This is a genomic window from Janthinobacterium sp. CG_23.3 (assembly GCF_046115965.1).
In the GTDB taxonomy this organism is placed as follows: domain Bacteria; phylum Pseudomonadota; class Gammaproteobacteria; order Burkholderiales; family Burkholderiaceae_D; genus Janthinobacterium.
In genome coordinates this window covers 1-42,258 of the sequence record NZ_JBJXIB010000038.1, presented here as the reverse complement: position 1 = coordinate 42,258, position 42,258 = coordinate 1, and the positions used below count along the sequence as shown (strand labels likewise).

Sequence of the window (42,258 nt, the reverse complement as noted above, 5' to 3'; positions counted from 1 at the left end):
TTTGCAGGAACACATCGAGCATCCCCCCCCCCCCGCCCACCCCCCCCCCCCCCCCCCCCCCCCCCCCCTCCCCCCCCCCCCCCCGCCGCGTGCTGCCGCAAGAAGCTGGCCAGATGCCGGGTAATGGCGGCGTCGCTGGCGTAGGGCAGGCCGAATTCGACGATGCCGCCGCGGCCGCGCTTGGCCGTTTCGTCGGCGCCGACCAGCGGGAAGAAGCCGTCGACGACCAGCCGTTCGACTTCGTCGCGTGTCAGTTCGACCGAGCGGCTGCCGCCGATCAGGCGCGCGCCGGCACCGAGCAGGGTCACGCTGGCGCGTTCGGGCGCGTCGGCGGCGAGCAGTTGTTCCTTGGCGGCGCGGCAACGTTCCATCAGCTGCGACAGGCGCGCCGCCGACAGCCGCGCGGCCGGTTCGGACCCCGATCCAGCCGTGGCCAGGCGAGCCTCGACCAAGTGCGCCAGTGCCAGGTCCATATTGTCGCCGCCCAGTATCAGGTGGTTGCCGACGCCGATGCGGGTGATCCGCGGTTCGCCGTCGGCCACTTCCACCTTGATGAGGCTGAAATCGGTGGTGCCGCCGCCGACGTCGCAGACCAGAATCAGGCGCGTTTGCGCCAGCTCCTGGTTCAGCGCGGCGCGATGGCGGTATAGCCAGTCATAGAAAGCGGCCTGCGGTTCCTCGAGAAAACGCACGCCGGGCAGGCCGGCCTGGCGCGCCGCCGCCATCGTCAGCGCGCGGGCGCCGTCGTCGAAGGAGGCCGGAATGGTCAGCACGACTTGCTGGTCTTCAAGGGGCTGTTGCGGAAAGCGCCAGTTCCACGCGGCGCGCACGTAGGCCAGGTAGCTGGCGCTGGCCGCCACCGGCGAGACCTTGGCGACCTCGCCTTCGGCGCCCCACGGCAGGATGGACGCGAGGCGGTCGACGTGCGGGTGCGACAACCAGCTTTTGGCGCTGGCGACCAGCCGCCCGGGAACTTGCGCGCCCAGTTGCCGCGCCAGCGTGCCGACGACGACTTGGTCGATGCCGGCCACGTCGGCCCGCGGCCACGGCAATTGTAGTTCGCCGGGCGCCAGTTCGCCGGCGGCCGGATGGTAGCGCAGCGACGGCAGCAGCGCGCGCGCGCCGACCTCGCCGGGCGCCAGCAGTTGTTCGATGTCGAACAGCTGGATCGCGTCCTTGCCCGGTGTGGCGCCTATTGTCGAGTAGGCAACGACCGTGTTGGTCGTGCCCAGGTCGATACTGACGACGTATTGCTTCATTGCCCGCCGGACTGGCCGCGCACGTCGAACTCGACTTTCCAGCGCTGGCCGTCGGCGTCGGACACGGCCATTAACTCCAGCGTGCCCGAATCGGTGACCTTGGCGTGCAGTTTCACCTGCACCACGTCGCCGGCCTGGCGGCCGTCGGCGGCCAGGGTGGCGTGGATTTCGTTGAGTTCCTGCAATTCGTCGGCTTGCCAGAAGTCCAGCATGGTGCCGATCTGGTCATGCCGGCGCACCGACGAGCCGAAGAAGCGGAAATGCACCGGCGCGCCGACCACCAGACCGAATTGTTGCGTCGGCAATTCCGCCTCGGTGCCTTCCTCCATGCCGAACGGGGCCACGCACAGCGCCTGGATCGGCGGTTCCATGCCGGGAATGGCCGGCATCGCCGATTCCACCGCGACATAGTAGGAGCGCGCGGTGCCGCCGCGGATGCGCACGCCGTGGCCGCGCCGCACATAGCTGTAATAGGCCGCGCCGCGCGCCACCGCCAGGTCGAGGTCGGCGCCGCTGAGCATGCGCGCCGGTTCCGCGCCCTCCAGGTAAAGCCAGTCGTTGACGGTACTGAGGATACGTTCGACCAAAATATCGGATTTGAACACGCCGCCGTTGAATAGCACGGCGGTCGGGTGCAGGAAGCTGGCGTCGGCCTTCAGCGCGCCGTTGAAACCTTGCAGTTCACTGGTGGCTTCGACCTGGCGGCCGAGGAAGGCGGCCAGGTGGCGGGTGATGGCGGCGTCCTGCGCGTACGGCAGGCCGAGCTGGGTCAGGCCGGAGCGGGCGCGCACGGCCGGACGGGCCGACGCCTCCACTTTCGGGAAGAAGCCTTCCAGGATGAAATTGGTGACTTCGGCGCGCGTCAGTTCGGTGCGGATCGAGCCGCCGATCAGTTTCGAGCCGCGGCTCGGCACGACGATCGGCAGCGACTCGATGCTGGCGTCGGCCAGCAGAGTTTCCTTGGCGCTGCGGCAGCCGTAGGTCAGCGCGCGCATTTGCCACGGGTCGAGCTGGGTGCCGGCGGCGGCGACCTTGCGCGCCACCAAGTGGGCCAGCGCCAAGTCCATATTGTCGCCGCCGAGCAATATGTGCTCGCCCACCGCGACCCGGTGCGGTTCCAGGTTGCCGTCGCGTTCGAGGATGGCGATCAGCGAAAAATCGCTGGTGCCGCCGCCGACGTCGACCACCAGGATGATGTCGCCCGGCTTGACTTCCTTGCGCCAGTTGCCGGCGCTGCTTTGAATCCAGCTGTACAGCGCCGCCTGCGGTTCCTCCAGCAGCGTCAGCGAGGCGTAGCCGGCCGTGGTGGCGGCCTCGGCCGTCAATTCGCGCGCGGCCGGGTCGAACGAGGCCGGAATCGTCACGGTGATTTCCTGCTCGGCGAACGGCGCCTCGGGATGGGCGGCGTCCCAGGCCTGGCGCAGGTGCTCCAGGTAGCGGGTCGAGGCGGTGATCGGCGACACCCGTTCCACCTCGGCCGGGGCGTCGTTGGGCAGGATCGCGGCGCGGCGGTCGACGCCGGGGTGGCACAACCAGCTTTTGGCGCTCGACACCAGGCGGATCGGCGTGGTGGCGCCGCGGCTGCGGGCCATTTCGCCGACCACGTAGTCGGTGTTGCTTTGCTGTTCGCGCCAAGGCAGGCCCAGCTCGCCGGGCGCCATTTCCTCGGCGTGCGGCAGGTACAGGAAGGACGGCAGCAGCGGCAATTCCTCCACCGTGCCGGGCGCCGTCAGTTGCGGCACGGCCAGTACGCCGTGCACCGATTTTTCGCCGTCGCTGGCGCCCAGGTCGACATACGACAGCGCGCTGTGGGTGGTGCCAAGGTCGATGCCGATGGCGAAACGCGGCTCGCTCATAATTCCACCTCCGCCGGCGCCAGCACGCTGGCGTCATGGCTGTCGGTCAATTTCGGCAGGCGCACGCTGGCGGCGCGCCAGCCGCGATGGCTGAGGCTGCCGCGGAAGGGCGCGCTGCCGACCACGTTGCCGGTCAGGCGCACGGCGCCGGCGTCGAAGCCGTTCTCCAGCACGATACGGCTGCCTTCGGCTTCGGTGCGCACCGGCTCGATGGTGAAATGTTCGCGCAGCACCTTGCTGCAACCCTCGTGGACCACGCGGGCGGCGGCGCCGATGTCGGCGTCCGAATAGGCCGTCAGGTTTTCCTGGGTGAAGTCGATCAGGCGCGCTTCGCGTTGCAGCAGGGCCAGCAGTTGCAGGGCGGCGTCGGGACTCGCTTCCTTCAGCGGGCGTACCGGTGCGGGCGCGGCTTGGGCCGGTTCGGGCGCGCGGGTCGGCGCGGTCGCGACCGGCGCGGCGGCGACGGCGGGTTCGGACAGGGCGCGCACGCGCGCCGCGTAGGCCGGGTCGGACAGAGTGCTGAAGAAGGCGCCGAAGGCGAGCGGAATTCTGCTCCAGAACGACGGCGGTTGCGGTTGTGAGGTCGAATTGGTCATTCAATGCCCGTGAATTAGGAACAGCTCAGATTAATAAGTCGGGCCTGCGCCTGGCCATGGCGAGGCGGACCCGAGGTAGATGATGCAATGCGGCAGCGCCGCGCGCCCGGCCATCCGGCCGTCCGGCCCGCGGCGGCGGGCGGCGGGACGGCGGGAAAACGGATCGCCAGCTGCAAGGTTCGCATGATACCAGTTGCCGGGCCGGTGCCAAATAGCAAACATGAGCCACGCCGGGCCGGCATGTTGCAACGCGTCATAGTGTTCTCCAGTTTCCGCCGGATTGCTTGGAATAATGCGGCTTCCTTGTTCCATGTCTACAACGGCGACGCTCGGGCGTGGTCGATTGAAAGGTACGCTAGCGTACAGATCAAGTGGCCGCGAGCAACTATCCTGGCTACTCACACCCCTCTTCGCGGCTAAGGAAACCATGTTAAAGCGTACTCTTCTGGCAGTTATTAGCGCCTGCGCCGCCAGCGCGGCATTTGCGCAGGCGGCCCCCGCCGCCGGCGCCTGGTCGGTCGAGGCGGTCAACGCCGCCGACGCCGCGCCCACGGTGGGCGCCAACGCCAAGGGCGCGGCGGTGCTGCGCGCGCAAATCCTGCTCGACCGCGCGCGATTCTCGTCCGGCGAACTGGACGGCGCATACGGGTCGAACCTGCGCCTGGCCATCGCCGGCTACCAGAAAAAGCAGGGCATCAACGTCAGCGGAACGGTGGACGCCGCCACGTGGACGGCGCTGAACGCCGACGCGGCCGCGGTGTTGATCCCCTACACGTTGCAGGAGAGCGACGTTGCCGGTCCGTTTGCCGCGGTGCCGGTGAATATGGCGGAGCAGGCGAAACTGACCGCGCTCGGCTACGCCAGTGCCGAGGAGGCGTTGGCCGAGAAATTCCACGCCAGCCCGGCGCTGCTGAAACGGCTCAATCCGGGCCGCGATTTTAGCCGCGCCGGCGAACAGATCGTCGTACCGAACGTGCTCGACATCGCGCCCCTGTCGCAGGCGAAGAAAATCGTGGTCGACCGCTCCGACGGCACCCTGACGCTGCTTGACGCGGAGGGCGTGGTGCTGGCGCAATATCCGGCCACCACCGGCAGTTCGCGCGACCCTTTGCCGGTCGGCGAATGGAAGGTTGACAGCGTGCTCATGAATCCGGTCTTCCATTACAACCCGAAACTGTTCTGGGACGCCAAGGCGGACGAGAAGGCGGCGAAGATCGCGCCGGGACCGAACAATCCGGTCGGCGTGGCGTGGATCGACTTGTCCAAGCCGCACTACGGCATCCACGGCACGCCGTCGCCGTCGACGATAGGCAAGACCCAGTCGCACGGTTGCATCCGTTTGACGAACTGGGACGTGACGGCCGTGGCCAAGGCGGTGTCGGCCGGCGCGCAAGTGTTGTTGCAGGAATAACCAGGAGAATATGATGCGAAAAGGGATCTTTATCTTGCTGGCGCTCGCGCTGGGGGCCGGCGCCATGTTTTTCTTCCTTGCCTTAAAGCCGCACTCGGCCGCGCCGCCGGTCGCGCCGGCGCCGTTGGCCGTCGCGGTGCAGCCGCCGCTGGCGACGACGGCGCAGCAGCCGCTGGCCACCCCGGCGGCGGCGCCGCAGGTCGGCGCCGTGCCGCAGATTGCCGACCCGTCGGCGCTGCCCGCCGCCTCCACAACGGCCAGCACCGCTTCCGCCGCCGTCTTGCAGATGCCGGTGGAGGGCGTCACGTTTGCCCAACTGAGCGATACCTTTAACCAGCCGCGCCCCGGCGAACGCCGCCATGAAGCGCTCGACATCATGGCCCCAAAGGGCGCCAAGGTGCTGGCGGCGGCGGACGGCAAGGTGGCCAAGCTGTTTATCAGCAAGCCGGGCGGAGTGACCTTGTACCAGTTCGACGCCAGCGAAAAGTTCGCCTATTACTACGCCCACCTGGACCGCTACGCGCCCGGCGTCGTCGAGGGCAAGGTCTTGAAGCGCGGCGAGCTGCTTGGCTACGTCGGCACCACCGGCAACGCCGATCCCGCCGCGCCCCATCTGCATTTCGCCGTCTTTGAATTGGAGCCGGCCAAAGAGTGGTGGAAGGGCGCGCCGCAAAACCCCTATCCGCTGCTGCAACCGGTGTTGTAAGACAGGCAAGCTTGACTGCTGTTATTGTTGCTAAATGGGTTAATATGCATATGTTCATAAAAACAATATTCCCCGCTAAATAATTCAAGCAACAACTCCACATCCACCAGGCCACGATTTCGAGCGCGTTCTCGAAATACGTGGCCTGTGTCTTCTTATGAGAACAAAGAAATGAAAGTGATTTTTCCGGTTTTGATAGGCACGCTGCTGCTGGCGGGCTGCGGCGCGAAAAGGGACGCGGGCGGTCCGGGCGGCGCGGCGGTCAGCGTGGGCGACAAGGGCAAGGGCAGCGCCTACCTGGCGTACGCCCATTCCGCCTCGGTCGATACGGCCGAGGACGGCGTGCGGCCCTTGTATGATAAGTTGGTCGCAACCTGTAAAGCGGAGCCCGCCGACGGCTGCGTGCTGCTCGATTCCGAACTCAGCAGTGGCCGCGACGTCAGTGCGCGCGTCAGCTTTCGCGCCGCCCCGGCCGGCGTGCGCCGCCTGCTCGCCCAGGCGTCGGCCGGCGGCGAACTGGTCAGCCAGTCCACCGAGGTGGAAGACTTGGCCGGTCCTATCGTCGACAGCAACAAGCGGCTCGACATGCTCAAGCAATACCAGAAGAAGTTGCAGGAACTGGAGCGCCGCGCCGAACGCGACGTCGACGCGCTGATCAAGGTGTCGCGCGAACTGGCCACCATCCAGTCCGAGCTGGAACAGGCCAGCGGCGACAACGCGCGCCTGATGGAGCGGGTCAACAAGGACGTGTTGAAGGTGTCGATCGGCACGCGCATGAACCGCTCGTTCTGGACGCCGGTGCGCCACGCGCTGGGCGATTTTTCCGGCAACCTATCGAGCGGCATGGCCGGCGCGATCACCGGACTGGCGTATATGTTGCCGTGGATTCTGGCCTTCCTGCTGCTGTTCCCGCTCGGGCGCAAGGCTTGGCGCAAAATCCGCTCTTGAGTTGAATGCCTTTAATGTTGGCCTCGAGCAGCGCGTCTTGCGTCGGCCAACATTGTCGGATTACGCCCGATGGGCTAATCCGACCTAGGTGTCCCCGCTCGTGGGGCGCACCGTTTTAATACGTCCTTCGCGGGCACCGCGCAAAGCTCACCAAGCTGCGGCGCGCCCGCACCAGAAACGATAGCCCGCCTGGCCCTGGAATCGAAAAAACGCACTGAAAAAGGTGGCACGCATCCTGCTATAGATGCTGTGTCGGTCCTTTTTACAAACTTTTCGATTTCAACCACCCAGGAGCAACCATGTCACGACGTATTCTTCTGAAAGCGAGCGCGGCGGCCGCTTTGGCTCTAACGACTTCGTCCTTTATGCACGCGGCGATTGCCGGCGACACCATCAAGATCGGCATTTTGCATTCGCTGTCGGGCACGATGGCCATTTCCGAGACCTCGCTGAAGGATGTCGCCTTGATGACGATCGACGAGATCAACGCCAGCGGCGGCGTGATGGGCAAGAAACTGGAAGCGGTCATCGTGGACCCGGCGTCAAACTGGCCGCTGTTCGCCGAGAAGGCGCGCCAACTGGTGTCGCAGGACAAGGTTGCCGTCGTCTTCGGCTGCTGGACGTCGGTGTCGCGCAAATCCGCCTTGCCGGTGTTCAAGGAACTCAACAGCCTGTTGTTCTATCCGGTGCAATACGAGGGCGAGGAATTGGAAAAGAATGTGTTCTACACCGGCGCCGCGCCGAACCAGCAGGCGATTCCGGCGGTCGAATATCTGATGAGCAAGGACGGCGGCGGCGCCAAGCGTTTCGTGCTGCTCGGCACCGATTACGTCTATCCGCGCACCACCAACAAGATCCTGCGCGCCTTCCTGAAAAGCAAGGGCGTCAAGGACTCGGACATCGACGAGGTGTATACCCCGTTCGGGCATGCCGACTATCAAACCATCGTCGCCAATATCAAGAAGTTTTCGGCCGGCGGCAAAACCGCGGTAATCTCGACGATCAACGGCGATTCCAATGTGCCTTTTTATAAGGAATTGGGCAACGCCGGCCTGAAGGCGACCGACGTGCCGGTGGTGGCGTTCTCGGTGGGCGAGGAGGAGTTGCGCGGCGTCGACACCAAGCCTTTGCTGGGCCATCTGGCGGCGTGGAACTATTTTGAGTCCGTCAAGAATCCGGTCAACAGCGCGTTCATCAAGCAATGGAAGGCGTACGCGCTCGCCAAGAAGTTGCCCAACGCGGCGTCGGCGGTGACCAACGATCCGATGGAGGCGACCTATGTCGGTATACATATGTGGAAGCAGGCCGTGGAAAAGGCCAAGTCGACCGATACCGACAAGGTGATCGCGGCGATGGGCGGGCAGACCTTCAAGGCGCCGTCCGGTTTCACCCTGACCATGGACCCGACCAATCATCATTTGCACAAGCCGGTGATGATCGGCGAAATCAAGGGTGATGGCCAGTTCAACGTGGTATGGAAAACCAAGGCGCCGATCCGCGCGCAGCCGTGGAGCCCGTTTATCGCGGGTAACGAGGCCAAGCAGAAGTTGTGATGTCGCGCCGCTAGGGCGCCGGGAACCTTGCGTGTCGTAGGTCGGATTAGCGGAACGCGTCATCCGACGCCGAGCCGCTGCCGACGCCAGTCGGGTTACGCGCTGTGCGCTAACCCGACCTACAAATCTGCCTGGCCCGGTTTTCGGCCTTCCACCTTCACAACAAACGAAACGAATGATGTCGATAAAAAAACTGCTGTTGCTCGGCTGCCTGTGCCTGCACGCGCTCGCGGCGCAGGCCGCCATCGACGCGGCCGTGCTGGCGCCGCTGGCCGGCGACGATGCCGACGCCCGCATCGCCGCGGTGGCGCGCATCGCCGCGCTGGCCAACGAGGACGCCGCCAGGGTCTTGCTGGCACTGAAGAATGACGCCTTGTACGCCGTGCCCGACGGCAAGGTCGTGATCGTCGACGGCGGGCGGGCCTTCGATCCCGCCACCGGCGTCAGCGCTCCGTTGCCGGAGGGCGCAGACGGCATCGTCGTCAACAACCGTTTGCGCGGCGCCGTCGAGGGCGCGCTGTCGGGATTGAAACTGTTCGCGCCGGAGCCCGCGCTGCGCCTGGCCGCGGCGCTGGAGTTGCAAAAGACGTTAGAGCCGGTCCAGGTGCCGCTGGTCCAGAAGGCGCTGGAGAAAGAATCCGACGCCACCATCAAGACCATCCTGCAACTACTGATCGCCAGCGCCAATTTGCAGGCGCCCGAGCCGGCGCTGCGCCAAGCCGCCGTGCGCGCCCTGGCCGACAGCAGCGACGCCAAGCTTTTGCCGCAGTTGCAAAGAATGCTGGAAAAAAATCCCGACGGCGGCAACGTCGAGCCGGACGAGGCGGTGCGCATCGCCGTCGTCGCCACGCTCGGCGAGATCCGCGGCCGGGTCCGGCGTACCGAATTCATCGGCAACCTGTTCTATGGTATTTCGCTCGGCAGCGTGCTGCTGCTGGCGGCGCTGGGGCTGGCCATCACCTTCGGCCTGATGGGCATTATCAACATGGCGCACGGCGAATTGCTGATGATAGGCGCCTACACCACCTATGTCTGCCAATTGTTGTTCCGCAAATTCCTGCCCGGGGCGGTCGACGCCTATCTGCTCGTGGCACTGCCGGCCGCCTTCCTGGTCGCCGGCGCGGTCGGCGTGGCGCTGGAGCGCACGGTCATCCGCTGGCTCTACGGCCGCCCTCTCGAAACGCTGTTGGCGACCTGGGGCATCAGCCTGATGCTGATGCAACTGGTGCGCACGGTGTTCGGCGCGCAAAACGTCGAGGTCGCCAATCCGTCGTGGATGTCCGGCGGCGTCACCGTGCTGGGCTCGCTGGTGCTGTCGTACAACCGCATCGTCATCATTTTCTTCGCGCTGTTCGTCGTCGTCGCGGTCTGGCTGATCCTCAACAAGACCCGGCTCGGCCTGTTCGTGCGCGCCGTCACGCAAAACCGCCGCATGGCCGCTTGCGTCGGCGTGTCCACCGGCAAGATCGATATGATGACCTTCGGCCTCGGCTCCGGCATCGCCGGGCTGGGCGGGGTGGCGCTGTCGCAGCTGGGCAACGTCGGCCCGGACCTGGGGCAAAGCTATATCGTCGACTCCTTCATGGTGGTGGTGCTGGGCGGCGTCGGCCAATTGGCCGGCACCGTCATCGCCGCGCTCGGCCTGGGCGAGGTCAACAAATTCCTCGAACCGCTGGCCGGCGCCGTGATGGCCAAAATCGTCATTCTTGTATTCATCATCATTTTCATCCAGCGCCGTCCGCAAGGGCTGTTCGCGATGAAGGGACGGAGCGTCGACTAATGAGCAATTCCTCCCTGGCGTCATCGCTGTTTTCCCGCCCGGCCTGGTGCGCCATCGTCGCCTGCGCCATGCTGGCGGCTTTGCTGCCGCTGCTGAACCTGGCCTTTCCAGACGGCCACGCGCTGCACGTGTCGAGCTACACCGTGGCGCTGGTCGGCAAGTTCATGTGTTACGCGCTGGCGGCGCTGGCGCTCGACCTGGTGTGGGGCTACACCGGCATCCTCTCGCTCGGCCACGGCGTGTTTTTCGCGCTGGGCGCCTACGCCCACGGCATGTATCTGATGCGCTCGATCGGCCGCGACGGCGTGTATCAAAGCCATCTGCCCGACTTCATGGTTTTTCTCGACTGGAAAGCCTACCCCTGGTATTGGGCCATGACGGACAATTTCTGGTACTGCATGGCGCTGGTGGTGCTGGTGCCGGGCGCGCTGGCCTTCGTCTTCGGCTATTTCGCGTTCCGCTCGCGCATCAAGGGCGTGTATTTCTCCATCATCACGCAGGCCATGACGTACGCTTTCATGCTGCTGTTTTTCCGCAACGACACCGGCTTTGGCGGCAACAACGGCTTTACCGACTTCAAGCGCATTCTCGGCCACAGCGTCACGGCGCCGGCCACCAAGGCCGTGCTGTATTTGCTGACGCTGGCCTTCCTGCTTGGCGCGCTGGTGTTGTGCCGCGCCATCGTCAAGTCCAAGCTGGGCCGGGTGCTGCAGGCGGTGCGCGACGCGGAGTCGCGCCTGATGTTCATCGGCTACAACCCGCTGTGGTTCAAGCTGTTCGTCTGGACCCTGTCGGCGGTGCTGTGCGGCGTCGCCGGCGCGCTGTACGTGCCGCAGGTGGGCATCATCAACCCGTCCGAGATGTCGCCGGGAAATTCGATTGAGATGGTGATCTGGGCCGCCGTCGGCGGGCGCGGCACGCTGGTCGGGCCTGTCGTCGGCGCTTTCGCGGTAAACGGTTTGAAAAGCTGGTTCACGGCGGCGCTGCCGGACTTGTGGTTGTTCGCGCTGGGACTGCTCTTCATCCTGGTGACGCTGTTTATGCAGAAGGGCATCGTCGGCTTGTTGCAAAAAATTACATTCAAGCGTGGCGGCGGCGCCGTGGAAGGGGAGACGGTATGAACGCAGTCGCGGCGCCAATGCGCGGAGAGAGCGGCGGGCAGGGCGTTTCCTACGGCCGCGTAAAGGGCGAGGGCGTCGACACCCGCCACGGCGCGATCCTGTATCTGGAGGATATCACCGTGTCCTTCGACGGCTTCAAGGCGCTCAACAAGCTCAGCCTGGATATCTCGGTGGGCGAGTTGCGTTGCATTATCGGCCCCAACGGCGCCGGCAAGACCACGATGATGGACGTGATTACCGGCAAGACGCGGCCCAGTTCCGGCACCGCCTGGTTCGGCCAGACCATGGACTTGTCGCGCATGACCGAATACGACATCGCCCGCGCCGGCGTCGGCCGCAAGTTCCAGCGCCCGACGGTGTTCGAGCAGCACAGCGTGTTCGAAAACCTGGAACTGGCGATGAAGATGGACAAGCGGGTGCGCCCGACCCTGTTTGCGCGGCTGTCGTCCGAGCAAAAGGGCAAGATCGACGAGATCCTGGCGCTGATCCGCCTGCGCGGCCAGGAACACCGGCCGGCCGGTTTGTTGTCGCACGGCCAGAAGCAGTGGCTGGAGATCGGCATGCTGCTGATGCAGGAGCCGCAGCTGATCCTGCTCGACGAGCCGGTGGCCGGCATGTCCGACGCCGAGACGGCGCGCACCGCCGAGCTGCTCAACGAGTTGCGCGGCAAGCATTCGATCATGGTTGTCGAGCACGACATGGGCTTCGTCGCCGAGATCGCGCAGCAGGGCGTCGTGAGCGTGTTGCACGAGGGCGCGGTGCTGGCGCAGGGGCGCATGGACCAGGTCCAGGCCGACGAGCGGGTCATTGAAGTGTATCTGGGGCGCTAAGATGCTACAAGTGGAACAATTAAGCCAGTATTACGGTTCCTCGCACACCTTGCGCGGCGTGTCGCTGTCGCTCGACAAGGGCGAGTGCCTGACCTTGCTGGGCCGTAACGGCGTCGGCAAGACCACCTTGCTGAAATGCCTGATGGGCGTGCTGCCGGTGGCGCAGGGCAGGGTCGTCTTCAACGGCCGCGACATCACCCGGCTGGCGCCGCACGAACGGGCCAGGCTGGGCATCGCCTACGTGCCGCAGGGGCGCGAGATCTTCGCCCGCCTGACGGTCGAGGAGAATTTGCTGATGGGCATGGCGACGCGTTCCGGCCGCAACGCTGCCCGCATCGACGGCGAGGTGTACGAGCTGTTTCCGGTGTTGAAGGAGATGTTGCGGCGGCGCGGCGGCGACCTGTCCGGCGGCCAGCAGCAGCAACTGGCGATCGCCCGCGCGCTGCTGGCGCGGCCGCGGCTGATCATTCTCGACGAGCCGACCGAGGGCATCCAGCCGTCCATCATCAAGGACATCGAGCGGGTGATCCGGCTGCTGCGCCAGCGCGGCGACATCGCCGTGCTGTTGTGCGAGCAGTATTTCGATTTCGCCCGCGCGCTGGCCGACAAGTTCGTCGTGCTGTCGCGCGGCGAGGTGGTCGCCGGCGGCGCGCCGGAGCTGATGGACGGCGAGGACGTCAGGCGGCATTTGGCGGTGTAGCCGGGCGCCGCCCTCCGCTCAGGCGGGCGGCGCCACCAGCTTCGAGACGGCGCTCGAGGCGATCAACGCCAACAGCGCGTCGACGTCGACCGGCTTGACGAAGTAGTGGCCGAAGCCGGCCATGATGGCGCGCGCGCGGTCTTGCGGCTGGCCATAGCCGGACAGGGCGATGGCGAACGGGATGTGGGTGTCGGTGGAGGCGCGCAGTTCGCGGATCAGGTCGAAACCGTTCATGCCGGGCAGGCCGATGTCGCAGATCAGCACGTCGTAATCGCGCCCGCGCGCCATCGCCAGGCCGTTGGTGCCGTCGTAGGCGGTGCTGACGGTATGGCCCTCGAGTTGGAGGAAGTCCCTCAGGGTGGCGCTGGCGTCGGCGTTGTCCTCGACCAGCAGGATGCGGTAGCCGGCCGCCGCCACTTGGCGTTTGGGTGCCGGCGACGCCGCGTCCGGGGTGCGCGACAGCGGCAGCGTGGCCTTGCCGTCGCGGATGCGGGCCACGTCGAGCAGCTCGTCGAGCAGGCGCGACATATGTTCCACCTGGCGGCTGATGGTGTCCTGCAGGCTCGCCACCTGCGGCGGCGCGTCGGCGACGCGGCCGAGCAGGATGGCGGCCATGCTGATCGGCGCCAGCGGGTTGCGCAGCTCGTGCGCCAGCGTCGACAGGAATTCGTTTTGCCGCTGGCTGCTCGCCTCGGCCTCGTCGCGCAGGGTCTGGGCGCTGAGCGCGGCCAGCGTCAGGTTCTGGTTGGCCTCGCGCAACTGCGCCACCTCGCGCCGCAGCGCCTGCCACTCGGCAGGCGTGCCGCCGGCCGGGGATGGCGCCGTCGCGGCGTCAACTGGGAGGTCGTGGTTGGACATTGGCGGCGCCGTCAGATGGGCGCTTTGAGCGCGGACGGGCGGCCCGACCGCCGACCCTGAAACTGCGGGGGCGCGTCAAGACTCAACTGCTGCCGATTGTCGTGGTGTTTATCCATGCATGGCCAATAAAATATATGCAACGTGCAAGGGCGAATTCCGTTTGCGTAACGTCAGGGTGTCGTCACCCTGTCCTTTGCGCCATTGTAGCCTATGTGAAATAAGACCTTCGTACAAATATTTTTAACCGGGTGCGCGCTGGCCGGACCTGGGTGTGCTAGCGCACAGTCCGCCAGCGGCAAATGCTGTCTACTCTAGCTGCGTTAGAAAATTCATGTCAACAATATCGTTTCCATCATGGCCGACCGGCCTGGTCCGGTTGCCCATCGTTTTTTCGCCGGCCGCTGGGGGTTTCGTTAGCGTTGGCGCCACCAGAAAGTATGCAATGAGCCGAGTATTGATCGTTACCGCCGACCCGGCCAGCGCCGGCGCCCTGAAGGACGTGCTGCGCGGCGACCGCCACGGCGGGTTCGACGCGGCCTGGGCGCGCGGCTTGGGCGAGGCCCTCGATTGCCTGCGCGGCGGCCGCTTCGACGCCATCCTGGCCGACTTGGCGCTGCCCGACGGCGCCGGCAAGGCCGGCGTCGAGGCGCTGGCCGCGGCCGCGCCGGACACGCCTATCCTGACGCTGGGCGAGGACCAGGCGCTGGCCGACCAGGCGATGCGCCGCGGCGCGCACGGGCACTTTTCCAAAGCCCACTTCCGCAGCGCGCTGCTGCCGCAGTCGCTGCGCCACGTCGTCGAGCGCGTCGCGCTGGCGTCGCGGCTGGCGCGCGCCGAGAACACCCTCAATTCGATGGGCGACGCCGTCGTCGGCGTGGACCTCGAGGGGCGGGTCGACTACCTGAACCCTGCGGCCGAGGCCGTCACCGGCTGGTCGCTGGCCCAGGCGCGCGGGCTGCAGGTCGGCGAGGTGATGCCGCTGGTGTGCGGCGCGATGCGCATGCCGCTGCCGCATCCGTTGGAACTGGCGCTGGGCGGCGACGCGCCGACCGTGCTGGCGCCGGGCGCGCTGCTGCTGCGCCGCGACGGCAGCGAGGCGGCCATCGCCGATTCGGCCACGCCGATCCACGACGCCGGCGAACGCCTGGTCGGCGCCGTGATGGTGTTTCGCGACATCAGCGCGACGCGCGCGATCGGCGTCAAGATGGCGCACCTGGCGCAGCACGATTTCCTGACCGACTTGCCGAACCGGGTCTTGCTGAACGACCGCATCGGCCAGGCCGTCGAGCAGGCGCAGCGCCGCGGCGGCGGCTTCGCCGTGTTGTATGTGGACCTGGACAATTTCAAACACGTCAACGACTCGCTCGGCCACGCCACCGGCGACCTGCTGCTGCAATCGGTGGCGCGGCGCCTGCGCGCCAGTGTGCGCGGCGCCGACACGGTCAGCCGCCAGGGCGGCGACGAGTTCGTGGTAGTGATGCCCGACATCGGCTGCGCCACCGACGCCGCCGTCAGTGCCGACAAGGTGCTGGCGGCGATGGCGGCGCCGCACGCGGTGGCTCGGCACGGACTGTACGTCAGCGCCAGCATCGGTATCAGCGTGTACCCGGACGACGGCCACGACGCCGATACCCTGCTCAGGAACGCCGACGCGGCGATGTACCGGGCCAAGGCGAGGGGCCGCAACAACCGGCAGTTTTTCAGCGGCGAGTCGAATCCGCCCTTGATCGAGCGCGAGCGCGTCGACGGCAACCGCCGCCGCGCCTAGCGCCGGGGTCGGCCGAGTCTACGCCGGCGCCGCGCCGCGCGGCAGGCGCACGGTGAAAACGGTGCCCTCGGCCTCGCTCGAGGTGGCGGCGATGCCGCCGCCGTGCGCCAGCGCGATTTCGCGCGCGACGAACAGGCCCAGCCCGAGGCTGGTGCGCGGGCGCGCGTCCTGTTCCTCGTCGGCCTCGAGCTGGATCAGTGGCTGGAAGATCGCCTGCAACGATGCCTGCGCGATGACGGCGCCGAAATTGGTGACCCGCAGCACCACCTGCTCACCCTCGCCGCGCACGTCGACCAGCACCGGGCGCCCCTTGGCGCCATATTGGGCGGCGTTGACGAACAGGTTGGTGCATAATTGGTGCAGGCGCACGCTGTCGAAAGCGCCGCCCAGCCTGCCCGCCGCGCTCAGCTCGAACTCGCAGGCCGGGTGCACCGCCTTGGCGTCTTCGATGGCGGACTGGCAGATGTTGCCGAGGTCGGCGTGCAGCAGCACCATCGGCATACCGCTGCCGAGCTGGGTGCGGGTGTAGCCGAGCAGGTCGTCGACCATGCTGACCATCAAATGGGCGCTGCGTTTGACGCGGGCGGCGATCTGTAACACCTTCTCGGGCGGCGTGTCCGGACGCAGCAACAGCTGGCCGGCCAGCGACATGGTCGACAAGGGCGCGCGCAAATCGTGGCCGAGGACAGCCAGGAACAGGTCGCGGGTCTGCTCGGCGCGGGCCGAGTAGGTAACGATGGATTCGGCCAGGGCCTGGTCGATGGCCTCGTTGAAGCGCACCATTTCGTCAACCCTGCCGGCCGACATCGTCCGCACTTGCGGCAGCCACAGCCGCAGCACGGTGGCGCGCAGCGCGCGAAATTCCGCACTCAGCTGCAACAGCGAGAAATGGCTGGCCTGGCGCAACGCGCCATGGATCGAGGCCGCGCTGTGTTCGTCGCTGTCGGCGTCGTCGTCGGCCATTCCCTGGGATTTCTCGAATTGCTGTGCGGAATTTTGCGTCGTGTTGATGTCGAGTGCGATGGTTTGCAGGATCTGCCGCGCATGGTCGCGCAGCGCCACCGCCGACATGTGGTTGGTCGCCGGGTCCAGCGTGCGTGCGAAGGCTTCCCATTCCGCGAGAATGGCCTCCATGTGCTCGCCGATGAAGTCATATAATTTCATTGAGGTCCCTGCGGGTGCGGTGTCGGGTAGTCTTTTAATGCCGTGCAATTGTACGACACTTCCGGCAAGGTCGCCGCACGACAGTTTGCGCCCCGGCAGGAACGGGGGTAAAAAACCGCGGGGGCGCGCGCCGTGTCAGACCAGGCCGAACCAGCCCAGCGCGGCGCCGCCGGCGAGCAGCCACAGCAAATGGAATTTGGTGCGCCAGATCAGCAGGCCACTGGCAACCGACAGGGTCCACAGCGGCCAGTCGCTGCGCCAGTCGTGGTTGGCGCCGCCCAGGATGATGCCGGTGGAGATCAGCAGCGCGATCACGGTCGGCGCCATGCCCTGTTTGAAGGCGCGCACCGCCAGCAAGTCGCGGTTGCGGTGGCCCCATTGCGCGGCCAGGTAGGTGATCGTGGTGCTCGGCAGCATGATGCCGATCATCGTCACGGCCACGCCGAGGAAGGCGGCCGGATAGCTGCCGGCGTTGAGGCCGACGTTCCAGCCCATCAGCGCGACGAACAACACGTTCGGCCCCGGCGCCGCCTGGGCGATGGCGATCGATTCGTTGAACTGCGCCTGCGTCAGCCAGTGGTGCTGCTCGACCAGAAAACGGTGCATTTCGGCCGTGGTGGAAATGGCGCCGCCGATCGACATCAGCGACAGCAGCAGATAGTGGGCGAACAGGTTAAGCCAGTCGGCCCAGCCCAGCGCCAGCTGCAGCGGCGCGTTCACGCGGCGATCCGGCGGTAGGTCAGCGCGCAGCCCACGCCGCCAAGGCCGAGCAGGATGTACAGCAGCGGCCAGTGCAGCACGGCCACCATCAACACGCCAAGCAGGCACATGGGCACGGTCAGGCGCAGCGGCAGCGGGTGCTTTTTCAGCGCCGCCGCCAGTTTCAGGCCGGTCGCGGCGATCAGGCCGGCCGAGACCGCTGCCATGCCGCGCAGGGCGCCGCCGATGCCGGGAACCTGGGCGTACCGCGTGTACAGCAGGGCCAGCAGCAGCACGATCACCAGCGGCACCGCCAGCATACCGGCCAGCGCGCACAAGGCCCCCGGCAAGCCGAAATAGCGCCCGCCTATCATCAGCGACAAGTTAACGACGTTCGGCCCCGGCATGATTTGCGCGACCGCCCATTCCTCGACGAATTCCTCTTGCGTCAGCCAGCGCTTGCGCTCGACCAGTTCGCGCTGCACCACCGCCAGCACGCCACCGAAACCCTGCAACGCCAGCAGCGTGAACGACACGAACAGGTCGGTCAAGGAGGTCGGCTGGGGGCGCACTGGCGCAGTGTCGGGTGTCATCCCGTCATTATCGCCCCGGCCGAGCCGGCTTGTCTATGAGCAAGTAGCGCGGCGGCGCGCGCTAGCCGCCGCCTATGCCCTCGATGACCAGGCCGGTGCCGCCGCACATCGGACACTGGCTGCCGTTCTCCATCACGCCGCGGCCCCGGCAATGCCTGCAAGTGTCCTCGCCGCTGCCGGGCGTGCCGGGCGCCGCTTCGTCGCCGGGGTTGACAGCTTGGTCGGGATGGATGGCGGGTGAGTTGTCTGCTGGGGTGTGCATTGGGTCTCTCCGGTGAAGCCGCCCTGGGGCGCCAACCTCCATGCTAGGCCGGCGCCGCGCGCCGGGTTTGATATAGCGCAAAACGCTTCGCCGGCGCCGGATGCGGCGCGAGGATGCATATATGTCGCCGCGATGGAAAGCAGACATTGACTTTGCGTTTTATTCGCCAATACTGCTTGCTGTGAACTCCCGGTTCACGTCCGATCAACCATGATTTCAAGGTCATTTGAAGGATAGTGATGAACGCGCCGCGACTGCTGCAAGCTCTTCGTTCCCCGATGATAACGGAACTGTATCAACAACGCGTTGACCAGGAGGCCCACAACGTCGTCAACCAGGGCATTGCGGTGCAAGCGAGTTTTAATACCGTTTGCGCGATCGAATACATGAAGTCGCACAACGTCGACGCCAATGTGATCGAGCGCGTGCTGCTGCATCCAGAGCAGCGCCGCAAAACCTGCCACTGAGCGGGCCGCCCGCGCCCGCCTGCCAGGCACCCCGCCGGCGCCGCTCCACGGACGCTTTCTGGGTGTTGTTATATTTGCCATCTTGCACCGAGTTATGCACAAAAAATATCGACAAGAAATAGCGTAAATTATTTTCCTGGCTCAAACGTTAGATTTTTAAGCTCTTGATTTTTATGGCTTTTATTTTTGCTGTTTGAATGAGCAGTTTGTTGAAACCCGCATAAACACTCGCTCTTGGGGGTGTCAAGAGGGACTTATCCACAAAGATATCCACAGCCAATGTGGATATCTGAAAAAGGTCTTAACAATCCGCCACTTAGCGATGGCGGCGTGGACGGGGCGGCGTTACGGGGTGGTTTACGCGCGGCGGCGGCGCGCATTTTTCTACTGGACGCATGTCCAGTGGTATTTGTTTGGTAGGCGCTGGCGCCGGAAAATAACAGCTTTCAGGCGCCGCCACGTGGCGACTTATCCGGGCGTTGCCGGGCTCAATATCATCAGGTGGTGGCGGGCCTTGTTGTCCTTGCCGTCTTTGTTGATGGGCACGATCAGCGCGCGCAAAGGCAGCATGGCGCCGTCGGCGGCGCGGGCCGCCAAGTCGCCTGCCCATGCCTGCCCCTGGGCGACCGATTGCAGCGCCAGTGCGCAGTGCTCCCCGGCACCGCCGGGAGGGCAGAGTGCGCTCAAGGGCTGCCCCAGCAATTGCTCGGGCTGGTAACCCAGCAGGGCGCACAGGGCCGCGTTGGCGGCGGCGATGTTGCCGTTCGGGTCCAGCGTCAGTAGCAGCGCATACTGATCCAGCGCCGTTTCCAGCTGGCGCGCCTTGTCCAGCGCCGCGCCCAGCGCGCCGGCGCGCTGCTCGGCCTTGGCCAGGCTGGCGTAGGTGCGCAGCGACGAGATCACGGTGGTAAACAGTTTGCGCGTCGTCAGGTCGGTCTTGCACCAGAAGTCGTTGATGTCGTAGTCGAGGATGATGCTGTGTTCTAGCGCCTGGCCCGGCTGGCCGGTGCGCAGGACGATGCGTACCAGTTTGTTGCCCAGCTCGTCGCGGATGCGGCGCGCCACCTGCAGGCCGGCGTCGTTGCTTTCCATGATGACGTCGAGCAGCACCACGGCGATGTCGGGCGTGTTGCGCAGCAGCGTCAGCGCCTCCGCGCCGCTATAGGCGTGCAGAAAGCTCAGGCGCCGCCCGAGGAAGGAGCTGTTACTTAATGAAAACTTCGTTACGACGTGGACATCGACGTCGTCGTCGACGATCAACACACGCCAAGGGGGCGGCGCGTTGGCCGCGTCGCCCTGGTTATCCGTCTCCGGCAGGTCCTCCTCCAGCAACCAATCGGTATCGGACTCTTCACTAGTAATTTTCGCATCCATGCGTTTTCCGCCACATTCAGGATAGGGAACCGTTCCCCTATTATCGCGCCACCCTGCAAGATCTGCTTGCGACGCATGAACGACACTATTCCAGTGCGCAACTTTTGTCAAAGCATTCCGCCGCCGCCCCCCGCCATGCGACTTATGCACAGAAAATATTTTTGAGAAATTTTAAGAACGCCGCTCCCGGCCTCCGGACAGGCTTTGTAAGTCATTGATTTTATTCATAAAAATACTGCCTGTGGAATGGGCAATGTGTTGAGACCCGCACCAATACTGGCGTTGCGGCTTGTCAAGGGGGCTTTATCAACAACTTTATCCACAGTTGCTGTGGATATCTATAAAAACCCCCTTGTGGCGCAGGCAGTTAGGGTTGCCTGATGAGAATGTGGGCGAAGCCGGCCGATGGTGGCGCCGGCGGCCTCAGCGGCGCAGCGCGGACAGCTGCGCGAAGGCTTCCAAGAAGCTGTGCTTGGCTTGGCCAGGGGTCATCGGTACGATGACGTCCGGCAGCGCGGCAATGTCGTCCAGATAGGCCCAGCGCTCCACCGAGTGCGGCATCAGATCGCGTTTTTCGGTGGCCAGCGCGATCAGGTCGGCGCGCTTGATCGGCGCGTAATCGGAAAAATCGATTGCGAAAGTGGCCGCGATGATCCCGGTCACGCGCTCCTCCAGGAGCGCGAAGGCGGGCAGCAAGACCTTGAGCGGCTTGACCATGTCGCCCAGGTAGGCCTCGGCGGCGTCGTGCAACAGCGCGGCCATGCGCAACGGCGGCGGCACCAGTTGCGCCACTACCAGGCTGTGCTGGGCGACCGAATAGAATTCCCGCGTCTGGCCGTTGAAGCGGCACTGGTAAGCCAGCCCGTGGGCGATGTCCTCGATGGCGACGCGGTCGATGCGTGGTTCGAGCGGGTAGAAGCGGTTGCCGGAGAAGGTCGAAACGTAGTCGGTGGTAATCATGTGCGCGTCCGTCGAATGCGGTGGCGCCGGCAAACGGGACGGCGCCTCGCCCTTATCCTACACCTGACGCCGGCTTGGCGCGCCGGAAGCGCCGAAAACCGGCCCGCGGCGGCGACCGTCGGTTGGATTGGCGTAGCGTCATCCGACAATGTTGGCCGACGCGTGACGCGCCGCTCCCGGCCAACGTTGTCGGGTTACGCCATTCCGGCTGACCCGAACTGCACAACCCGGCCCCGGCCCGGGTATTTTTCGCTACTTTCCATCTTAAAGTGTTGCTTATGAAATACACTTATAAGATTGTGAAGCATCAACAGACCCGGGAGCGGCAATGACGGTAAGACCTTCGTACATATATCAGGGTGGTTCGGTGATGATGCATTCGCCGCTGCAATTGAAGCAATCGGAAATGTACGGCTTTTTCGTCAAGGGCGACCTGGCCAAGCTGCAAAGCACCGTCGACACCACGCTCAACCAGGTGGCGGCCGGGCGCATGACCCTGAAGGCGCTGTCGCCGTACGTGATGTTGACCTTCACCCGCGTCAACCACGCCGACTCGGCCAACCCGGTCGACCAGGCCAAAGGCTGGATCAGCGAGGTCGACATCGTCACCTGGATCATGGTCGGGTCGATGGACGAGGCCGGCAAGCTGGCCCACGTCTACTGGTATCCCTGCCACATCTTCGTCGACGACGCGATGGCGCTAATCAACGGGCGCGAGCTGTTCGGCTACCCGAAATACCTGTGCGAGTACGCCATTCCGGCGGCCGGCACCGAGCCGCTGCGCTGCGCCGTGGCCGCCAAGGGCTTCCAGCCGTTCGCGCCGGAAACCAAAATCGCCATGCACCCGCTGCTGGAGGTGAACGCCACCGTCAAAACCGGGCCGCACAAGGCGGTCGACAGTTTCGCCGACCTGATCGAGGAAGCGTTCAAGCTGTTCCTGTCGATGCCCGACTTCTTCAACATGGACGCGGCCGGCTGGGCCGACATCCTGTCGCTGCTGCGCAATCCGCGCATCGACCAGATCTTCCTCAAGCAATTCCCCGACAGCGCCGGCATCAAAGCGGTGTACCAGGCGCTGGTGGCGGCCCCGGCCGAAATCGAGCGCCTGCACAGCGCCCGCCTGCTGGGCTACGAATACGAATGCACGCTGCACGCCTTCGACAGCTTTCCGCTGGCGCAGACGCTGGGCCTGCAACTGGGGCCGCAGGCGGCGATCCTGCCGTTCAACGTCAACTTCGACTTCACGGCGATGCCGGGCGAGGAGCTGGTCGACAATTCGGTGGTGGCGTCGGAAAAAATCGCCATCCTGGGCGGCGGCGTCGGCTCGATGACGGCGGCGTATTACCTGACCGACCAGCCGGGCTGGGAAAACAACTACGCGATCACCGTCTACCAGCTTGGCTGGCGCCTAGGCGGCAAGGGCGCCAGCGGGCGCAACGCGGCGCTCGGCCAGCGCATCGAGGAGCACGGCCTGCACATCTGGTTCGGCTTCTACGCCAACGCCTTCGCCATGATCAAGGCGGCCTACGCCGGCCTGGGGCGACCGGCCGGCGCGCCGCTGGCGACTTGGCAGGACGCCTTCAAGCAGCACGACTACGTGGCGCTGTCGGAAGACGTGGACGGGCAGCGGCGCAACTGGCCGATCGTCTTTCCGTCGCTGCCGGGCGAGCCGGGCGAGGGTGGCGAGGACGTCTCGCTGTGGCAGATGGCGGTGGCGATGGTCGGCTGGATCGAGCTGTGGCTCAAGCAAATCCGCGCCATCGCCCACGATCACGACGACGACGACGCGCCGGACGGCGGCGGCAAGTCCGACTGGCTGCACCGGCTGGCCGACAAGGTCTTAGACGAGGTCGACGACCTGGGGCTGGACGTGACGTTGTCGATCGGCGCGCTGGCGGCGCTGGTGAGCAATCTGTCGTCCGACTCGCGCCAGCACGACAGCGGCAAGCACCGCGTGCTGGCGGCCAGCCTGGGCGGCATCCGCGCCTGGCTGCACGCGCGCTATCACAAGCTGATCGACGCCAACGACGACCTGCGCCGCCTGTTCATCTGCCTCGACCTCGGCACCACGGTCATGAAGGGCATGTTCGAGGACGGCGTGTTCAAGCACGGCTTCGACGTCATCAACGACATCGACCTGCGCGACTGGCTGCGCAAGCACGGCGGCGACGAAGAATACTGCGTCAACTCGGCGCCGGTGCGCGGCTTTTACGACCTGGTGTTCGCCTACGAGGGCGGCGACTTCGCCAAGCCCAACATCGAGGCCGGCACCATGCTGCGCTCGATGGCGCGCATCGGCATGGCATACAAGGGCGGCATCATGTTCAAGATGCAGGCCGGCATGGGCGACACCGTCTTCACGCCGCTCTACGAAGTGCTGCGGCGGCGCGGCGTGCAATTTAAATTCTTCCACAAGGTCGAGGAACTGGTGCCGGAGAACGGCGCCATCGGCAGCATCCGCATGACCGAGCAGGTGGCGCTGGCCGCGCCGGGCCGGGAATATGAGCCGCTGGTGACGGTGAAGGGGCTGGGCTGCTGGCCGAACCAACCCGATTACGCGCAGATCGAACCGGCCCAGGCGGCGGCGCTGCAGGCCGGCGCGGTCAACCTGGAGTCGTACTGGAGCGACTGGCCGCAGCGCTACGAACAAGCGTTCGGCCGGCCGCTGCCCAGCTTGGTGCTACAACGCGGCGTCGACTTCGACAAGGTGATCTTCGGCGTGGCGATCGGCGCGCTGCCGGCGCTGTGTCCGCAATTGCTGGAGCTGAGTCCGGCGTTGAGAACCACGTCGCTGAAGGTGCAAACGGTGGCGACCCAGGCGTACCAGGTGTGGCTGAACAAGGACCTGGCGCAGATGGGCTGGACCCACCAGCCGGGCGGCCAGCAGCCGGTGCTGAGCGGTTTTTCGGAACCCTACGACACCTGGGCGCCGATGGACCAGTTGCTCGAACGCGAAGACTGGCCGGCGGGCGCCGAGCCGAAGAACGTCTCGTATTTTTGCAGCGCCTTGCCGTTGGCGAACTACCCGCCGTTCGCCGACAGCGGCTTCGCCGGGTTGTGCGCGGCGCAGGCGAAGGAGGGCGCGCTGAACCAGCTGGGCAAGCAGATCAGCGCGCTGTGGTCGGCGGCCGGCCCGGCCGGCGCGTTCCCGTGGCAGTGGCTGGTCGACAGCGGGGATGGCAGCGGTCCGGCGCGCTTCGACAGCCAGTACTGGCGCGCCAACGTCGACCCGTCCGAGCGCTACGTGATGTCGGTGGTGGGCAGCACCAAGTACCGGCTGGCGACCGACCAGTCCGGCTTTTCGAACCTGTACTTGACGGGCGACTGGATCAAGACCGGCTTGAACGCCGGCTGCGTCGAGGCGGCCGTGATGGCCGGCATGCAGACTTCGCGCGCCATCACCGGCCATCCGGCGGTGATCCAGGGCGAGACTGATTTTTGAGGAGGGGGCGGGCCTGCGGCAATTGCTTGCCGCTGGCTGGCGTCGTGAGCTGATGGTTTGTTGGCGATTAACTGCGTTTAAGTCGGCTCGCAACAAGCACCGCGTAAAGAGGAGTCGAAGGATAAACCGCTCAATGCGTACGCATTTATCAAGGCAGATGACGCAGTTGGAGCACGTGTTCAACAACTTTTGACAGAGCTTACAACGGGCCACGAGCATGAGCCTTTCTCGGCAGACGCAAAATGGCGATTATCGGTCTGCTGAAGCTGGAAATCGACCAATGGGCAACGAATAATGGGGTGGAAAATAATTTACGTTTCTCTGGAAAAATCACTGCGGCTCCTGTGAACTAGGCATATACGTTGGGGCAAGAAGGCAGCAATCAGCAGGAGCGACATGGACTTGGGAAGTTCGCACCGCGCCCTTCAATCGTCCTTGATTTTCTGCATGCGAACCGCGACGCCCTTCTGGAAGATCGCGCCTTCGTGCTGCGCCAGAAGTTTTTCGAACAGGCCGGCCTCGAGGTAGATTTCCTGGCGCAGCCACAGTTTCCGGTACGTCAGCGGCAGCTTCATACGCTTGATCCGGTAGGCCACGCGCTTCGGGTCGAGCGCGCGCAGTTCGATGTCGCCGGCGCTGCGCGAGGCGATCTGCAGCGGCATGTAGCCGCCGATCTTGTCGCCATTTTCGAGCAGCACGTACTCCTTGCCGCGGAAGCGGTACAAGTGGGCTTGGTCCGGCAGTTCGTCCTTGCCGGCGCCGCTCCATTCGAGCGACATGCTGTCGCCCGGGACGTCGATCACCATGGCCTTGTCGACGCTGACGCCGCAGGCCGACAACAGTGCCGCGCACAAAACCAGGAGGGATTTGCCTGAGTCGACTAGACGCATAGTGTGGCTTTCGGTGGTGTGAGGTTTGAATAAGTATGGGTACTTTACAATATTGCGCAGGTGAATTGTTGCGTTGGCGCAAGTCAAAGGCGGGGGGGAATTGGATGCGGCGCTGCTGAGGGCGTTTCAAACCAAGGGCGTAACGCTGGGGTCAGACCCTCAGGGCCTGGCCCCGATCTGGCCCCGGTCTGGTGCCGCGGGTCAGCCGGGCTGGCCGGCGCCGCGCAGGTCGCTGCAAGCTTGCTCGAGCACCGCGCGCACTTCCGGCAGCGCCTGGCGCACGGCGTCGAGCGCGCCGTCGCCGGCCAACCCCTCCATCGCGTGGCACAGGCCATGCAGGCGCTGTCCGCTGAGGTAGCCGGCGCTGCCCTTGAGGGCGTGGAAAGCGGCGGCCGCCGCGCCGGCGTTGCCGGCGTCGAGGGCGTGGCGCGCCTGTTCCAGCCGGCGCGGCGCCTCGTCGAGGAAGGCCTGGGTGATGCGTTGCATGTGCTGGCGCGACAACCCGGCCAGCGGCAGGATGTAGATCGCGCCGGCGCCGGCGCCGGCACCGCCGGCCGCCGCGCCGCCGTGCGCGTCGAGTCCGGCGTCGACGCCGAACTGCTGCGCCAGCGGGTCGGCGCCGGCGTCGTCGGGCGCCGCCGCCTCGTTCGGGTTGAGCAGGCGGCCGCGCTGTTGCAGCAGCGCGATGGTGGCCTCGATCTGGGCGTACAGCAGGCGCTCGTCGACCGGCTTGCTGAGGAAACCGTCCATGCCGCAGGCCAGGTAGCGCGCGCTGTCGTGCGCGCTGGCGTTGGCGGTCAACGCGATGATCGGCACGCCCGGGTCGAGCACCACGTGCGCGGCGCCGCCGCCGCCGCGGATCAGGCGCGTGGCTTGCTCGCCATCCATCTGCGGCATGCGTCCGTCCATCAGCACCACGTCGAATTCATACTCGGACAGTGCGCGCAGCGCCTCGACGCCGTTGTCGACGATCTTGACCTCGTGGCCCATACCCTCAAGCAGGGTGCCGATGATGATCTGGTTGGTGCGCACGTCCTCGGCGCACAGCACGCGCAGGCGGTAGTCGTGGCGCGCGCGCCGCGGCGCCTGCTGGGCGGCGGGCGGCGGCGCAGCGCCACGCGCCAGCGGCAGCGTGAAGTAAAAACTGGAGCCGACGCCGGGCCGGCTGTCGACGCCGATGACGCCGCCCATCAGTTCCACCAGTTCCTTGCAGATCGCCAGCCCCAGGCCGGTGCCGCCGTACTGGCGCGTGGTCGAGTGGTCGGCCTGCTCGAATTTGCGGAACAGCCGCGGCAGCGTCTCGGCGGCGATGCCCGGCCCGGTGTCGCTGACGGTGAAGCTGACGCTGGCGCCGCCGTCCGGGCGCGGGCGCTGGCGCACCTGCAGCCGTACTTCGCCGTTGTCGGTGAATTTGATGGCGTTGCCCAGCAGGTTGATGAGGATTTGCCGCAGCCGCGTCGGGTCGGCCTTGACGTAGCGCGGCAGCTCCAGCGCCAGGTCGCGCCGCAACAGCAGGCTCTTGGCGTCGGCCTGGCCCTGGACGATGCCGACGGCGTCGCCGATCAGCGCCAGCAGGTCGAAGTCGACGTTTTCGATGGTCAGCTTGCCGGCGTCGATCTTGGAAAAGTCGAGGATGTCGTTGAGGATCACCAGCAGCGCCTCGCCGTTGTGCAGGCCGATCCGCAGGTATTCCTCGGTGCGCCCGCGTACCGACTGGTCGCGCAGCGCGAACTTGAGCATGCCGATGACGCCCGCCAGCGGCGTGCGGATGTCGTGGCTCATGGCCGACAGGAAGTCGATGCGGTGCCGGCTGACGACCTCGGCGTGTTCCTTGGCCAGCGTCAGCGCGTCGTTGGTGCTGGTCAGTTCGACGGTGCGCGCGCGCACCCGCAGCTCGAGGTTGTCGCGCAGCAGGCGGATCTGGTCCGCCAGCGCGAACGCCAGCAGCAGGCCGTCGAGGGTGCCGCCGAGCAGGGTCAGCAGCTCGGCGTTGTCGACCAGCGCGGGAATCAGGCCCAGGTTGGCCGGCAGCACGACCAGGCCGGGCAGCATCAGCGCGATGAAGGCGAAGACGAAGTAGCGCGCCGGCCGGAAGCCGCGGCGCCAGGCCGCCACGCCGCACACCAGCGCCAGCAGCATCCAGATCGAGATGACGATGGTGGCCAGCGTGTGGGCGTAGCGCAGCGCCACGAAGCAGCTCGGCAGCAGCAGCAGCGGCAGCGCGATGTTGATGCGGCTGAGCCGGTCCAGCCGTGGCGAGAACTCGGCCAGGCACAGGAACTTGCGGTAGAACAGGGTGCTAAACACCGGCAGCAGGAAAAACGGCACGTAGTGCAGGTCGAGCCGGTGCCAGTCGAACAAGTCGGCCGCCAGGTGGAACGTCATGCCCCAGGCGATGGCGTAGGTCAGCACGTACAACGAGTAATACAGCGAGGAGGTGTCGCGGGTGATGGAGAAGATGAAGAAATTGAACAGCGCCATCGCCAGCAGGGCGCCGATGGCGCCGATGGTCAGCACGTTTTCCTTGGCCACCAGGCGCTGGTAGGCGTCGCGCGGGGCCAGCGCCAGCTCCGGCGCGCGCGCGTAATAGCGGCTCGAGAAGCGCAGCAGCAGGTGGTAGGTGGCGCCCGGGCGCAGTTCGATGTCTTTGCCGTAGTGCAGCAGGTAGTCGTGCGGCTGGTGGTAGCCGGTCAGCAGCGTGACGGCGCCGCCGCGCTCGTCGTAGATCGAGGCCTCGACGTATTCGATCAGCGTGCCGTGCGGGTCCAGCACCCAGGCGTCGCGGCCGCTGTCGTTGCGCACCTGCACGTACAACCAGTAATCGCCGCCGAACAGGTCGACGCTGGCGCTCGGGCGCCGGGCCGCCAGCCAGGCCGGCAGCGCGGCCGCGTGCAGCGGCGCCGCCTCGGCGCCGGCGCGGAACAGGCGCGCGCCGGCGGCCAGGTCGCGGCTGACGTTGTCTTGCAGCGACAGCGGCGCGGCGGCCGCGCCGGCCCAGCACGGCGGCCACGCGAACGCCAGCGCCCACGCCAGCAGCAGGCAGCGCAGAGGGGCGATCGACAAGAATGTGGTCGGGGATATGGCCATGTTGCCAGCTAGGTGAGGTTCCGGCGGCGCCGGCGCGGTGCGCGCGCGGACGCGGCGCGCTTGCTGCTTAACATTCTAATCGACAACGCGCGCCAACAGCCGGCCGGCGCGCCAGGAATACGGATTTTTCCTGCGCGCCGTTCGGCGCAGCTTGTATCATGGCGGTTTATGACGAAACGGAACAATTTCCCATGCTGATCAGCCCCGAACAGTTCCTTGGATTTCTCGCCGCGGCGCTGCTCATCACCGCCTCGCCGGGGCCGGACAATTTGATGGTGCTGGGCATCGGCATGTCGCGCGGCCGGCGCCAGGGTACGGTCTTCGGCCTCGGTTGCGCGCTCGGTTGCCTGACGCACACGCTGCTGGCGACGCTGGGCGTGAGCGCGCTAATCGCCGCCTCGCCGCTGGCGTTTTCGGTCCTGAAGCTGTGCGGCGGCCTGTACCTGGTCTGGCTCGGCGTCTGCGCGCTGCGCAGCCGCGGCGGCGCCCGCGTCGACGGCGCCGGCGTGCCGGACGAGTCGCTGGCGCGGCTGTTCGCCAAGGGTTTGTTCGCCAACAGCGTCAACCCCAAGGTCGTGCTGTTTTTCCTCTCGTTCCTGCCGCAGTTCGTCGTCGCCGAGCAAGGCCACGTGAGCTGGCAGACCGCCCAGCTGGGGCTGATCTTCACGGCCCAGGGTTGCGTGCTGTTCGGCTTGTTGGGTTATTTTTCCGGCGCGGTCGGCAAATGGATCAACGTCAATCCACGCGCCGGGCTGTGGCTGGACCGCGTCGCCGGCACCATCTTCGTCGGTTTGGGCGTGCGCCTGATCGTCGCGCGCTGACGCGCGGCGCCGCCGGCCGTCAAAGCGCGCTGGCGACGAGGCGGAAACGCAGTTCCATCTGGTCCTGCACCGCCATGGCGCCGCCCATGACCGAAAACGGCACCAGGCCGAAGTCGCTTTGCTTGAGTGTCAGGCGGCCGCTGGCGACCATGTCGCCCACCTTGTTCAATTCGAACTCCACCGGAATGCTCATGGTGCGGGTGACGCCGTGCAGCGTGATGGCGACGCCCAGCGGCGCGCCGGGCGTGTGCGTCGCGGCCCGGGTCACCTGCACCGTCACGTCCGGAAAGCGGGCGGCGTCGAGTACCTTGTTGAGCATGTTGTTGCGGGTGCCGTCGATGGCGGCGGCCGAGGGCTGGGTGGCGAGGCCGGCTTGCTCGCGCAGCTCGGCTTCGTCCACGCTGAGCTGGTCGAGGCGGAAATGGAAGTCGGCGCGGCCCTGCTTGGGCGCGATGAAGCCCTCGACCGTGTGGCTGGCAACGACGTGGTCGTGTCCGAGGTGCGCCAGGGCGCCGGCGCGGCGCACGGTGATGGCGATCAGCGACGCCAGCGGCGCGATGGCCAGCACCGGCTCGTCGCCACGCAGCGAGTCGTAATAGGCGCGATGGAAGTCGCTCACGGCAGCGGCCGGCGGCGGCACGCTGCTCGCCTCCGGCGGCACCGCGGGCGGCGCGACGATGGCCGGCGCGCAGGCGCTCAGCAGGCAGGCCAGGGCGAGGCGCGCGGCGCTGCGGCGCAGTGGGATGTGGCTGATCGACATCGTTGACGCCCCCTCATAGTAAACAGACTTTGCAGACTAGCACAGGGCGCCGCGCTTGCGCACGGCGGCGCGGCATGAAAAGGAGTTCTTTGCCTGTCACGCCGCCGTCATATGCGTGTGCGAAGATGCTTGCACTCTTCAGGTCTTCCCGATTTGGATATTTCGCCCGCCGCCGCAAGGTTGCGGGCATTTTTTTTCGCTGCTCAGGTTTACTTGCGGCACGTCATGCGGCCGTCACACGGCGCCGCTATGATGGCTCTCGCTGGCTTCAGCACGCCCCAAGTTGGTCGCTACGCCCCAAGCAGACGTAGGATTTCACGGGACGCGTCTCAGCAGGTTAGCCGGTGGCCTCGAACACCGGCACCAATTCCGGCGCCCGCGCGCGTTTCCGCCGCGGCGCACCTTAATCAGATCTTAAGCCTGCCGCGGACGATTGCTGGCACAGTGGCGTTGTGGCGCAGGCACGCGATGTGGCGCCACCAGGCCGCCGGTTTCCTGATGACCGGCACCATTTCCCGCGCGACCGGCAACGCCGCTCCCGCCCGTACCCATCCCTACGCCCTCATCAGCGTTTTGGCCGGCCCGCGTACAGCGGCGCCGGCTTTTTTTTGCCGGCGCCGCGCCCTTTACTGGCGCGCGCCCGGCTGCGGCGCGCGCGCCAGCCAGGCGTCGATGGCCGGCAGGCGCTCCTTGCGCAGCTGGATGCGGTACTCGATGTTGGCCACCGTGCTGGCGGCGTCGGCGCGGGCGTCGGCCGGCAGGTGCGACTCGGCGTAGGCGTTCAGCTTGGCGACCATGGCCGGCTCGGCCGAGCCGGCCGCCAGGCGCGCGAAGAAACGCGTGCGCGAGCTGGCGTCGACCCGCTCGGTCACCTGCGCCAGGTGGGCCAGCGCGAAGTCGAACGCCAGGTCGGGATGGTTGTGCCCGACCTTGCTGATCATGGCCGGGCTGTTGGTCAGTCCCGGCTCGTCGGTCAGCGCCAGCGCCAGCGCGCGCTGCGCCAGCGCGCGGTCCTTGCTGTTGGCCAGCAGGTCGTACAGCGCGTTCTTGACCAGCGGCGTCTTCTCGGCCTGCGCGGCGGCGCGCAACGCGTCCCAGGTGGCGGCGTCGGCGTTGTGCGCGACCACCCTCATGATGACGCGGCGCAGCGGCGCCGGTATCGCCGCCGCATCGTTGGCGTCGGCGCGGTAGCGCCGGCGCGCCTCGGCCAGCACCACCGGGTCGCCCATCGCGCCCAGCGTGCCGATCAAGTCCTCGCGCAGGTTGGCCACGGTGTCGGACTCGCCGGCGCGCGCCAGCCAGCCGGTTTTGTCCATCAGCGGCGCCAGGCGCGCGATGGCGAAGGCGGCGAAGGTCTGTTGGCGCGCCGGCTCGGCCTGGTAATTGTAGTACAGGCCGTTGAAGATGTCGGCGATCTTGCCCCACACCTGGGTGTCGGCGTCGAGCGGCGTGGCCTGGGCCAGTTCGAGGAAGTCGGAGGCCGGTTGCAAGCCGGCCATGGCCAGCGCGTAGGTGTCCGACAGCAAGCCGAGCTGGTCCACCGGCGCCAGCGCGGCGAAGCCGGCGGCGACGGCGGCGAAGCCGGCCGGCGTGTACAGCGTGCGGTAGTAGCCGCTCTGGCCGGCGTTTACCAGCACCGGGCCGCAGCCCGGCAGCGTGACGCCGGCCTTGCCGCCGCTGAGCAGCGCGCGCACCGGCGCGTGGCCGGCGACCTGCGCCAACACCGGCACGCGCCAGGCGCCGGGCGCCTTGTCCGGCCGGTCCTTGCTGAATTCGCCCTGGGTCAGCGTAACGCGGGTCTGGCCGGCGCGGCAGACGCCGTCGCCGACCTTGACCAGCGGCACGCCGGCGCGCAGCGTGAAATCGTGCGCGATGGCGCTAACCGGCTTGCCGGCGGCGCGCTCGATCTGGCGCCACAGGTCGTTCGAGACGGAGTTGCCGTAGGCGTGTTTTCGCATGTAGGCGCGCACGCCCTGGCGCCAGGCCCGCTCGCCGACGTAGGCTTCGAGCATGCGGATCACGGCCTCGCCCTTTTGGTAGGTGATGCCGTCGAAGGCCTGGCTGGCCTGCTGCACCGTGGCGATCGGCTGGACGATGGCGTGCGTGCTCACCAGCGCGTCGAGCGCCATCGCCGCCTCGCGCGCGTTGACCGCGCCCATGTGGGTGTGCCACTCCGGGTGCAGGCGCTCGGTGGTGCGCGCCTCCATCCAGGAGGCGAAGCCCTCGTTGAGCCAGAGGTCGTCCCACCAGCGCATCGTGACCAGGTTGCCGAACCACTGGTGCGCCATTTCGTGCGCCATCGTCGTGTAGATGCCCTGCTTGTCGGCCAGGCTGGAGATGCGCGGGTCGAGCAGCAGCGCGCGCTCGAAGGTGAAGATGGCGCCCCAGTTTTCCATGGCGCCGAAGAACTGGCTACGCCCCGGCGCGGCCAGGTTGTCGAGCTTGGGCAGCGGGTAGCGCACGCCGAAGTAGTCGTTGAACTCGCGCAGAATCGCCTTCGATTCCCCGAGCGCGTAGCCGGCCTGCGGCAGCGCGCCTTTTTTGGTGACGACGCCCAGCTCGGTGCCGTCGACGCTGGCGGTGGCGCGCTCGAATTCTCCGACGCCGAGGAACAGCAGGTAGGTCGACATCTTCGGCGTGGTGGCGAACTGGACGCGCTTGCGCCCGCCGCCCAGGTCGGTGCTGGAGGACGCCGGCATGTTGCCGACCGCCATATGCTCGGTCGGCACCGTCACGTCGAGCGCGAAGGTGGCCTTGTGGGCCGGTTCGTCCCACGACGGGATCATGGTGCGCGCGTCGGAGTTTTCGAACTGGGTGTAGAGCGCGCGCTTGCGCCCCTCGGCGCTGTCGTAGTCGAGCGAGAACAGGCCGGTGGCCTGGGTGCCGATCTTGCCGCGGTAGTCGAGCGCTAGCTGGTAACGGCCCTTGGCCAGCGGCTTGGCGAAGTGGAAGGTGGCGCTTTGCTGGGCGGCGTCGAGGGTGATGTCGGCGGCGCCCTGGTCGGCCTGGCCGGCGCGGCGCAGCACGGCGCCGGCAAAGTCCAGCCCCAGCGCGTTGAGCGTAATGCTCGCCGTCGGCTGGCTCAGCGTCAGCGTGATGGTGGCCTTGGCGCTGAAGCTGGCGGCGGCCGCGTCCGGCGTCAGCGACAGTTGGTAGTGGCTCGGGCTGACGCCGCGCGGCAGTTGCGTGGTGCCCTGGCTGGCGGCGGCGGCGCCGGCCAGCGCGACCAGCGTCAAGACGGCGGTGGAAACGAGTGTGCGATGCATGAGCAACCTTGGTGGAGGGGCATGGGAGGGGGGCGGCGCTTGCTGGCGGCGCCGCTATACTGCTGTTACCTGGGACATCGCTGGCTATGTTTGGCAGCGGTTCCCGGCATCGAATTTAAAGTGAAAGCACGGGCTTGTCAACCTGTCAATCATGTCTGGGTGTACAGTGCGCGCGTGCTGGAATAGCGGGTGCCGGCGCTGGAACTCGACGACGGCCGCGTGCTGTGCGAAACGCCCGCCATGTGCACCTACCTGGAGGGCTTGCAACCCGGGCCGAACCTGATGGGGGGCGATTTCGAGGAGCGCGCCTTTTCTGCGCGCTGGAGTTCGCGCGCGGGCTGATGAAGTTCCGGCCCGGCGCCGGAGGCATGGCGCATCTGCAGGCCTACCGCGACCGCATTGCCGAGCGGCCCAGCGCGTCGGCGCCGTGGTAGGCGGCCGCGGCGGCGTCACCCCGGGGGGGCGACCCCCGGCGTTGAGTTAAGCCGACCTACGGACATCGCGCCCGCCACGGTCCGCGTCAAACCGTATCAACCCTTCTTCGAGCCCGCCAGCAGCAGCCCGGCGCCCGCGGCGATCGAGATGATGCTGGCCCACAGCGGCACGTTGACGGTTTCCTTTTCCGTCACCGACAGCTCGATCGGACCCAGCTTGGCTTGGTGGGTTTCCTTGGTGAAGCTGAAACCGCCGTAGACCAGGCCCAGTATGCCGCCGACGATCAGTACCGCGCCGATAATTTTGGTGGTGTTCATGTTGTTACTCCCTGTTGTGTCGATGTGTGAATGACTGAAGGGTGCGCTTAAACGCCGCGCCGCTCTGTACGCTGGGATACATAGGGCGACGGTGGCGGGCGCCCAAGCGCGCTTTCAGGTCGCTATGGTGAATTTACAACAAGTATATAAAAATCTTAATATTTCTCAATGGATGTGACAAAATCACCCGGCTGCTTGTCTTATCAATAATTCCCATCAAAAAAGGGAAGCCTGTCCAGCTCCCCACAAAGGCGTTGGTATAACCGGGGCCACGGTTTGTCGCGGCCCCGTACAGTCACATTACTTGGAGAGAGTGCATGAAAAATTCCATCCGTCTGCCCGCCCTGATCGCCTTGCTGTTGTGCGGCATATCGCAAACAGCCAATTCGGTTCCCGTCAACAGCACCTACATCAACAACAGCGCCACTGAAATCCGCGGCCAGTTGGGCCAGTACGCGCGTCCGACGGTGTACATCAACCAGAACGCCTGCGGCGAACCGTCGCCGACCGCCTTCGCTTGCGGTCCGAACATCATCAGCGTCGGCAGCAGCTTCCTGCAGTCGCAGGAAAACCAGCACGGCAACTACGTCGCCAAGATGGTCATGGCACACGAATGGGGCCATTCGATCCAGTTCACGTACAACATCAACAACGGCGCGCCGTACAACGAGTTGCAGGCCGATTGCACCGGCGGCTCCTTCATCCGCCACGCGCAAAACAATCTGGGCTATCCGTCGTTCCTGGCCGGCGCCGTCAGCAGCGCCCGCGCCGCCGCCGACTATGGCGAGCATGGCACGCCGGCCCAGCGCGACTACTACACGCGCTGGGGATACGCCAACGGCATGCTCAATTGCTTCAACAATTTGCCGCGCGTTTAAGCGTCGTTTAGCCGCATCGCCCCGGCCCGGCGCTACGCCCGGGCCGGGGATACTCAACGGATACCGTATGAAAAAGCTGCATCGCGCATTCGCTTGCGCCGTCGTGGCGTGCGCCGCGGGCGCCGTCTATTTGTGGAACGACCCCGTAGCGCTCGCCGGCGTCGCGTCGAACGGCCGCCCGGCGGCCGGGCCGGCAGGCGGCTTGCCGGTCCTGCTCGCCGGACAGGGCGGCGCCGGCGGCGTCGGCGCGGCCGCGCCCGGCAACGCCGAAATGCTCTCGCCGTTCGGTCCGGTCGGGGCGGCCGGCGCGCCGTCCGGCGACGCGGCGCCGGTCGCGGCAACGGCGCCACCGGTCGCGCCCGGGCCGGAAGTCATCACCGCCCAGGAGGACGCGCGCCGCAAGAAAATGGCCACGCTCGGGTATATGGTGCCGCCGGATTATTACAGCAAGGATCTGAAGACCTTGCGCCAGTTGGCCAACGGCGGCGACGCCTACGCGATGGTGCATTTGGGCGAGAAGTATTATTTCGAGCTGAACGGTAACAAGTCGAACCCGGAGTATGAAAGCGGCACCGATTATTCGGCCGCGGCCAAGGAGTCGTTCAAGCTGGCGCTGGCCGCCGGGAATATCCGTTCGGCGGGCATCATCTCGGAGTTGTATTTGCAGGAGAACAACGCGGTGGAGGCCTATGCCTGGCACATCGTATCCGAGAAGATGGGCGACAGCATCAGCGCCGATTGGTTCCGCGGCACCAGGCTGGCGCAGCAAGCCAGCGACGGCTTGAAGCGCGAGGCCGGCGCCAGGGCGGCGAAAATCAGCGCCGAGCTGGACGGCTTGAAGCGCAAGGCCGGCTGAGGCGTTGCTGGGGGCAAAGCGGCAACGTTGATCCAAGCGCGGCTGGCGGCTTAGGCGCCAGCATTGTCCGGTTACGCGCGCGCGGCGCGCCAAGCCGAGCTAAGCGATGCGCTTGTACCAGGCTTGCGGCGGCGCGATGGCCTGGTAGTTGGCGGCCAGCGGTTCGTCGTCGCGCAGCGCGCGGTCCAGGCCGAGCACGCCGAAGCGCGCCAGGCTGTCGTGGAACAGTTGCAGCACGCGCTGGCGCAGCAGCGGGCCGTAGTCGGGCAGGGCGCGCCGGCAGACGATCAACTGGAACTCGTTGCAGGAGGCGTCCGTCACCAGGTTGTACTGGGCCCAGTTGATGCGCCGGCGCAGCGCCGGCAGCAGCGCGGCGCGCTCGCCGCTGACCTCGAAGTAGTCGGCGAAGCGGGCCTTGCCGCCGCCGCGCCGGTAGTTCGCCTCGTACTCGGCCAGGCGCGCGGCCGGGAAGCCGGCGTCGCCGACCTCGGCCAGCGCCTGCTCGCTGGCGACGCTGGCGAAGATTTCGGTGCGGCTGTGCAACTGCTGCTCCAGCAGCAGGATTGCCAGCGTCCAGGCCTGCTCGGCGCCGGCGCATTCGGCCAGCCAGACCTTCGGCACGGCCGAGGCGCGCAGGCAGGGACCCAGCAGCGCGCGCAACTGGCGCGCCTCGTCGGCGTCGTCGAACATGGCCGCCGGCGCCACCCCCAGCGCGCGCAGCAGCGCCGTGCCGGCCTGCGGCTGGTGCAGCACCCGCTCCTGCAGCGCCGAGACGGTGGCCAGGCCGCGCTGGCGCATCGCGCCGTGCAGCCGGCGGCGCACGGCGGCGCGCTCGAAGCCGCGGAAGTCGAAGCCGTAGCGCTGCAGCAGCGCCTCCAGCAGCAGGGCGATCTCCAGCTCCTCGGTCTCCGGCGCGACCTGGTTGACGGCGCCCTGTAGCAATTCAACCATCAATGCAACCATACCCGCATCAGCGACAGCAGTTGCGCCACGTCGACCGGCTTGGTGATGTAGTCGGAGGCGCCGGCGGCGATGCATTTGTCGCGGTCGCCCTTCATCGCCTTGGCCGTCAGCGTAATGATCGGCAGCGACTTGAACTTGGGTATGCGGCGGATCGCCCGCATGGTGTCGTAACCGTCCATCTCGGGCATCATGATGTCCATCAGGACGATCTCGATGCCCGTGTCCTTTTCCAGCACTTCGATGCCGTCGCGGCCGTTTTCGGCGAACGACACCTGCATCTGCTGGCGCTCCAGCAGCGAGGACAGGGCGAAGATGTTGCGCAGGTCGTCGTCGACGATCAGTACCTTGCGTCCGGCCAGGCCGCCGTCGGCGGCGTGGATCTCCTCGAGCATGCGGCGTTGCAGCTCGGGCAGGCTGGCGTGCGAGCGGTGCAGGAACAGCGCGGTTTCGTCGAGCAGGCGCTCGGGCGAGCGGGCGTCCTTGATGACGATGGTCTTGGCGTAGCGCTTCAGCTTGGCCACCTCCTTGCGGTTCAGGTCCTGCGCCGTGTAGATCACCACCGGCAGGTCGCGCAGCGCGACCTGCTTGCCGATCATGTCGAGCAGGTCGAAGCCGTTGATGTCGGGCAGCGTCAGGTCCAGCACCATGCAGTCGAAATGCGACTCGCGCAGCGCCGCCAGCGCCGCCTCGCCGCTCTCGACGGCGACGATGCGCAGGTCGCTGTCGCCGATCAGGGCGACGATGGCGTCGCGCTGCATCTGGTCGTCGTCGACGACCAGCAGGCTGCGCTTGCCGCCGAGCTGGAATTTCTGGATGCGGTTGAACTCCTCCTGCAGCGCGGCGGCGCCGATCGGCTTGTTCATGTACGAGATCGCGCCCTGGCGCAGCGCCCGTTCGCGCTCGCGCAGGCTGGACATCACGTGCACCGGAATGTGGCGCGTGTTGGGGTCGCGCTTGAGGCGGTCGAGCACCGTGAAACCGTCGATGTCGGGCAGGTCCAGGTCGAGCAGGATCGCCGACGGCAGATAGTCGCGCGCCAGGCTCAGGGCCGAGTCGCCGCGGTGCGTGACGATGCCCTTGAAGCTTTTCTCGCGCGCGTAGTCGAGCACGATCTTGGCGAAGCGCTCGTCGTCCTCGACGATCAGCACCGACGGCTCGCCCGGCGCCAGCGAGCCGCGGTCGTCGAAGGCCGGCTCGTGGTCGTTGGCGTCGGGCTGCGGCTGCGGCGCGGCGGCCGCGGCCTCGGCCGGCCAGGCCGCCGGCGCGTACACCACCAGCGAGGCCGGCTCGCGCGGACGGGCCGGCAGCTGGCGGTTCTGCTCGTAGTTGACGAAGCCGGCCCGGTTGTATGGCAGGAACAGGGTGAAGGTGCTGCCGGCGCCGACCACGCTTTCGACGCGGATTTCGCCGCCCAGCAGGCGTGCCAGTTCGCGCGAGATCGACAGCCCCAGGCCGGTGCCGCCGTAGCGCCGCGCGGTGCTGCCGTCGGCCTGCTGGAAGGCCTCGAAAATCAGTTGCAGCTTGTCGGCGGCGATGCCGACGCCGGTGTCGCGCACGGTGAAGGCCAGCACCGCGTCGGCGCTGGAGAGGTTCGGGTGGTCGCTGCTCCAGCCGCCGGTGACCAGGCCGATGTCGAGCGCGACCCGGCCGTGGCTGGTGAACTTGAAGGCGTTCGACAGCAGGTTTTTCAGCACCTGCTGCAGGCGCGTGGTGTCGGTCATCATCGCCGTCGGCAGCGCCTCGGCCAGTTCGACCGAGAAGTTCAGGTGCTTGGCCTCGGCCATGTGGCGGAAGGTGCGGTCGACGTAGTTGCGCAGGTTCTGGAAGCGGTACTCGGACACTTCCAGCGTGACGGTGCCGGACTCGATCTTCGACAGGTCGAGGATGTCGTTGATCAAGGTCAGCAGGTCGCTGCCGGAGCCGTGGATGGTCTTGGCGAACTCGACCTGCTTGCCCGACAGGTTGCCCTCCGGGTTGTCGCCCAACTGCTGCGCCAGGATCAACAGGCTGTTGAGGGGCGTGCGCAGCTCGTGCGACATGTTCGCCAGGAACTCGGACTTGTACTTCGACGACAGCGCCAGCTGGGTGGCTTTTTCCTCCAGCGCCATTTTGGCCTGCTCGACCTCGCGGTTCTTGCGCTCGACCTCGATGTTTTGCTCGGACAGCAGGCGGGCTTTTTCGGCCAGCTCCTGGTTGGTCTGCTGCAGCTCCTGCGCCAGCGACTGCGACTGCGTCAGCAGCGACTCGGTGCGGCTGTTCGCCTCGATGGTGTTGAGCACCACGCCGATCGACTCCATCAACTGGTCGAGGAAGGACAGGTGGGTCTCGGTGAAACGGTCCAGCGAGGCGATCTCGATAACCGCCTTGACCTGCTGCTCGAACAGGATGGGCAGCACCACGATGTTGTTGGGCGGCGCCGCGCCCAGGCCGGAGGAGACGGCGATGTAATCGCGCGGCACGTCGGTGAGCCAGATGCGCAGCTTCTCCAGCGCGCACTGGCCGACCAGGCCCTCGCCGGGCAGGAAGGAGGTCGGCAGCTTGCGGCTGGAGCGGTAGCCGTAGCTGGCGATCATGCGCAGGCGGGCGTCGCGTTCCTGCGAATCCATCATATAAAACACGCCGTGGTGGGCCGACACCAGCGGCGCCAGCTCCGACAGGATCAGCCGGGTGACCGCCTCCAGGTCGCGCTGGCCCTGCAGCAGGCGGGTGAAGCGCGCCAGGTTGGTCTTGAGCCAGTCCTGCTGGGCGTTCTTCTGCGTGGTTTCCTTCAGGTTGCGGATCATCTCGTTGATGTTGTCCTTCAGGTAGGACACCTCTCCGCGCGCCTCCACCTGGATCGAGCGCGACAAGTCGCCGCGGGTGACCGCCGTGGCCACCTCGGCGATCGCCCGCACCTGGTTGGTCAGGTTGGCCGCCAGCTGGTTGACGTTCTCGGTCAAGTCCTTCCAGGTGCCGGCGACGCCGGAGACGTTGGCCTGGCCGCCGAGTTTGCCCTCGGTGCCGACCTCGCGCGCCACCCGCGTCACCTCCGAGGCGAACGAGGACAACTGGTCGACCATGACGTTGATGGTGTCCTTGAGTTCCAGGATCTCGCCCTTGACGTCGACCGTGATTTTCTTCGACAGGTCGCCGCGCGCCACCGCCGTCGTCACCGCCGCGATGTTCCTGACCTGGCCGGTCAGGTTGGAGGCCATGAAGTTTACGTTGTCGGTCAAGTCCTTCCAGGTGCCGCCCACGCCGGGCACGTAGGCCTGGCCGCCCAGCTTGCCCTCGGTGCCGACCTCGCGCGCCACCCGCGTCACCTCCGAGGCGAACGAGGACAACTGGTCGACCATGACGTTGATGGTGTTCTTCAGCTCCAGGATCTCGCCCTTGACGTCGACCGTGATTTTCTTCGACAGGTCGCCGTTGGCGACCGCCGTGGTGACGTCGGCGATGTTCCTGACCTGGCCGGTCAGGTTGCCGGCCATCGAGTTGACGCCGTCGGTCAGGTCCTTCCAGGTGCCGGCCACGCCGGGCACGTTGGCCTGGCCGCCCAGCTTGCCCTCGGTGCCGACCTCGCGCGCCACCCGGGTCACCTCCGAGGCGAAGGAGTTCAACTGGTCGACCATGACGTTGATGGTGTTTTTCAGCTCCAGGATCTCGCCCTTGACGTCGACCGTGATTTTCTTCGACAGGTCGCCGTTGGCCACCGCCGTGGTGACGTCGGCGATGTTCCTGACCTGGCCGGTCAGGTTGCCGGCCATCGAGTTGACCGAGTCGGTCAAGTCCTTCCAGGTGCCGGCCACGCCCTTGACCTGGGCCTGGCCGCCGAGTTTGCCCTCGGTGCCGACCTCGCGCGCCACCCGCGTCACCTCCGAGGCGAACGAGGAGAGCTGGTCGACCATGACGTTGATGGTGTTTTTCAGTTCCAGGATCTCGCCCTTGACGTCGACCGTGATCTTTTTCGACAGGTCGCCGTTGGCCACCGCCGTCGTCACCGCCGCGATGTTCCTGACCTGGCCGGTCAGGTTCGAGGCCATGAAGTTGACGTTGTCGGTCAAGTCCTTCCAGGTGCCGCCGACGCCCGGCACGTAGGCCTGGCCGCCGAGCTTGCCCTCGGTGCCGACCTCGCGCGCCACCCGCGTCACTTCCGAGGCGAACGAGCGCAGCTGGTCGACCATGACGTTGATGGTGTCCTTCAGTTGCAGGATCTCGCCGCGCACGTCGACGGTGATTTTCTTCGACAGGTCGCCGTTGGCGACCGCCGTCGTCACCTCGGCGATGTTCCTCACCTGCGAGGTCAGGTTGCCGGCCATCGAGTTGACCGAGTCGGTCAAATCCTTCCAGGTGCCGGCCACGCCCTTGACCTGGGCCTGGCCGCCGAGCTTGCCCTCGGTGCCGACCTCGCGCGCCACCCGCGTTACCTCCGACGAGAACGACGAGAGTTGTTCGACCATGGTGTTGGCGGTGGTGGCGGCGCGCAGGTACTGGCCCTTGAGCGGCACGCCGTCGACCTCCAGCTCCATGGTCTGCGACAGGTCGCCCTTGGCGACGGCGCCGATGACGCGCGCCATCTCCGTGGTCGGGCGCACCAGGTCGTCGATCAGGGTGTTGACCGCGCTGATGATGGTGGTCCAGCCGCCGGCCACCTGCGGCACCGAGGCGCGCTGGGTCAGGCGGCCCTCGCGCCCGACCACGCGGCTGACCTCGGTGATCGTCCGCACCATGTTTTCCTGGGTCTCGATGATCTCGTTGAGGGTGTCGGCGACCTTGCCGGCCATGCCGGTCCAGTCGGACGGCATGCGCGCCCCGAAATCGCCCTTTTTCAGCGCCATCAGCGTGGCCAGCAACAGCTTGACGTCAAGCGCCTCGCCGACCTCAGTCATCTCATTCATACACACAATCCTCATCGATACAATGTCATGATCCGGTATACTCGCACGCCAGGCCCGGCGGCGGGGCTGGCGTTGCTGGACTTATTGCTACCCCTCAACTATAACGCCGCGCCGCCAATAGTGGCGCGCCAGAGGTTTATATGGCGCTTTCCCGGCGCCGTTCCCGCAGCCGCTCCCGCAGCGCGTCGGCCGGCAGCGCCGCGCTGAACAGCTCGCCCTGGTAGTGGCGGCAGCCCAGCGCCGCCAGTTGCGCCAGTTGCGCGGCGTTTTGCACGCCCAGCGCGACGGTGTTGAGCGACAGCGCGCGCGCCAGCAGGACGATGGCGGCGGCCATGTCGGTGCCGCCGTCGTCGTCGCCGATCGCCGCGACGAAGCCGGCGTCGATCTTCAGCTCGTCCAGCGGCAGCGTCTTGCACAGCGCCAGCGCCGCGCCGGCGCTGCCGAAATGGTCGACGCTCAGGCCCACGCCGGCCGCGCGCAACTGGTCCAGCACGGCGCCGGCGTGCCGGCCCGGCCCGCACAGCAGCGGCTCGGGCAGCTCCAGGGCGACGCTGGCGCCGTCCAGCTGGTGCCGCTGCAGGCGGATCGCCAGTTTTTGCGGCAGGTCGGCGTGCAGTTGCGCGCTCATCAGGTTGATGCCGATGCGCGGCGCCCGCCAGGGCGGCGCGGCGCCGCGCCAGCGCGCGGACCGGGCGCAGGAGGCGGCGATGCTCCAACCATCACGCCAGTCGAGCAGCGCCAGGCCGGGTACCTCGGCCTTC

32 protein-coding genes and 1 pseudogene are annotated in these 42,258 nt (G+C 66.5%); 15 read left to right on the top strand and 18 right to left on the bottom strand.

Annotated elements, in window-relative coordinates; genetic code table 11:
• From ACFDR9_RS11525 to ACFDR9_RS11515, 3 genes are all read right to left on the bottom strand, one after another.
• On the bottom strand, nt 1-1,259 hold a 1,259-nt coding region (locus tag ACFDR9_RS11525; RefSeq protein ID WP_409031081.1), incomplete at its 3' end, for an Hsp70 family protein.
• Nucleotides 1,256-3,115, bottom strand: coding sequence for an Hsp70 family protein (locus tag ACFDR9_RS11520; protein WP_409031080.1), 1,860 nt, complete (start codon nt 3,113-3,115; stop codon nt 1,256-1,258). The genes ACFDR9_RS11520 and ACFDR9_RS11525, both read right to left, overlap by 4 nt.
• A complete protein-coding gene (locus ACFDR9_RS11515; RefSeq protein WP_017874965.1) occupies nt 3,112-3,711 on the bottom strand; it encodes a DUF2760 domain-containing protein in 600 nt (199 codons plus the stop codon). The genes ACFDR9_RS11520 and ACFDR9_RS11515 overlap by 4 nt, the downstream gene beginning before the upstream one ends.
• A gap of 427 nt (nt 3,712-4,138) precedes the next feature.
• Between ACFDR9_RS11515 and ACFDR9_RS11510 the strand changes: the two genes are divergently transcribed.
• The 8 genes from ACFDR9_RS11510 (at nt 4,139) to urtE (ending at nt 12,760) form a co-directional block, all read left to right on the top strand.
• A complete protein-coding gene (locus ACFDR9_RS11510) occupies nt 4,139-5,122 on the top strand; it encodes a L,D-transpeptidase family protein (protein ID WP_409031079.1) in 984 nt (327 codons plus the stop codon).
• Between the two features lie 10 nt (nt 5,123-5,132).
• Entirely contained in the window at nt 5,133-5,828 is a 696-nt protein-coding gene (locus ACFDR9_RS11505; RefSeq protein ID WP_409031078.1) for a M23 family metallopeptidase, read from the top strand.
• Between the two features lie 171 nt (nt 5,829-5,999).
• Nucleotides 6,000-6,776 carry a DUF4349 domain-containing protein gene (locus ACFDR9_RS11500; protein WP_409031077.1) on the top strand — a complete coding sequence of 259 codons (777 nt, stop codon included), beginning with the start codon at nt 6,000-6,002 and terminating at the stop codon, nt 6,774-6,776.
• 299 nt (nt 6,777-7,075) lie between these two features.
• Nucleotides 7,076-8,329: an urea ABC transporter substrate-binding protein gene (gene urtA / locus ACFDR9_RS11495; protein WP_409031076.1), complete on the top strand. Its 1,254-nt coding sequence runs from the start codon at nt 7,076-7,078 to the stop codon at nt 8,327-8,329.
• 175 nt (nt 8,330-8,504) lie between these two features.
• Nucleotides 8,505-10,109 carry an urea ABC transporter permease subunit UrtB gene (gene urtB / locus ACFDR9_RS11490; RefSeq protein WP_017874970.1) on the top strand — a complete coding sequence of 535 codons (1,605 nt, stop codon included), beginning with the start codon at nt 8,505-8,507 and terminating at the stop codon, nt 10,107-10,109.
• A complete protein-coding gene (gene urtC, locus ACFDR9_RS11485) occupies nt 10,109-11,230 on the top strand; it encodes an urea ABC transporter permease subunit UrtC (protein WP_017874971.1) in 1,122 nt (373 codons plus the stop codon). The genes urtB and urtC overlap by 1 nt, the downstream gene beginning before the upstream one ends.
• The gene (gene urtD, locus ACFDR9_RS11480) at nt 11,227-12,060 is read left to right on the top strand and encodes an urea ABC transporter ATP-binding protein UrtD (protein ID WP_017874972.1); all 834 of its coding nucleotides are present in this window, start codon (nt 11,227-11,229) and stop codon (nt 12,058-12,060) included. Before urtC ends, urtD begins: the two co-directional genes overlap by 4 nt.
• 1 nt (nt 12,061) lies before the next feature.
• Nucleotides 12,062-12,760, top strand: a complete 699-nt coding sequence (gene urtE / locus ACFDR9_RS11475; RefSeq protein WP_017874973.1) for an urea ABC transporter ATP-binding subunit UrtE — start codon at nt 12,062-12,064, stop codon at nt 12,758-12,760.
• Nucleotides 12,761-12,778: 18 nt separating this feature from the next.
• On the opposite strand, the gene ACFDR9_RS11470 is transcribed toward urtE, so the two are convergent.
• The gene (locus ACFDR9_RS11470) at nt 12,779-13,618 is read right to left on the bottom strand and encodes a response regulator (RefSeq protein WP_017874974.1); all 840 of its coding nucleotides are present in this window, start codon (nt 13,616-13,618) and stop codon (nt 12,779-12,781) included.
• Between the two features lie 442 nt (nt 13,619-14,060).
• Here ACFDR9_RS11470 and ACFDR9_RS11465 point away from each other — a divergent pair, with 442 nt between their 5' ends.
• Complete coding sequence (locus ACFDR9_RS11465) at nt 14,061-15,386, top strand: diguanylate cyclase (RefSeq protein WP_198291977.1); 1,326 nt, start codon at nt 14,061-14,063, stop codon at nt 15,384-15,386.
• A gap of 18 nt (nt 15,387-15,404) precedes the next feature.
• Here ACFDR9_RS11465 and ACFDR9_RS11460 read toward each other — a convergent pair whose 3' ends face one another.
• The 4 genes from ACFDR9_RS11460 to ACFDR9_RS11445 all read right to left on the bottom strand — a co-directional run bounded on the left by ACFDR9_RS11460 (nt 15,405) and on the right by ACFDR9_RS11445 (nt 18,104).
• Nucleotides 15,405-16,550: a sensor histidine kinase gene (locus ACFDR9_RS11460; protein WP_409031075.1), complete on the bottom strand. Its 1,146-nt coding sequence runs from the start codon at nt 16,548-16,550 to the stop codon at nt 15,405-15,407.
• 135 nt (nt 16,551-16,685) lie between these two features.
• Nucleotides 16,686-17,270 (bottom strand): chromate transporter, encoded by a 585-nt coding sequence (locus ACFDR9_RS11455; RefSeq protein ID WP_017874977.1) that lies wholly within the window; start codon nt 17,268-17,270, stop codon nt 16,686-16,688.
• On the bottom strand, nt 17,267-17,842 hold the full coding sequence (locus ACFDR9_RS11450) for a chromate transporter (protein ID WP_026132463.1): 576 nt from the start codon (nt 17,840-17,842) through the stop codon (nt 17,267-17,269). The genes ACFDR9_RS11455 and ACFDR9_RS11450 overlap by 4 nt, the downstream gene beginning before the upstream one ends.
• 61 nt (nt 17,843-17,903) lie before the next feature.
• On the bottom strand, nt 17,904-18,104 hold the full coding sequence (locus ACFDR9_RS11445) for a hypothetical protein (RefSeq protein ID WP_026132464.1): 201 nt from the start codon (nt 18,102-18,104) through the stop codon (nt 17,904-17,906).
• Between the two features lie 239 nt (nt 18,105-18,343).
• Here ACFDR9_RS11445 and ACFDR9_RS11440 point away from each other — a divergent pair, with 239 nt between their 5' ends.
• The gene (locus ACFDR9_RS11440) at nt 18,344-18,571 is read left to right on the top strand and encodes a hypothetical protein (protein ID WP_232429644.1); all 228 of its coding nucleotides are present in this window, start codon (nt 18,344-18,346) and stop codon (nt 18,569-18,571) included.
• A gap of 468 nt (nt 18,572-19,039) precedes the next feature.
• On the opposite strand, the gene ACFDR9_RS11435 is transcribed toward ACFDR9_RS11440, so the two are convergent.
• Together ACFDR9_RS11435 and ACFDR9_RS11430 are read right to left on the bottom strand one after the other, a co-directional pair.
• Nucleotides 19,040-19,945 carry a PAS domain-containing protein gene (locus tag ACFDR9_RS11435; protein WP_157406422.1) on the bottom strand — a complete coding sequence of 302 codons (906 nt, stop codon included), beginning with the start codon at nt 19,943-19,945 and terminating at the stop codon, nt 19,040-19,042.
• A 423-nt stretch (nt 19,946-20,368) separates the two neighbouring features.
• Nucleotides 20,369-20,905, bottom strand: a complete 537-nt coding sequence (locus ACFDR9_RS11430; RefSeq protein ID WP_017874981.1) for a hypothetical protein — start codon at nt 20,903-20,905, stop codon at nt 20,369-20,371.
• A gap of 370 nt (nt 20,906-21,275) precedes the next feature.
• Here ACFDR9_RS11430 and ACFDR9_RS11425 point away from each other — a divergent pair, with 370 nt between their 5' ends.
• Nucleotides 21,276-24,347, top strand: coding sequence for an NAD(P)-binding protein (locus ACFDR9_RS11425; protein ID WP_409031074.1), 3,072 nt, complete (start codon nt 21,276-21,278; stop codon nt 24,345-24,347).
• Between the two features lie 425 nt (nt 24,348-24,772).
• Here the strand turns inward: ACFDR9_RS11425 and ACFDR9_RS11420 are convergent, their stop codons facing one another.
• Both ACFDR9_RS11420 and ACFDR9_RS11415 read right to left on the bottom strand, forming a co-directional pair.
• Complete coding sequence (locus tag ACFDR9_RS11420; protein WP_409031073.1) at nt 24,773-25,201, bottom strand: hypothetical protein; 429 nt, start codon at nt 25,199-25,201, stop codon at nt 24,773-24,775.
• A 237-nt stretch (nt 25,202-25,438) separates the two neighbouring features.
• Nucleotides 25,439-28,300, bottom strand: coding sequence for a hybrid sensor histidine kinase/response regulator (locus ACFDR9_RS11415; protein ID WP_017874984.1), 2,862 nt, complete (start codon nt 28,298-28,300; stop codon nt 25,439-25,441).
• Between the two features lie 215 nt (nt 28,301-28,515).
• Here ACFDR9_RS11415 and ACFDR9_RS11410 point away from each other — a divergent pair, with 215 nt between their 5' ends.
• Nucleotides 28,516-29,145, top strand: a complete 630-nt coding sequence (locus ACFDR9_RS11410; protein WP_035788100.1) for a LysE family translocator — start codon at nt 28,516-28,518, stop codon at nt 29,143-29,145.
• Between the two features lie 19 nt (nt 29,146-29,164).
• Here the strand turns inward: ACFDR9_RS11410 and ACFDR9_RS11405 are convergent, their stop codons facing one another.
• Nucleotides 29,165-29,905, bottom strand: a complete 741-nt coding sequence (locus ACFDR9_RS11405) for a YceI family protein (RefSeq protein WP_017874986.1) — start codon at nt 29,903-29,905, stop codon at nt 29,165-29,167.
• A 626-nt stretch (nt 29,906-30,531) separates the two neighbouring features.
• Entirely contained in the window at nt 30,532-33,171 is a 2,640-nt protein-coding gene (locus ACFDR9_RS11400; protein WP_035787523.1) for a M1 family metallopeptidase, read from the bottom strand.
• 186 nt (nt 33,172-33,357) lie between these two features.
• On the opposite strand from ACFDR9_RS11400, the pseudogene ACFDR9_RS11395 reads away from it, so the two are divergent.
• Nucleotides 33,358-33,605 (top strand): annotated as a pseudogene (locus ACFDR9_RS11395) (glutathione S-transferase N-terminal domain-containing protein); the annotation flags it as partial.
• A gap of 96 nt (nt 33,606-33,701) precedes the next feature.
• Here the strand turns inward: ACFDR9_RS11395 and ACFDR9_RS11390 are convergent.
• On the bottom strand, nt 33,702-33,923 hold the full coding sequence (locus tag ACFDR9_RS11390; protein ID WP_017874988.1) for a hypothetical protein: 222 nt from the start codon (nt 33,921-33,923) through the stop codon (nt 33,702-33,704).
• 317 nt (nt 33,924-34,240) lie between these two features.
• Between ACFDR9_RS11390 and ACFDR9_RS11385 the strand changes: the two genes are divergently transcribed.
• Nucleotides 34,241-34,801 carry a hypothetical protein gene (locus ACFDR9_RS11385; RefSeq protein WP_017874989.1) on the top strand — a complete coding sequence of 187 codons (561 nt, stop codon included), beginning with the start codon at nt 34,241-34,243 and terminating at the stop codon, nt 34,799-34,801.
• Between the two features lie 67 nt (nt 34,802-34,868).
• On the top strand, nt 34,869-35,657 hold the full coding sequence (locus ACFDR9_RS11380; RefSeq protein ID WP_017874990.1) for a hypothetical protein: 789 nt from the start codon (nt 34,869-34,871) through the stop codon (nt 35,655-35,657).
• 99 nt (nt 35,658-35,756) lie between these two features.
• Here the strand turns inward: ACFDR9_RS11380 and ACFDR9_RS11375 are convergent, their stop codons facing one another.
• The 3 genes from ACFDR9_RS11375 to ACFDR9_RS11365 form a co-directional block, all read right to left on the bottom strand.
• A complete protein-coding gene (locus ACFDR9_RS11375; RefSeq protein ID WP_157406424.1) occupies nt 35,757-36,620 on the bottom strand; it encodes a CheR family methyltransferase in 864 nt (287 codons plus the stop codon).
• Complete coding sequence (locus tag ACFDR9_RS11370; RefSeq protein WP_409031072.1) at nt 36,608-41,497, bottom strand: HAMP domain-containing protein; 4,890 nt, start codon at nt 41,495-41,497, stop codon at nt 36,608-36,610. Before ACFDR9_RS11370 ends, ACFDR9_RS11375 begins: the two co-directional genes overlap by 13 nt.
• Nucleotides 41,498-41,633: 136 nt before the next feature.
• Nucleotides 41,634-42,258: EAL domain-containing protein (locus tag ACFDR9_RS11365; RefSeq protein WP_409031071.1), on the bottom strand; the 625-nt coding region annotated here is incomplete at its 5' end.

What these genes read in the sequence shown, in the direction of transcription:
- ACFDR9_RS11520 (WP_409031080.1), bottom strand. Translation starts at nt 3,115, where the DNA reads ATGAGCGAGCCGCGTTTCGCCATCGGCATCGACCTTGGCACCACCCAC.
- ACFDR9_RS11515 (WP_017874965.1), bottom strand. Translation starts at nt 3,711, where the DNA reads ATGACCAATTCGACCTCACAACCGCAACCGCCGTCGTTCTGGAGCAGA.
- ACFDR9_RS11510 (WP_409031079.1), top strand. Translation starts at nt 4,139, where the DNA reads ATGTTAAAGCGTACTCTTCTGGCAGTTATTAGCGCCTGCGCCGCCAGC.
- ACFDR9_RS11505 (WP_409031078.1), top strand. Translation starts at nt 5,133, where the DNA reads ATGATGCGAAAAGGGATCTTTATCTTGCTGGCGCTCGCGCTGGGGGCC.
- ACFDR9_RS11500 (WP_409031077.1), top strand. Translation starts at nt 6,000, where the DNA reads ATGAAAGTGATTTTTCCGGTTTTGATAGGCACGCTGCTGCTGGCGGGC.
- urtA (WP_409031076.1), top strand. Translation starts at nt 7,076, where the DNA reads ATGTCACGACGTATTCTTCTGAAAGCGAGCGCGGCGGCCGCTTTGGCT.
- urtB (WP_017874970.1), top strand. Translation starts at nt 8,505, where the DNA reads ATGATGTCGATAAAAAAACTGCTGTTGCTCGGCTGCCTGTGCCTGCAC.
- urtC (WP_017874971.1), top strand. Translation starts at nt 10,109, where the DNA reads ATGAGCAATTCCTCCCTGGCGTCATCGCTGTTTTCCCGCCCGGCCTGG.
- urtD (WP_017874972.1), top strand. Translation starts at nt 11,227, where the DNA reads ATGAACGCAGTCGCGGCGCCAATGCGCGGAGAGAGCGGCGGGCAGGGC.
- urtE (WP_017874973.1), top strand. Translation starts at nt 12,062, where the DNA reads ATGCTACAAGTGGAACAATTAAGCCAGTATTACGGTTCCTCGCACACC.
- ACFDR9_RS11470 (WP_017874974.1), bottom strand. Translation starts at nt 13,618, where the DNA reads ATGTCCAACCACGACCTCCCAGTTGACGCCGCGACGGCGCCATCCCCG.
- ACFDR9_RS11465 (WP_198291977.1), top strand. Translation starts at nt 14,061, where the DNA reads ATGAGCCGAGTATTGATCGTTACCGCCGACCCGGCCAGCGCCGGCGCC.
- ACFDR9_RS11460 (WP_409031075.1), bottom strand. Translation starts at nt 16,550, where the DNA reads ATGAAATTATATGACTTCATCGGCGAGCACATGGAGGCCATTCTCGCG.
- ACFDR9_RS11450 (WP_026132463.1), bottom strand. Translation starts at nt 17,842, where the DNA reads ATGACACCCGACACTGCGCCAGTGCGCCCCCAGCCGACCTCCTTGACC.
- ACFDR9_RS11445 (WP_026132464.1), bottom strand. Translation starts at nt 18,104, where the DNA reads ATGCACACCCCAGCAGACAACTCACCCGCCATCCATCCCGACCAAGCT.
- ACFDR9_RS11440 (WP_232429644.1), top strand. Translation starts at nt 18,344, where the DNA reads ATGAACGCGCCGCGACTGCTGCAAGCTCTTCGTTCCCCGATGATAACG.
- ACFDR9_RS11435 (WP_157406422.1), bottom strand. Translation starts at nt 19,945, where the DNA reads ATGGATGCGAAAATTACTAGTGAAGAGTCCGATACCGATTGGTTGCTG.
- ACFDR9_RS11430 (WP_017874981.1), bottom strand. Translation starts at nt 20,905, where the DNA reads ATGATTACCACCGACTACGTTTCGACCTTCTCCGGCAACCGCTTCTAC.
- ACFDR9_RS11425 (WP_409031074.1), top strand. Translation starts at nt 21,276, where the DNA reads ATGATGCATTCGCCGCTGCAATTGAAGCAATCGGAAATGTACGGCTTT.
- ACFDR9_RS11410 (WP_035788100.1), top strand. Translation starts at nt 28,516, where the DNA reads ATGCTGATCAGCCCCGAACAGTTCCTTGGATTTCTCGCCGCGGCGCTG.
- ACFDR9_RS11405 (WP_017874986.1), bottom strand. Translation starts at nt 29,905, where the DNA reads ATGTCGATCAGCCACATCCCACTGCGCCGCAGCGCCGCGCGCCTCGCC.
- ACFDR9_RS11400 (WP_035787523.1), bottom strand. Translation starts at nt 33,171, where the DNA reads ATGCATCGCACACTCGTTTCCACCGCCGTCTTGACGCTGGTCGCGCTG.
- ACFDR9_RS11390 (WP_017874988.1), bottom strand. Translation starts at nt 33,923, where the DNA reads ATGAACACCACCAAAATTATCGGCGCGGTACTGATCGTCGGCGGCATA.
- ACFDR9_RS11385 (WP_017874989.1), top strand. Translation starts at nt 34,241, where the DNA reads ATGAAAAATTCCATCCGTCTGCCCGCCCTGATCGCCTTGCTGTTGTGC.
- ACFDR9_RS11380 (WP_017874990.1), top strand. Translation starts at nt 34,869, where the DNA reads ATGAAAAAGCTGCATCGCGCATTCGCTTGCGCCGTCGTGGCGTGCGCC.
- ACFDR9_RS11375 (WP_157406424.1), bottom strand. Translation starts at nt 36,620, where the DNA reads ATGGTTGCATTGATGGTTGAATTGCTACAGGGCGCCGTCAACCAGGTC.
- ACFDR9_RS11370 (WP_409031072.1), bottom strand. Translation starts at nt 41,497, where the DNA reads ATGAATGAGATGACTGAGGTCGGCGAGGCGCTTGACGTCAAGCTGTTG.